The sequence below is a fragment of the Clostridium muellerianum genome (assembly GCF_012926525.1).
GTDB classification, from domain to species: Bacteria; Bacillota; Clostridia; order Clostridiales; family Clostridiaceae; genus Clostridium_AM; species Clostridium_AM muellerianum.
The window spans coordinates 1-57,671 of record NZ_JABBNI010000018.1 but is presented as its reverse complement, the minus strand read 5'-3'; the positions used below and the strand labels follow the sequence as shown (position 1 = coordinate 57,671).

The following is a 57,671-nucleotide window of genomic DNA, read 5'->3' as shown; positions in this document are numbered from 1 at the left end:
AAGTTGAATGGAAAAATAGAAAAAGAGCACGTCAAGGCCTTCCTCCATTAGAACCTTTATATACTGAAAAGATAGCCCATGTAGCTTTATATTTATTTAACGGATACCCATATGATCAGTGGATAGAATTATTCGATGGCTTTAAAGTAAGATTTAGAGACGCTGGTCACCTTTTGGGTTCAGCTATAATAGAAATGCTTATTGAAGATAATAAAAAACAAATTAAGTTAGTTTATACTGGTGATTTGGGTAATAAAAATGTACCTATTTTAAAAGATCCTACATTAATTGATTATGCAGACTATTTAATAATGGAGACTACTTACGGAAACAGACTTCACACTTCCATTTCATCAGAACTTACTGATCTTGCTAAAATTATAAAAAGCACTTTCAAGAGAGGCGGAAATGTAATAATTCCATCCTTTGCAGTTGGAAGAACTCAGGAAGTTTTGTATACCTTAAACAATTATATAGAAAGTAATATTTTAAAAGGAGTTTCCGTTTATGTAGATAGTCCTTTAGCTTCTGAATCCACAGCTATTTTTTCTAGATATCATAAATATTATGATAAAGAAGCTCAACAAATCCTGGCCAAAGGAAGTGATCCTTTAAGTTTTCCTGGATTAACTTTTACTAAATCGCCTGAAGAATCTGCAAAACTTAATAAAATTCAAAGTGGCGCTATTATAATATCTGCCAGCGGCATGTGTGAAGCTGGTAGAATAAAGCATCATTTAAAACATAATTTATGGAGAAAAGAAAGTTCCATAATATTTGTAGGATACCAAGCAGAGGGAACTTTAGGAAGAAGTATAGTTGATGGTGCAAAAAAAGTAAAACTTTTCGGAGAAGAAGTAGTAGTAAATGCTAAAATATATAATTTACATGGTTTATCTGGTCATGCAGACAGAAATGGACTTATAGAATGGCTAGAAGCTTTTAAAACTAAACCTGAAAAAGTTCTTTTAGTTCATGGTGATGCTGAAGCTCAAGAAAGCTTTAACGAGTTACTTCAGGCAAAGGGATATTCTACCTATATAGCTAAACCTGGAGACACATTTATTCCTGAATTAACTCCTCAAAATTTCAGTGTCATTAGGAATAGAATTATTTCAGTTATAAACTCTATAGAAGATTTAGATTCAATGGATAAAGAACTTATTATTGAAAAGATAAGACAGGAAATAAACAATATTTAAATTTAATATTAGAAGATCTCTATAATTTTTAAAAGAGCACTTGTTATTAAACGATTATAAGGATTTATATAAAAATAAGGTTTAACACTGAAATTTAATTTCAGTATTAAACCTTTTATTTTATAATATTAACTTTTTATCAATTAATTATATTCTAAAAAAACATGCTTATTTTTTTTAAACAGGGTTATAATACATACTGAACATTAAAAGGAGTGATTTTTTATGCAAACTACAATTATGGCATTATCAGTTGATGCAAGAAACCTTCATGCCCCAGAGGTTCAAACCGTTTTAACTAGATACGGTTCCATAATAAAAACAAGACTGGGTCTTCATGAAGTTGCAGTGGATTCTTCTTCCCAAGTTGGACGTATTCTTCTACATATTTGCTCAGATTCAAATGAAGTAAACTCTTTGGAAGAAGAATTAACTGATATAGAAGGAGTAAATGTAAAACATATGACTCTTTAAAATATTTATATAAAAAATAGACATAGATAATTTAAAACTATCTATGTCTATTTTTTAGTATATGAATTTTTAAACTTCTATGGCAGTCTCAGGGCATCTAGTTAAACAAAGACCGCATCCAAAACACTTAGTTGTATTTACTGATGCTTTATCTCCTACAGTTATAGCATTGTAAGCACAGCTTTTAACACATTTACCACAAGAAGTACATTTTTCTTTGTTGATTTTTGGGAATATAGGCTCTCTTATAACTTTTCTTTCCTTCATTTTTCTAGCAGTTAATCCCCTGATATCTTCTACACTTTCAAAACCATGTTCATCAAGCCACTGATTCAATTCATTAGATACTCTAGAATAAACTCCATTTCCTTCTAATATAGCAGCAGTACAAATTTGAACTGCTGATGCTCCTGCCATAATCATAGCTACTGCATCTTCTCCTGTAGATATACCACCTACACCTATTACAGGTACCTTTACAGAATTAGCTATAGAATATACATACCTTAACGCTATAGGATTTAAAGATTTTCCAGAAAGCCATCCATATCCTTTTTCTCCTCCCAAATATGGAAGCCCCGTTTCCACATCTATATGAAGGCATGGTCCTAGAGAATTTATTGCAACAAATCCTGCCGCTCCTTCTTCTACAAGCCTTTTAACATACCAGCCTATTTTTGTTATACCTGGACTTATTTTTATATAAACAGGCTTATCACTTTTACTTGCTATTTTTAGGGAATCTACCACTGACTCTAAATCCTTTTCCATATAGTGAGTTGATATTTCAATGATATCTGCATAAGGTGTTATGATAGGAAGTACTTTTTCAATTTCGCTTGCAGTATAACCTAAACTTACTATAAAAGGAACTCCATAACTTTTACATTTCGAATATCCCTTTTCCACCCACTGTTCCACAGAAAGTTCAGACCACAATTCGCTATTTAAAAACGCACCATCTTTTGTTTGCTGCATGCAAGGTCTAGCAGTTCTAACAAACTTCTCAGATATAGTTTTAGTTACTAATGCCCCCACCCCTTGCTTTACACATTCAAGCATACAGTCAGCATTTCTAACCTGAGGTCCAGATGCTGGCATAACAGGGTTTTTTAATTTTATTCCGTGAAGATCTACATTTAAATTAGCCATGTTATTACCCCCAATCAGCTAAATCATTTTACTTAATTAATTCTACATTTATTCATGTTTTCCTTCACAAAAAGTCCGAAATTATTAACATTACGCCTATCAATTTGACAAGTATAAAGACTGTCAATTTGACAATTGACAGTCTTTATTTTTCCCCTAAATAACCATTTTTATCCCTAAGTCCCAAGTTTTCTAAAGTTCATATTAAAACTTTTCCTAAACAACCATTCCAATTTTGTATTCACATTGCTTTTGCATTTCCATTGCAGTATAATTTACTAAATCAACAGTTCTACAAGAATATCCCCATTCATTATCATACCATGATACTACTTTTACCATATTATCTTCCATTACCATTGTTGAAAGGCCATCAATTATAGAAGATCTCTCATCACCTTTATAATCTATAGAAACTAGTGGTTCTTCTGAATAACCAAGTATTCCCTTCATATCTCCTGCAGCTGCTTCCTTAAATGCATTATTAATCTCTTTTACTGTTACATTTTTAGAAAGTTCACAAACTAAATCTGTAAGTGAAACCGTAGGAGTAGGTATTCTTACAGAAAAACCATTTAACTTTCCATTAAGATTTGGAAGTACTTTACCTACCGCTTTTGCTGCTCCTGTAGTAGTTGGAATTATTGATTCACCTGCTGCCCTTGCTCTTCTTAAATCTTTGTGCGTTTTATCTAATATTCTTTGATCATTAGTATACGAATGTATAGTTGTCATCAATCCCTTTACTATTCCAAATTTATCATCCAAAACCTTTGCAAAAGGCGCTAGACAGTTGGTTGTACAAGAAGCATTTGAAATTATAGTATGCTTTTCTACATCTAATTTTTCCTCATTAACTCCCATAACTATAGTTATATCCTCATCCTTTGCTGGTGCTGTTAATATAACCTTTTTAGCTCCTGCTTTTATATGCTTCATAAGATTTTTTTTATCTTTAAATACTCCTGTGGACTCTACCACTATATCTATATTCATTTTTCCCCAAGGTAAATTTTCCGGATCATTTTCTCTTAATATTTTTATACTTTTACCATTTATTATAATAGAATTTGGGGTAGTTTTTACCTCTCCGTTAAATCTTCCATAGCAAGAATCATATTTAAAAAGATGAGCCAAAGTTTCACTATCAGCTCTAGCATTAATAGCTACAATTTCTACATCCTCATTCAATCTATTTTGAGCAATCCTAAGTACTGCTCTACCTATTCTTCCAAAACCATTAATAGCAACTTTCATAGACATAATTTTTCCTCCCATATCCTTAATACTTAAATACTTCACCCGTTTAATATTATAGCATATTCCATTTATTTAATATTAATATATGTGTAACATTCCACATATGTGCTATATTATTTATACCAATAATATACGCCTGTGTCAATTTTGCTCCCACCTGAATTATGCTATTTTTTATGCATTTTTCACTTTATAGCTCCTTTTTCCAATAGTATATCTTAATATCAATGAATCTTGCTTAGCTTAAGTATTACAATAGGTATCCATGACATAAAAAACTAATTTAATTGAATCAAACCAGTCAATTCTTATATAAGTACTTCAATAAAACACAATTTTACCCAGCACTTTTAAAATGCTGGGTTTCAAGGTACTTAATATTAGTATTCAAATGTGTTTTACTTTATTCCAAATATGCTTTACTTTTTAGTATGCTTTTTTATTTTTCAAATCTTCTACTTCTTTCTCTAATTTAACAGACAGCCCTGAAATCTCTTCACAGGAGGATAAAAGATCTTCACAGGATGCAGATATTTCTTCTGATGCTGCAGAAGTCACTTCTGCCACTTCTGATACATTTTTCACCATACCCAAAACAGAAATATTATTTTGTGAAACCTTATTAAGAGATTCTTCTGTTTCTTTTATAAGTACAGGTATACTTTTTACCGAACCTATAATATCTTCAAAAGATATTATACTATCATTAGCTATTACTGCTTGATCCTCCAAAAGTATTCCAACCTTACCTGAATTATCTATTACCTTTTCTGTTCCTTGAGAAATTGACTTAACAAGATTTATAATTTTCTTTGATGAAACTTTAGATTCTTCTGCAAGTTTTCTAACTTCCTCTGCTACTACACTAAAACCTTTTCCTTGTTCTCCCGCCCTAGCTGCTTCTATCGATGCATTTAAAGCCAAAAGATTAGTTTGTTCTGATATAGCATTTATTACATCTGTAATTTTACCTATTTCCGACACTGTAGCAGATAAATTATTTATATTTTCCGAAACTACATCAAATGCACCTTTTATCTTTACAATAAAATCTATAAGTTCATATATTTTTTCCTCACCTTCTACTGCTTTTGTTTCAGTTTCATTGGTGTTTTTCTTTACTACAAGTAGTTTTTCTTGAACTATATCTGTTTCTTTTGATAAACTAGTTAAATTCTCCACTATTTTTATAATATCATTAGATTGATCATTAGCACCTTGAGCAACTTGTTGTATTGAGTTTGAAACTTCATTAGCTGAAGCTAACATTTCTTGAGAACTGCCTGAAAATACAGATATCACAGATTGCAATTGTTCGTATGATCTTTTAACCTCAACATCACCATCTTCATCAGATTTTTCTTCATCATTATTTTCATCAGTAGTTTCTACAGCTTCCATCAAACTTTTACCTTTAAAAATTGCTAAAATTATGAAAATAACAGACAAAAAGGTAATAATAATAGTTGAAATCTTCCATTTAAAATCATAGCTTCCTGAAGTACCGTTTACAAAATAAATTAAAGTTAATATTAACATAAACGGAATTATAGAACTCACTACAAAAAACGATAAAACTTTACTTTTAATTTCCATAATTATCTCCTCTTTCAAGTTTAATTTGTCTGCAACTTATAATATAAAATTTATGCATTAAATATTCATAAGTTTTTATGTAAAATTTATATTTAAGATTTTTATTAAGTTGTATTATTCTATTTAAATATTGATTAATATTTACTTAAATTACAAACTGCAGTTACATATTTATTATACTAAAACCCAATATTATTTTAAAGTATTTATAACATATAATTTAATCAAATTTAGATCTTAAATTTAATTTTAACGGTACTCTTATACTTTTTTGTCGTATCCTCCCAAATTTTGCTTATTTTTTGACTTTCATTAACCATATACATACTTTTGTATTTATATAATTGTTTAACTTTTGTCAATAACATAATAATGCACTTATTTTAAGTGATTAATATTTATACATACCATTTATTCCCAAATCTAACTTTGGTTTTGCTTTTCCTGTGTACCTTGACACCAATAGTTAGTTATTATATTATTATAGGTAGTAATATTGTATCAAATCACCTTTCGTCTCTGTGATGAGAGGTTTTTATTTTAATAAATATAGGAGTGGTAACAATGGCTAAAATTAGAACAAGATTTGCCCCAAGTCCAACAGGATATATGCATGTTGGTAATTTAAGAACAGCGTTATATGCTTACTTAATAACAAAACATGAAAATGGGGATTTTATACTTAGAATAGAAGATACCGATCAAGAAAGATTTGTAGAGGGAGCTCTAGATATAATTTATAACACCTTAAAAGTTACAGGACTTAAACATGATGAAGGTCCAGATGTAGGCGGCCCAGTAGGTCCTTATGTTCAAAGTGAAAGAACTAATATATACATAGAATATGCTAAGCAATTAATCGAAAAAGGTGAGGCTTACTATTGTTTCTGTTCTAAAGAAAGAATGGAATCTTTAAGAGCAGAAGCTGAAACTAATAATACAGCTGCTAAATATGATAAACACTGTCTTAGCTTATCTAAGGAAGAAATAGAAGAAAAGTTGGCTTCTGGTATACCTTATGTTATAAGACAGAATAACCCCTCAACAGGTACTACAACTTTTGAAGATGATATTTACGGAACCATAACTGTAGATAATTCAGAATTAGATGATATGATACTTATAAAATCAGATGGATTCCCTACATATAATTTTGCTAATGTAGTAGATGATCACTTAATGGGAATAACTCATGTAGTTCGTGGAAGTGAATATTTATCATCATCACCTAAATATAATAGATTATATGAAGCTTTTGGCTGGCAGGTTCCAGTATATGTGCACTGTCCTCCAATAATGAAGGATACTCATCACAAATTAAGTAAAAGGAATGGAGATGCTTCCTTCGAAGACTTAATGGCAAAAGGCTATTTAAAAGATGCTATACTAAATTACATAGCTTTACTTGGTTGGAATCCAGGTGGTGAAAAAGAAATATTCTCTCTTGAAGAGTTAGTAGAAACATTCAATTATAAGAATATAAACAAATCACCAGCTATATTTGATGATGTAAAATTAAAATGGATGAATGGAGAATATATAAAGAAGCTTCCATTAGAAGAGTTTCATAAATTAGCTCTTCCTTATTATCAAAAGGCTATAACTAAAAATTTAGATTTTACTAAAATAAGCCCTCTTTTACATACAAGAGTAGAAGTATTAAACGAAATACCTGATATGGTAGACTTCTTCGAAGCTCTTCCAGAACATTCAGCAGAGCTTTATGTTCACAAGAAAATGAAAACAAATTATGAAAATTCATTAGATGTTTTAGAAAAAATACTACCTAGATTTGAAGCTTTAACTCCATGGACTTTTGAAAACATAGAAAAAGTATGTATGGATTTAGTTGCTGAACTTGGAGTTAAAAATGGTATAGTCTTATGGCCTGTAAGAACTGCTGTTTCAGGTAAAAAATCCACTCCAGGTGGAGCTTATGAAATAGCTGAAATAATAGGTAAAGAAGAAACTTTAAGAAGAATTCAAGTAGGTATCGAAAAACTTAAAGCTGCACAATAAACCTATATTTATTTTTTAGTTTAAAAAGCTGTGAATATAAAGGCACTACTACCTTTATTTCACAGCTTTTATTCATTTAATGGACTTAACTTTTCACATACAAAATTTTGAGTTAACATAAGCAAAATGCGACTCAAGTAACCGAATAAACGTTAAGCTGTATTACGTCTAAATTTTTAAGGGCTAAATTATAAAATTATCAATATTAATATGTACAACTGAAGTTACTAGTTTTGATTTTAACTTTTATGTAATGATATATGGTAAGTGTTTCATCACTTTAGCTAAATTGTTTTAGTATTATTCTTAGCTCAAAATTTTTGAAAGCCTTAGAACTTTAGTTTTGTTTGAGGGAACCGAGTTTGACAAAGTTCTTAGGCTTTCAAAAATTTCGAGCTTTAGAATAATTAAAACATTTAGCAGTGATGAAACACTTACCATATATCATGGAGTAAAAGTTAAAATCAAAACTGATACTGCACCTTTGCGTCACATTATTTTTACACTACATTATTATCACATCTCAATAAAACCCAATTAATTGCAAACGCTATAATTCGGCGTATCACGAACTATTTTCTAATATATCTTAAAAAAGTACTATTAAATACGAATATTTATATTGATATTGGTCAAAATATATTGATATTTTTTTAAAACTATGTTACCATAGGTGCATAATATTGAATAAGTCATCCGTATAATCCTAATAATTTAGGTTTAGGAGTCTCTACTAGGAAACCGTAAATTTCCTTTCTATGGATGAATCTGAGGAAAAAATTATATGCCTTTAAATTATAAATGTTTAATAGGATTATTTTTAAACTCCACTGCAGATTCACCATGAATTTGCAGCGGAGTTTTTATTTTATATTTAAAATCAACTACTCAATTACTATTGTTAAAAAACTCCCTATAGTGTAATTATGTTATACCTTGGCGGAGAAAATTATGAAAGCCTAATAAAGGCGAATCATAGCTTGTGAAACTGATCAAGCAACTATCTTACATATTTTTATTAGGAGGTTTTTTTTATTATGACAAATGAAAAGATAAAAACAGTTGATAAGGTAAATGAAGTTCTTCCTGCTCCTCAGCTGTTTACTTTAGGTTTACAGCATGTACTTGCTATGTATGCAGGCGCTGTAGCTGTTCCATTAATTATAGGTGGTGCAGTAGGTTTAACACCTTGGCAATTAGAACTTTTAGTTGCAGCTGACTTATTTACTTGCGGACTTGCAACTTTAATACAAGCACTTGGCATAGGTCCTAACATTGGTATTAGACTACCTGCAATATTGGGTTGTACCTTTGCAGCTGTTGGTCCACTTATAATCGTAGGTAAAAATTTAGGGATGCAAACAGCTTATGGTTCCATAATCGTAGCAGCAATTATTGTTGTGCTTATTGCACCACTGTACGGTAAAATATTGAAATTTTTTCCTACTGTTGTAACAGGTTCTGTTGTTACCATGATTGGGCTTTCTTTAATAAATGTAGGTATAACTAGTATTGGTGGTGGTTCAGGTGCCAAAGACTTCGGAAGTGTATCTAATCTTTTATTAGCTGGATTTGTAATGATTGTTGTTTTATTATCAAACAAATTCTTCAAAGGATTTTTTCAAGCAATTTCTGTTTTAAATGGTATTATTTTAGGTACTATAGTTGCCTCCTTTATGGGAAAAGTAGACTTCTCACCAGTTATAAATGCAAAATGGGTAAGCTTTGTACATCCATTTACTTTTGGTTTACCAAAATTCGATATCGGTTCAATAATTATGATGACTTTTGTTATGTTAACTGTAATGATTGAATCAACAGGTACTTTTCTTGGAATTGGAAGAGTTTGTGATAAAGAAATTTCCGAAAAAGATATTGTACGTGGTCTTAGAGCAGAAGGAATTGCTACAATTTTAGGAGGTATTTTTAATTCCTTCCCTTACACAACTTTTAATCAAAACCTTGGTCTTTTATCACTAAGCAAGGTAAAAAGCCGTTTTGTTGTAGTTGCTTCGGGTATCATTTTAGTATGCCTTGGTTTAATTCCAAAATTTGCAGCTATAGCTACAATTATTCCTCAACCTGTTATAGGCGGAGCTACAACTATAATGTTTGCAATGGTTGCAGTAGCTGGTATACAAATGCTTTCTGATGTAGACTTTAATAACAATTGCAATATGCTTGTTGTTGCTTGTTCTATTGGAATAGGTCTCGGAATTACAGGTTCACCTAATTTACTTAACCACACTCCAGCAATTTTTAAATCTATATTCAGTAGTGGTATAGTTTCTGCATCAGTTGTTGCTGTACTATTAAATGCATTTTTAAATCACGGAAACAAAAATGCTCAAACTAACATTAATACTGATGTAGACCCTTCTCCCAAATGTTCTGAAACTTAATTTTTAAACTAGTTTCAGTATAATTGATAATTATATTAGGCATATGAAAGAAAATAGCAAGTCAAAGATGTTAGTATATTTTGTGTCAGACAAGGAAACAGGTTCCGCTGATAGTTGTTCTATCAAAGGGTTCTGTTGACGCAGTATGACGCAAAATATACTAACATACTGACTTGTTATTTTTTGAATATGCCTTATTAATATTAGCATACTTTTAAAATAAGAGATTATTTTTAATAAATAATAGAGCTGTCGCATTAAGGACAAATACTACAATATATTGTATGTAAATTCCTTAGTGCGCCAGCTCTCTTTTACACTAAAATTTAACTTTTACCTGTATTTAACACTGATTTAATAGCATTATTAATTTCTTCATAACCGGTACACCTGCACACATTAGATTCAAGCCATTCTGCAATAACATAATCATTTGCATCTGGATGAATATTAGTTAAAGCATGACAAACCATTAAAAATCCTGATGTGCAATACCCACATTGAAAGCTGAAATTATCAACAAAGGCTTGTTGTATTGGAGTATTTTTTAAACCTTCTATAGTAGTTATTTTTTTACCAATTGCCTCAACTGTAAGCATTAAACAAGATTTTATAGGCCATCCATCTACAAGAACTGTGCAAGATCCACAATCTCCATTTTCACAACCAGGTTTTGCTCCTGTAAGACCAAGTTGAAGCCTTAGAGTATTTAATAAAATATCAGATGGTTTAACAACTACTTCTACATCTTCATCATTGACATTTATTGTAATTATTGCTTTTTCCAAAACCTGCAGCATTTAAGTCCCCCCTTCAAGCTTTTCTATTGTCTCTAAAAGCATACTCTGTAATACAAACTTTCTATACTCTGAAGACCCATTTAAATCACTATAGATATTAGATGATATACTACTTATTATATTATTTATACGTTGATTTACATTTAACGCTTTATCGTTGATTATATTTTCCACAGCGAAGGATCTAAAAGGATATTTAAATAGTCCACTAAATGCAACTTTAATAGCGTAGTTATCCTTTAGTGCTGCAAGGGTTATCAAAGGATAATCAATTTTATCACTTTTAGTTCTTTTAACATGTAAATGTTGCATATCCAAAAAACTTCTTTTTACTTCTATTTGTACAATAAGCTCCCCATTATCAATTTGAATTTTTTCATTGAAGATATCCATTATGGGTACTTTTCTTATACCACAGCTTCCAGCTATTACTACTCCACTATTACTTAATAAAAGTGGAAGTACAGCTTCTCTATATATTATTGTGCCTGCTAAGTTTCCACCTAAAGTTATTTTATCCTGTATAGTGTGATCAGCTATTCTTTTTACTGTTAAACTGAGCAGCGGAAAAAAGTCTTGTTCTGCTATACTTGTAAGTGTAACAGCTGACCCAATAATCAAACTATCATTTTGAAGCGTATGTATATTGCATTCAGGTATCCCTTTTATATCAATTACAGCTCCTGTATAAATGTTATTAACTCTTGCCATACTTATTATTTCTGTTCCACCACCATAATATTTAGGTTCTTTTCCATGACTTTGTAATTCTCTAAATAAAGTAACAGCTTCGTTTATGGATTCAGGTTTATAGTATTCAAAATCAAAGGGTATCATATTTTCCTCCAGTCTTAGCTTGCCAGATGACTTCTGGTGTAATAGGTATTTTAAGAAAGTCACTTTCTGCTGCTAATGATAACGCTGTAGCAAAAGCCGCTGGAATACCTATAATTCCATGTTCACCTAATCCTCTTGCTCCATAAGGTCCATCAATTTGAGGAGTTTCAATAAAATCCACTATATATTCAGGATTCTCACCAAAATGCATTGGTTTATATATACGCAAACTTGTATTTTGTAGAATTCCTTCATCGTCATATAAAAATTCTTCTCTACTAGCTAAACCAAGTCCCATACTCATACCGCCCATTATTAATCCTTTTGCTGCTTTAGGATTAATTATTTTTCCAGCATCAATAACGGTAACGGCTTTCAAAATTCTATAGTTATAATTTTTAGGATTATATTCAATTTCAACTGCCTGTGCACCTACTGTCCATGATGGTCCAGGCTTTCCCTTTCCAGTTTCTTTATTAAGTTCTGTTATATGTCTCATTACATAGCTACCCCTGCCTATTATTTGATCTCCTATAGATATTCCATTAGCATATGAAAAACCATATACTAAATCTCTAAAAATTATATATATACTTGGATCATCCTTTAAAAAAACTTTTTCATTAGATACTTCTAAATCTTCTTCTGGACATTTCATGGCTATGGAAGCTGTCTTTGTTAATTGTTTTATTAAATCCTCTGCTGCTCTTAAAACTGCTCTACCTACCATAAAGGTTGTCATGCTGGCTACCGTCTTCCAGTGTCTAGGTGAAACTTCAGTATCTACTCCCATAAACACATGAATTCTACTTACATCCATATTCATTCTTTTAGCTAATATTTGTGCTGCAGTAGTTTTCATACCAGGACCAATTTCTACAGCACCACAATTTAAATTTATACTCCCATCTTTGTTAAATGTTAAAATTACTCCAGAAGTAGCATTTGATGGGGAATCTGAGGTTTTCCAAAAACAACTTATACCTTTTGCGTGAACCATATCACCATTAGCTTCAATTATATTTTCAGGCCTCCAATTAATAACTTGTTTTAGCTTTTTAAGACATCTTTGCAAACATCCTGTATTGCTTTCAGTTATTTTTACCTGAGTAGGCGAAAAGTTTCCGGGAGAAATTGCATTTTTTATTCTTAATTCAAGCATATCCATTCCTAAAACTGCTGCTAATTTATCAAGTAATCTTTCAATACAAAATGTAAAAGATACATGGCCAAAACTTCTATAAGATGTTGCGAAGGTATGATTAGTATACACACAAAACGAATCACAATAAATATTTTCAATATTATAAGGTCCTGTACAATTAACTGCTATAGCTTTGGCCATTGTTGGTGCTGTATCGCTGTAAGCGCCACAATCCACCAAATAAGTACATTCTAATGCTTTTATCATTCCATCCTTAGCAGCACCTATTTTAAGACTTGCTTCTAATCCTATTTTACAAGGTGACATTCTAATATCCTCTTCCCTTGTATTTGCTATCTTAACCATTTTACCACCTACAGACTTTGATGCTAAATAGGCTAAAGTTTCTAATTGTATACAAGCTTTACCACCAAATCCTCCTCCTACAAAAGGAACCCGAACTATCAAATTACCTTCAGGAATATTATATTTTTTGCTTATAATCTGTTTTACATGAAAAGGTGCTTGTGAAGAAGTGTATATAATAACACGTCCATCAGGTAATACTTGTGCCCTTGCATTTCGAGTTTCCATAGCCAGGTGATCTGCCTGAGGCATTGTAAAACTGGACTCAACCACTACATCGCTTTCTGACCATGCTTTAGCCATATCACCCTTACGAATTTTTATCTGGGTTGCAATATTACTATTTTCTTTAGGATTTGCAAAATCAACAACACAAGCATATTTAGATAAATCAGGGTGTATCAAAGGTGCATCAGGTTTAATAGCTTCATTAACAGAGTTTACTACAGGAAGCTTTTCATATTCCACTTTAATAAGTTCTATGGCGTTCACAGCTTCTTGTTCACTATTTGCTACTACCATTGCTACAGGTTCTCCAAAGTATCTTACCTTATCTTTTGCTATAGGCGGTCTATCTTCAACATTTGCACCAAACAACGCTTTACAATAATCTCCAGTGATTATGGATTTTACTCCTTTTACTTTTAAAGCTGCTTCTATATTTATTGACTTTATATTTGCATGTGCATAGGGACTTGTTAATAGTTTTGCATGCAACATACCAGGGATTATTGTATCATCTGTATATTTAGCTGCACCTGTAACTTTATCTAAAGATTCCTTTCTAGGAATACTTACTCCTATGTTTATAGGACCTGACATTACGAACTCCTCCTTATATAACTTAGTTGCACCATTCATTAACATAAAATACCTTTATACAGAGATATTATTTACTTTTACGTGCATAATATTCATGTTTACCATATTTTATAATTTTAAAATATACTATAAATGATAAAGTGTAAAATTGAGATATTTACTGATTCTAATTTTATTTACGTATAGCAGCATAAAAAATGCAAATAATATGTACACTGACTAAATACTTTTTATAATTTCGTTTAAATTTTTCATTTCACGAAAAAATATATCCTTATGAAAACTAATAATCATCTTAATATGTTCCTTATTAAGATCATGAAAATCATCATTAACATTGATATAATTAATTATTCCTACCTGTTGAAAAATGATAGAAAAAATATCCACCATTTTATCTAATTTATTTTTTACAGGCAAAAATTTTGAACTAACCTTAATTTCTTCAGAATATATCTTGAAAGTTTCCTTTAAACTGTTTATGCTTTTTTCAATATTATCTAATTTATTCTTATCTTCTATAAACTCCTCATCGTTAGCTAAATTAAGTAGACTTTGTTGTATATCTTGAGCTCTATTTTTAAGTACTTTAGGCATATTGGGATTGAAAACATAGTTATTTACAATTGTAGTAATAGATATGCCTATTAATGTATCCAACAATCTGTGGATGCTATATAAAATAGCTCCAGCCCCTTTTACGCCAAGCATAATAGACACAAATACTAAGCAAGCAATAGATGTAGTACTATCCCATTTAAGGTAACTGCAAATATAAATAATGAGCATTACTCCTATTCCAATTAAAATAGCATTTTGCCATTGAAGAGTTATAAGTATAACTCCAATTAGAGCCCCAATAAAACTACCAATAATCCTATTTGCTCCAAATTTAATTGTTTCACCAAAAAAAGTGGATATAGGCATGACTGCAGGAAGCACAACAAAAAAAGTATATTTTAATTTTAACAAATTTGACACCAATATACATAAGGAAGCAGCAACTCCTACTCTGATTGCTTTTCTTTTCAAATCCATTGCTTCACCTTCTTAAACATGATAATTATTTTCCGTAACACCTTATTATCATAGGTTAATAATATAAATTTGCACAATATACGGAAAATTATACGTTTTTTATTATAAAGATGTGTAGAATACCTAATTATCACATTTTATAAAAAAATCATGCCGGATTCCTCCAACATGATCTTTTAATGTATTTATGAATTTTCAAAGGAAAATTCTATTTTTCCTTCCTTTATTATGAGTCTTGCATTAAATTCATTGCCTTTCTTTGATTTAAAGCCATTTATAATATCTGTCTTTCCATCACTCATCAGCTTTGTAATCTGTTCAACAGGTATCTTTTTGCCACAAATTTCTGATACAAAAAATTTACATCCGCTTTGCCAGTTATTGCAACCATAGCCTTTACTATTCTTCACAATATCTCCTGTTTTACATATAGGACATAATCCTAAAGATTCCCTATTGCCACTTTCACTTTTATCTACTACTGAAGATTTTTTATTCTTAGAAGAACCTTTACTTTTTACACCATTACTATTTTTATCCTTAACTTCATCAAAGAAACTATGCATATATCCCATATTCATTCTATCCATGACTTTTTTTACATTAAGTTTAGTATAATCCTCTAGCTTTTTCATAAATATATCAGGTTCTATTTCTTTTCCGTATACCATTTTCAATCCTTTTTCCCAGCTGGCTGTAAGTGTAGGATTAAGCAGTGTAGGTATAGAATTTTTTATAACCTCATATATCATTTCTCCCTTTTGAGTTGGAAATATAACTTGAGTTTTCTTATCAGACATAATATAACCTATTTTTTCTAACTTTTTTAATATTTCAGCTCTAGTTGCAGATGTTCCTATACCAGCTCCCTTTATCTGCTCTCTAAGTTCTTCATCTTCAATAAGCTTACCTGCATTTTCCATAGCAATAATTATAGATCCTGAGGTATATCTTTTAGGAGGTGAAGTTTCCCCTTCTTTCACTTCCATATCAACAACATCTACTATCTGACCCTTTTTAAGATTACTTAAAAACTTTAAATTTTTCTCTTCCTTATTCTTCTTATATTCTTTTAATACATTAAGGTAACCTTCTTCTACACAAACCTTATCTGTAGTAAAAAATCTTTCTCCACCCGCACAAGTTGTAATAGCGAGTTTATTATATTTAGCTGGAGGATAAAATATAGCTAAAAATCTTCTAAGTACTAAATTATATACTTTTTTCTCCAAATCTGAAAGACCATTGTAGCTTTGAAGCCCTTCTCCTGTTGGTATAATAGCATAATGGTCTGTTATTTTACTATCATTTACATACTTAGTTTTTTCTAAGTTTGAATACCATTTATTATTTAATATGTTTTCTGCTATGCCTTTTATTTCTTTATCTCCATCATATTTTAAAAGCTTTCTTATATTTTTATCTATTTCTTTAGCTACAGCCTTAGATAAAACTCTAGCATCTGTTCTTGGATATGTAAGCAGCTTTTTCTCATATAATGCCTGAATTTTATTTAAAGTCTCCTCAGGACTTATTTTAAACTTCTTTGAACATTCATTTTGAAGCTCTGCTAAATTAAAAAGTAAAGGGGCATTTTTACTTTCTACAGTCTTTTTTATACTCTCTATAACAGGCTCCTTTTCAAAAATTTTCTCACCTATTTCTTCTATAAACTTTTCAGCATCTTCTCTTTTCTTGAAACCACCCTCATTATATAAAAGAGGTGAATCCTTATATTTAGAACCTTCTATAGATTTCCATTCACCATCGTAAACCATTTCCTCTTCATATTCTCCACTAGAATTACCGTCAAAACTTCCTGAAATTTTATAAAAAGGCGTCTTTACAAATGATCTAAACTCACGTTCCCTATCTACAATCATTCCAAGAACACAGCTCATAACTCTACCTACTGCAATTACTACTAATTTATCTCCAGTAGCATTAGCCACAGTCTTTCCATATTTAAGAGTTAAAAGTCTGGAAAAGTTTATTCCTAAAAGATAATCTTCCTTAGCTCTTAAATATGCTGAATCAGCCAATGAATCATATTCTGAAATGTCCTTTGCTTCTTTTATACCTCTACGTATTTCTTCTTCTGTTTGAGAATCAATCCACACTCTCTTTTTTTCTTTATCCTGTACCCCTACCATTTGATCTACAAGTCTATAAATGTACTCTCCTTCCCTTCCTGAGTCGGTACATACATATACTGTATTTATATCTTCTCTCTTTAATAATCCTCTAACTACATTAAACTGCTTTGATACTGCTGGAATAATTTCATATTTATATTCCTTAGGTAAAAAAGGTAAAGTGTCTAGCGACCATCTTTTTAAATTAGGATCATACGCTTCTGGATAACTCATAGTCACCATATGTCCTACGCACCATGAAAACACGGCTTTATCTGATTCTATATATCCATCCCTTTTTGTACCTTTTACATTTAAAAGTTTAACGTATTCCATAGCCACTGACGGCTTTTCTGTAATAAATAAAGCTTTACTCATAAAAAACCTCTCTATATATTAATCCTTAAATATTCATTTCGACAAGTTACTTGTCCAATTATACACCAAAATAACTAAATTTAAAAATTTCAGTCAAAACAAATACCATTTTATATTGTAAATATACAACCTCAAAATCTTAATTTTACTATAAAATCAAAATTAAACCTCAACTTTGAGTAAAGCAAATAGTAAAATTTAATTATGATGTTATATATACAGTTTCAAACTAAATTATATCATAATTTAGTCTTTTTAATAATATTATTGCCAGATATATGCTTTTTATCCACCTTTAGCTTTAAGGCACATTCAATAAAATAACTAGTCAGTATGTTAGCCTATTTTTCATCATACTGCGTCAGCGGAACCTGCTTCCTTGTCTGATACAAAATAGACTAACATCTTTGACTAGTTGTTTTATTGAATGTGCCTAATATGAAATTTATTATATGTAGTTTATAACAATCTACAAAGATTTAATAGTAATTATAAAAATGAGGCTGTGGCACTAAGAATAAATTTCACACTATATTGTATTTGCCACCTATTTACAAATCAATATAACATATACAAATTTCTTAACACACAGCCTCTTTAATGATTTCTTTACTCATTACTGTTCTATTTAATATAATTAATCTAAAGTACCACCAAGTTTTGTATAAGTAGTACCATAAAATTTTTGATAAAAATCATCCACTTCTTTTGTTATATTTGTATCTTTAAATACTTCAGGATTTGTCTTTGTACCTAACCACATTACTCCTAAAATTGTCTGTGGGCAAGGCATATCCCATGAACTCATTTTTGAAGGCATTAAATAAACTTTTTTATTTTTTACAGCATTTATATCTTTTAAACCAGCATTATTAAGTACATCCTGTGGTTTTACTCCACAATATTGTGTAAGAATTATTATATCAGGGTTCCAACCAATTACCTGCTCTGCAGATACTTCATTCCACTTAGCACTACTTAAAGAACCTGCCACATTTATTCCGCCACCTAACTCAATCAATGAGTTTTGAAACATATTCTTTCCAGGAGTTAAATACATACTTCCCCCTGCCATATATACTTTAGGCTTATTTTTTTGGTCTACAGTTTTAATTTTATTATTAATGAAGTCTAACTTCTGTGTATAATAATCCATAAATTCGTCTGCTCTTTTTTCTTTACCAGTAGCTATTCCTAAATTTTTCACAGTAGATTTTAATTCATCAAGACCTTCTGCATTTACAACAAAAACTTTAATATTAGCTTTTTCAAGGTTTGGTACAATTTGTTTGCTCTTTTTTTGTATAACAACAAGGTCTGGTTTAGCTGCTACTACTTGTTCCACATTTAACTCATTAGCGCCTTTAGTAGCAGATGATTTACTCGCACCTGTCTTTGGTGAATAACCTAATGGATTTTGTATAGCCTTTCCATCTGGACCTAAGATATTATTTTGTTCCCCTAAAGTACACAATATTTGTGTCGCTACAGCATAATTACTTAACACCTTTTCTGCAGGCTTTGATAGTTCTATTTTTCTTCCTAGTCCATCAGTAACAGTAATTTTTTTGCTATTATCTGAACTGGTTGTACTTGTAGTAGTTGTTGTTTTTCCACAGGCTCCAAAAGTAAATACAATTAGTAATAGAATTAAAACTTTAGATATTTTTTTCATTTTTTACTCCCCCCATGATTTCTAAATGTTATTTTATCCAACTTTTGCAGCTTAAAAATTGCTTCGCATTATGCTCAGTCAGAATTTTATATGTACAAAAGTTAAGTAATTAACTTTCAACTATCAATCTTTTTTTTAATTTTATATTATTATTTTCTAAAATCTGAAGAATTTTATCTTCCATAAAATCTCTATTATTTTTATCAATTTTAATTACCTGTACATCTTCCCTATTTGCTATTTTCTGTACAAAATTCCCTTCACATTCTTTTAGTACTCCTATAACAGGCTTACCACTATTAAGTATTTTAAAAATAGTATCTTTAAATAATGGAGCTTTTTCTTCTATAAATCCTAGTTCATCAAGTACTATTAACTCCCTATTATGTAAGCTTTTTAAAAGTACATCTTGAGATATAACATTAAATATATTCATGTCTGTATACAGCTTTTTCTTTTTCATATCATATTTCCCCATGATATAACTATCCTGTAAATTATAAAGTGACTCAACTCTAAAGAATTTTGTTTCCTCTGTAAACTCTTTTTCTTGAACAAAACCTCCTATAGAACAATCTATATTTTTAATAACTTTTTTTAATAATGTAGATTTTCCTATACTTCTTTCCCCTGTAAGAAAAATTTTTTTCATTATATACTCCCCTTTACTTTATTAAAATTTTAATTTGCAGAAAGTTCAAATTAATCAATTATAGGTACACATGATTTTACCTTAACTCCATTTGAATTAGTTGTAGTAATGATTTTAACATTAATACCATAAGCTTTTTTAAGCATGTTTTCTGTTACAACTTCATCTACATTTCCTATTTTAAATTCATTGTTTCTTTGCATAAATGCTACTTTTGTAGAACACAGAAAAGCATGATTAGGATAATGTGAAGTCATAATAACTGCTAATCCCTTTTTAGAAAGCTTGTTTATCTGTTCTAGTACTTTTATTTGATTCCCAAAATCCAAATTAGAAGTTGGTTCATCCATTATAAGTATTTTAGGCTGCTGTGCAAGAGCTCTAGCAATTAGAACCATTTGCCTTTCTCCACCACTTATTTCTGTGTATATTTTATCCCTTAAGTAAGATATATCTAAGTCATCTATAACCTTTTCTGCAATATCCCTGTCCTCTTTGCTAGGAGAAGAAAACGTTGAAAGATACGCAGTCCTACCCATTAACACTACATCAAAAACTTTAAACGGAAAGGGAGGTGTATGTGCTTGAGGTACATATCCAATAGCTTTAGCTAGCTGCTTTCTAGACCAATTATGTATATCCTGTCCATCTAAAAGTATTTGTCCACCTCTTACCTTCAAAAGTCCTAATATAGTTTTAAAAAACGTCGTTTTCCCTACACCATTTGGTCCCAGTAGACATAATATTTCCCCTGAACTTACACCCATAGATATATCCTTCACTATATCTTTTTTACCATATCCACAAACTACATTTTTCGCTTCTAACTTCATATCCATCCCCTCCTTCCTTTAATTAAAAGATAAATAAAAAAAGGAGCTCCAATTAATGATGTTAAAATTCCTAAAGGAATTTCTATAGAAAATGCACAACGGGCTATATCATCAACTAATAAAAGAAAAGTACTTCCAATAAGTAATGAGCCTGGTAATAATACTTTAAAATTAGGACCAACAACCATTCTAACTATATGAGGTATTACAAGTCCTATCCATCCAATCATTCCACTAATTGATACAGCTCCTGCTGTCATTAAAGTTGAACAAAGAATTGCAATCAATCTCAACTTTGAAGTATCAATTCCTAAGGACTTAGCCTCTTCATCTCCAAATGAAAGCACATTAAACTTCCACCTAAGCAAAATTATTGGCACAACTCCAATAATCATTGGTATTAATAACATTTTAATATCTTTCATAGTAACAGAAGATAATCCTCCCATAAGATAAAAGGTTATAAGTGGAAGTTTTTCATATGGATCTGCCACATATTTTGTAATTGAAATAAATGATGTAAATAAAGCAGCAACAACCATACCAGTAAGCACAAGTACTAAGGTAGCATTATTGCCTCTTGATATTATACTGCTTATTGTATAAGTTATTATTACTGCTAAAAGTCCAAATAAAAATGCCGAAGCTTGTACGCCTATACCATTAAAAGACATAAGGATTCCAAATGCTGCACCAAATCCTGCTCCAGCAGAAGCTCCAAGTATATCTGGCGAAACCATTGGATTTTTAAATAATCCTTGATATGTAGCTCCCGATATAGCTAAAGCCGCTCCAACCATCAAAGCAGATAGTATTCTAGGAGCTCTAACATTGAAAAGTACTGTTTCGATAGTGTTATATTGTACTATATCATGTCCAAAAATTTTTGATGATACAACACTAAAAAACTGAGGTAAAGATATTGAATATCTTCCAATAGTTAATGAAATTAAAATAGCTATTATAGGTAAAATAGCTAAAATAAGCATTACATAAAATATTCTTTTTTCTTCTGATTTTCTTTTATGATTTTCTAATTTTATACTTTCTGATAGAGTATCTAACTCTAATGGTTCTGCCACGTAGTTTACCCCCTCTTTAACTATAATTAGTCATATTACAAAAATTAAATCAGCATCTTTTATAAATAACCATTAAAAATATTATTTAAATATTTAAAATCATATAAAAATATTAATTTTCATTTTTATATTTAAGCTCCCCTTAATTCGTAGCATCTCATTTAAACGTTAACATAAAATATACAAAGTTCACGCAAATGTCATTGAAATATTCCTTAAAACCCTACTTTCCTCTAAAAACTTCCTCTAGTTTTCAAATTTCAATTTCACTTAAAGCATAAAAAATGTAGATTTTTTGCCAAACGTTATGTTATTATAAGTATAACGCTTTGTTACATGATTGTAAACATTATTTTCTTAATACTGAAACAAGTACCATAATGATTTTAACAGCATAATATTGTGCTGATATTAAATTTTTTAAAAGGATGTGTAAAACTTATAGGTGACATCCTTGGAGAAGATAGCAAAAAAAGAGCTGCTAATTACATATCATATCTAGATGCCAAGCTTAATACTATAACAAATATAATATCTAAAATTCCTAAAGAGCAAATACCTAAAGTCCTTCACGTAACTTCACTTTCACCATTAACTGTAGATGGCAGCAATACAATAATTAATGCATTGATAGATACAGCTGGTGGTATAAATGCAGCTGCAGAAGAGGCACTTCAAATTCAATGGGCTGCAAAAATTATAAATCCAGATAAATTTGCTAGTATAGATATAATTAAAGAAACAAGAAATTTTTATAAGACATTTCTAAATTATGATCTTTCACAAGAAGAAGCTAATAGAATTATTAATGATGATGCCCCAATTTCTAGATAACTTAAAAAGCCGAAGGATAACTATCCTTCAGCTTTTATGTACATTAACATTGTTTATATTGAGGTTCCTGTTCTTCTATATATTGTTGTCTTCCTTTTAAAGTTTCAAGAGCACTATCAAGATTTTTTGCTATTTGCTGAAAATCCTGCTTTGCACTTTTATCTTCAGTTTCTAAAGCAAATGTTTTCATTGTGGCAGCTGCACTTTGCATTCCTGCAATTGCTTGCTGCATTTGAGTTCCTACTGTCATTTTATCACCTCCTTTACCTAAAATTTCTTACTCAATTTTCACAGTTTAAAAATAATAAGAAGTATTATTTTTAAAGGACAATTGACAGAGGACAATGAAGGTGAGTTTTGCTACTTGCGTCAGAAAACTAATTTATTTTAAAATTTATTTTGATAATGCAAAATAAGCTTTAAATTTATAAGTCAGTAATATTTAGCTTTGCGAAACGAGTCATTAAAAATTTAATTGAAGATTTTCCGTAGCTCAGCGGAAAAAAATCATCCTTCACTGTCCTCTGTCAATTGTCCTCTGTCCTCTGAAATAAATATTTACTTATCCTTTAGGCTTAAATATTAAAGCCGCTAAAAATCCAAATATAATTGCTGCAGAAATACCTGTGCTAGTAATTTCAAAAGTTCCAGTAAGCACACCTATAAGTCCATCTCTTTCTGCTTCCATAACAGCACCTTTTACTAAGGCATTTCCAAAACTCATTATAGGCACAGAAGCTCCTGCTCCTGCAAATTTAACCAAAGGATCATATAAGCCTAAACCTCCTAATATTGCTCCTACCACCACTAAAGTAGTTGTGGTATGTGCAGGGGTAAGTTTAAACACATCCATCATAATTTGACCGATTACACATATGCCACCACCTACTATAAATGCCAAAATGAACTTTGTCATATCATTCACCCTTCTTTTCACATCTCTATAGACACTGCATGTGCAACACCAGGTATGCTTTCCTTTTGTTGATAAGACATTGGTGACATTAGCGCTCCTGTTGCCACTATTAAAATTCTTCTTAAATTACCTTTTTGCATACGCTTTAAAAAGTGCCCATAAGTAACCACAGCAGAACATCCGCATCCACTACCTCCTGCAAAAACAGGTTGATCATCTTTATATATAATTTTCCCACAATCAGTAAAAATATTTGCTGGGACTTCCAAACCATGTTCTTCCAATAAATTACTAGCAATTTGGTGACCTACCTTTCCTAAATCACCAGTAGCAATAACATCGTAATAGGAAGGTTTGATATTAAAATCTCTAAAATGGGCTTCAATAGTATCTACTGCAGCTGGAGCCATAGCTGCTCCCATATTAAAAGGATCAGAAATCCCCATATCTATCACTCTGCCTATAGTTGCAGAAGTAACTCTAGGTCCATTTCCTTCATGCCCCACTACTGCTGCACCAGCTCCAGTTACAGTCCATTGTGCAGTAGGTGGTTTTTGACTTCCATATTCTGTAGGATATCTAAATTGCTTTTCTGCTGATCCATTGTGACTGGAAGTACCTGTTATTACATATTTTGCAGCCTTGCTTTCTACCATTAAAGAAGCTAATGCCAATCCTTCCATAGAACTGGAACAGGCACCAAAAACTCCAAAATAAGGTATACCTAAAGTACGAGCAGTAAAACTACTTGTAATTATTTGATTCATTAAATCCCCACTTACAAAAAACTGTATTTCATCTTTTTTAATATTAGATTTTTTAATTGTTAATTGGCAGGCTTCTTCTAGCATCTTCTTCTCTGCCTTTTCAAAACTATCCTGACCTACCCAAATATCTTCATGAAGAGTATCAAAGTCCTGGTTTAAAGCTCCTTTTGCTTCAAAAGGACCTCCCACAGCAGATGAGGCTAATATAACTGGTTTAGACTTAAAAATCCATGATTGATGACCCGTAAACATTTACATCCCACCTAGCCACTTAATAGTGATTTTTATGATACTAATTACAAAGGCTGAAAAAACTCCAAAAGTAATTACTGGTCCTGCTATCTTAAACATATTTCCACCAACACCTAGAACATAACCTTCACTTCTGTGTTCAATAGCGCTAGAAGCAATAGTATTAGCGAAACCTGTAATTGGAATAGCAGTTCCTGCTCCTGCCCATTGAGCAATATGATCATAAACTCCAAAACCAGTAAGCAGCACAGATATTATAATTAAAATTGCAGTAGTTGGATTTCCTGCAGTAGTTTCAGTAAAATGAAAATACTTAATAAATATATACTGAAGGCTCTGACCAATTGTGCATATAGTTCCTCCTACAATAAATGCCCTAACACAGTTAAGAAGAACAGGTCTTTTGGGCTCTACTGCACTGGCATAACTTTGATATTTCTGCTGTGCTGGTGTTAATTTTTTATTTTTCTTACTTGCCACTTTTTTCACCTTCTAACGTAATAAATAAGGTTCTAACTTTTCCATAATTTTTTTAAGCCTATTGGCATCATTTAAATATATAGACCTGGTCTTTACATCTTCAGTTTCCAAAGAAAACGTTACTAAACTTGCTTGACTTTTTTCCAAACTTGCATATATCATTTCTTTTACACTTGACTCTGGAATCTCTATACTATCATCAAAAACATCTACGTATAATTCACCACTACAATCTACTTGACCAATAAAAACATTATCTAAAGACACTCCTAAATTTTCTAGTTTTTCATTAAGCCATGCTTGATTTAATCTTAAATTACTTAAAGATTCATTTATTATATTTCCATCTAGTATTACTGTTTGAGGTGCTGTTTGTGGAGAAGTTTTAATTCCTAAATCATGTGGAGTAATTGGTTTTTTGTCTGACTTTAAAATAACATTCATATCCCCTGTAGATTCCATTACAGCAAATTCTACATCTGCCAAGTCAAATGCGTTTTTTGAACGTAATTCTCTCAAAAAATCTTCTCCGGTAAATCCCAAACTTGTTAAATTTTCCTCCATAACTTTGCCATCTTTAACTAAAATTGTTTCTTTACCATTAATTAAGTTGTATACAAATTTACTTTTCATAGCTATATAGTCTAATCCGATGGGAAGCAAAATCCAAACTGCTAAAGTAATAATTCCAAATACCCAATTTGAAATAGCATTTACTGAAACTAAAGAAACTAAAATAGCAATTACAGCATAATTAATAATCTTAAATGGAGTAATTCTAACCGAATAATTTTTTGTCATAATTCTTACTACAATTAAAGTTAAAAAAAATAATGCCACAGACCTTAACAATACCACTATCCATGTACTCATATGTTATTTCCTCCAAATTAGTTACTTTTGTATTGAGGTTCTTCAAGTTCTATAGCTTTCTCTCTCTTTTCTAAATTTTGAGTGATTTCACCAATACCTTTTACCGCATCTCTATATACAACCTTAAGTTCTTTACTTTGTGCCTGCAGAGAATAAAGTCTTAAGGTTCCTTCAACTCCTTTTAAACTGCTTATTGTTTGTTTCAGCTTTGAAGCAACTGTCAATATTCTCAACCTCCTTTTTACACAATTAAAATTTATCCATGTTGTTATTTTTACAACTATTTTTATTTTTATTCTTAAAACTTAATTTTGAATCACAATGCTTATATGCAAAAAATAAAATATGTCAGAAATACTGATATTCTGACATATTTTCTAAAACTGGAACATATCTAAAATTTTTTTAATCTTAAACTATTCACAAACCTTTCCTGGATTCAATATATTTTTAGGGTCAAAGGCCAATTTAATATTTCTCATAAGTTCTATATAGTCATCTCCATATTGTTGAAACATATAGCTCTTTTTAGCAAAACCTATTCCATGCTCCCCAGATACTAACCCGTGTAATTCCTGAGATTTTTTATACATACATTCAAATACATCACTTAATTTCTTTTCCCACTGTTCTTTAGATAAATCATCTCTTAATGCATATACGTGTAGATTTCCATCTCCTGCATGTCCAAAACTTCTTATTCTTATATTAAATTTCTTTTGAAGTTCATCTGTATATTTTACAAACTCTGCCACCTTATTTCTTGGTACTACTACGTCACATTCATCTATTTCTGTAGTAGATGCCTTCACTGCTTCAAGGAATGCTCCTCTAGCTGACCATACAGCTTCTTTTCTTTCATCTGTATCTGAAATGTATACATCTAGTGCTCCTTCTTCTAAGCAGATATTAGCTACTTTTTCATAATCTTTTTCTATATCAGCAGTACTATTTCCATCAAAGGTTAAGAGCAAATATGCATCTGATGAATTATCTGGGAATTTCTTTCCTAAAAATTCTTCTGCTGCAAGTATAACTTCCCTCTGCATAAATTCTATAGCTGTTGGTATAGATTTAGATTTTATAATCTTTGGTACTGTATTTATTGCCATTTCCAAGTTAGGGAATGGTACAAGTAAACTTATAGCTTTCTTTGGTAGTGGAATTAATTTAAGTATAACCTTTGTTACAATACCTAAAGTTCCTTCTGAACCACAAATTAAATCTTTTATACTGTAGCCTGAACTGTTTTTAACTACCTTTCCACCTACTTCTATTACTTTTCCTGTTGGAAGAACTACTTCTAACCCTCTTATATAATCTCTCGTAACTCCATATTTAACAGCTCTCATTCCACCCGCATTTGTGTTTATGTTTCCACCTATAGTTGCTGATTTTTCACCTGGATCTGGTGGATAGAATAAATCATGTTCTTCTACGTATTTACCTATTTCCATTAAAAGAACTCCTGGCTCCAATGTAAGAGTTAAATTTTCTTCATCAATTTCAAGTATGTTATTCATATTTGTTAAATTTACCATTATGCCGCCACGGATTGGAACTGATGCTCCAACTAAACCAGTACCTGATCCTCTTGCTACTACAGGAATATTATTTTCATAAGCATAAGTCATTATCTTAGAAACTTCCTCTGTGCTTAAAACTTCCACCATAGCTTCTGGCATTTTACTTATTCCACCTAATTCATCATGGCTGAAATCTTCACTGATATTTTCTCCTGTATAAACTCTATCTTCACCTAAAATATCTATTAAAAAATCAATGTCCTTTTTATCTAATTTTTTATATTCTTTATTACATAGACATTCCATCCTAATTACCTCCAAATTCGTTTTAATTTTAATAATTGCTTAATTCTAACTTCATTAAGCTAATCATTGTATCATGCAACTTTTTAAGGGAATAAAATTAAATTCTTAAACCATTTCCTTCTTTTACACTAGATATAAGTTTTGGTACTATTTCATAAATGTCTCCTATTATTCCGTAGTGAGCTACATTAAATATAGAAGCTTTAGGATCCTTATTTACAGCAATTATACAATCAGAATTGTTCATTCCTGCTGCAAACTGTACCGCTCCTGATATTCCTAAAGTGATTATAAGCTTTGGCTTAACAGTTCTTCCACTTAATCCTATTTGTTTTTTAGCATCTGCCCAACCTGCTTCAATAAGTGGCCTTGTAGTTGCTATTTGTGCTCCAAGTAAAGCAGCAAACTCTTTTACCATTTCCATATCCTTTTCTGCCTTTAAACCTCTTCCTACTGCTACTATTACATCTGCATCAGATATACTTTCTTCTACTTCCTTCTTGGTAACCTTTAATACATTTATATTAGAAGCTAATTCTTCTTTCTTTATATTGCAAGTTACAATTTCTCCAGACTTTTCTTCACTTCTCTCTGGTGCATCCATAACCTTATATCTTACTGTAGCAAGCTGTGGTCTATGGTTTGGATTTATTATTTGAGCCATTATATTTCCACCAAAAGCTGGTCTTATTTGTACTAAATCAGTGTTTTCTTTCATATCAAGTATTGTACAATCTGCTGTAAGTCCTGTTCTAAATCTAGCTGCTACTCTTGGTGCTAATGATCTTCCTACTGTAGTTGCACCTACAAGTAAAGTTGAAGGCTTAACATTATTTATAAAGTCTTCCATAGCTTTAGTATAAGGTTCTATTCTAAAGTCCTTTAACTCTTCATCATCATATACAAATACCTTGTCTACTCCATAATGTAGTATTTCTTCTGATCTTTTTTCTATATCATGTCCTACAAATACTGCATAAACAGGATGGTTTATCTTTGATGCTAATTCCTTAGCTTTTCCAATAAGCTCATAAGTCACTGGGTGAATATCACCTTCTACGTGATCTACATATACAGCTACACCCTTCCAAAGACTTTTATCTATAGCTTCTACTTTATCTTCTATAAATTCCATCACTCCTGCAGGTCCCTTTTTAACGCAAAGCTTACACATTTTACAACCTGCATTTATTTCTATTTTCCCATTTTTTTCTTCCATAGCTCCAAAGGGACATATTTTTACTAATTCTTCTATAGCTGAAGGAGTTAATTTCTCCTGATTTACTACTAATTTACCCATAACCTGTTCCTCCTTAAATTTACCTTAAAATATTTACTTCATTATTAATCTCCCTAATACTCAACCTTTTTCAATGTCATGTAAAGAACATGCATATCCACAAATAAGTTCAACTAAGCTTACCTTTGTTTGTTCTATGCTAGTTTTTTACTTATAATATTTATTACTGGAAGTATTATAAAAATTTCATCTTTTTAAGTTTATCTTCAAGCTTAGCTGATAATTCTTCCCCTGTTCCATTCCACATTTCTTTATCTGTATTTACTGCTGGTGGAAATATTCTTTCAACCTGAGTTGGTGAACCATTTAATCCATATTTATTTTCATTTTTGTCCTCAAAATCTTTCAAACTTAACATTTTAACTTCTCTGTCTTTAGTTTCTAGCTTCTTTTTATAAGATGGAAGTCTTGGCTGGAATATATCCTTTTCTACAGTCAATAAGCATGGATATTTAACATCTGCTACTTCTATTGTATTTGGCATATCCATTTCCACTACCATTGACTTTTCCTTAATATCCTCTATTTTTCTTACATTTGCTATATGTGGTATTCCCAAATATTCTGCCATTTCTGGTCCTACTTGAGCAGTATCACCATCTGTAGTCTGCTTTCCACAAAGTATTAAATCTACTTTTCCCATACTTTTAATTCCCTGAGATATTGTATAAGATGTTGCTAAAACATCTGCTCCTGCAAACTTTCTATCTGAAAGAAGAACTCCTTCATCTGCTCCCATCATATAGGCTTCCTTTATAACTTCTGCAGCCTGTGGAGGTCCCATGCTTATAACCTTAACAGTTCCTCCTACCTTTGCTTTTATTCTAAGTGCTGTTTCTAGTGCATATAAATCGTATGGATTCATCTTTGAATCTACGCCATCTCTTTTTAAAACTCCTGTTACTGGATCTACTTCTACTTTTGAAGTTCCTGGTACTTGTTTTATACATACTAATATTTCCATTTAAAATACCTCCATAAAATTTTATTATTTCCTATATTAAAATTGAAACTTAACATTCTATCTAACTATAACTGAAACCCCATCTGGTATTACTACAACTTTAGCATCCTTACCCTTTAGTTCATAAGCTCTCTTAAGTGCTTCCTCAAAGGTATAAGCATGTTCCATATGCATGTTTTTTATCATCTGTGGATCACACATATCAGTAACCAATATAACTGTAAATTTATCAAGCATTCTTGCTAATATTTGAAATTCCCATTGGTCTGGGGCAGTTTTATTTCTTGGTACTTTTTCTATTCTATCTAAAAGCTCTCTAGGACTTTTAGCATTAGCTAAGTTATCATAAAAAGATTGTCCGCCATGTCCATCATTGCAGGCAGCAACCATTATTATTACGCCGCCTTCCTTGCAAGTGGCTTCTGCTGCTGTCATTCCTTTTACTGATTGATATATATTTTGATCTAGTGGATAGCCCCCATTAGTTGATACTGCTATATCCGCTTCTATTTTATCTACCTTTGAAAGCTCCAGTACAAATTTACATCCTTCCTCATGTGCAAATTGACTGTGTCCTGCAAAAGCATTAATTACTTTCTTTTCACTATCTATAACTACATTTAATATAAAAGCAAGCTTTGCCTTTTCTGCTGCATAAAGCATATCCTTATGTATAGGATTGCCATTAAGTATACCCGTTCTTGCAAAATCACTAGCTATAAACTCAGAACAGTGATTTGCCATAACGGTTTGAGCAGATGCAATTCCTGGAAGTATACTCTTTCTGCCACCTGAAAATCCTGCAAAGAAATGTGCTTCTATAAAACCTTCTGCTATTAAAAGTTCCGTTTCCATAGCTAATTTGTTTAATATAAGCTCTCCTCCTGAAGGTAAAGTTCCAACCTTAACCAAAGTACTTTCATCTGTGGAATAATGTATTACTATTTGCTCATTTTTGACTATTTCTTCTCCAAATTTATTTATTAACTCTTCTTGAGTAGTGGGCCTATGAAATCCTGTAGCAATAAGTATTTTTATATCTATATTAGGATTTACTTTTCTAATTCTCCTTAAAAGTATAGGCATTGTAATCTTACTTGGTACAGGTCTTGTATGATCACTAGTTATAATGACCATATTTTTTTTACCCTTTACTAAATTCTCTAAGCTTTCACTTCCACTAGGATTATTTAAAGCCTTTTCAACTATTTCTTCCTGAGATAAATCTGTTCTATATTCTCTTGCCTTTGATTCCAAAACTCCAGCTAAATTTCTATCTTCTATCTCAATTTCTAGCATCTCTTTATGATAAGGAATTTTAATTTTTGCCATTATGTTATACCCCCTAATATTTAATGTAGAATACAATTTTTTATAGTTACAAATTAAATACTGCTCCTCCAAAGTAAGCTACAATTCCTAAAACGATTACATATACTATACAAAACCTCAACGTTGCATTTAAAATCTTACCTTCTGCACCTGCAAGTCCTGTAGCCGCCGTAGCCACTGCTATACTTTGTGGTGAAATCATCTTACCTGCTGTAGCACCACCTGTATTAGCTGCTGCTAGCCAATATGGATTTAAACCTAAGGATTTAGCAGCTTCAACTTGGAGTTGTCCAAATAATATATTAGCTGAAGTATCGCTTCCTGTTACAAAAGTTCCAAGGGCTCCTATAATAGGTGCTATTACTGGATAATAACCTCCAGTTACTGCAACTAAAACCACTGCTATAGACTTAATCATTCCACTGTAACTCATAACTTTATCAAGAGCTACAATAGCTATTATAGTTATAGCTGATTTTGTCATTTGTTTAATTGTTTTACCTAAAACAGTTAGTATTTCACTAAATTTAGCTCCTTGAATTAATCCCCCTACAATTCCTGCTATTATAATCCCCAGGCAAGTATAAGAATTAAAATTCTCTGGTCTGTGGTAATGCCTGTCATCATGCTTTTAATTAGGTCCATACTCTTTGTATAAATAGATAGGTTATAGATGAATACCGCTGCAATTATAACTATAATTATAGGCCATATTGCGCTTGCTGCGCCTTCTAGTCCTGCTTTCAAGGCATCAACTATAGGCATCTTCCATATTGCAATTGCTAAAATTAAAGTTACCAGTAACGTTTTGGTATCAATGCAATAAAAAACAATACATACATATTCATTTTTTACCCTCCTGCTGACAAATTGGTAATATGGTATGACCAGTTATTGTTCTAATATTACCACAGTATTTTAATAATTTCCATAATTGTTATTTAATTAACAATAAGTTTGAACTTTACACTTTCACTTTTGCACATTGATTTAATATCATTTATGCTTAATGTTTTAAAAGAAAAATTTTTTGAATTTTCTTTTAAAATGCAATTTAATAGAATTTTAGTTATTTTAATAACAAGTTAATTTATAAATATTATGTTTGCAAAAACAATTACTAAAAGTTAATAACCATTTAATAAAACTTATATAAATAAAGAGTATTACTTCTATTTATAAGTACTACTCTTTCAATAATTTTAAAAATCTTTATAATATTCATTAGCAAAATCTAAGTGCTTCTTCATAGCTTCTGATGCCTTTTTAGGATTGTGTGCCCTAAGAGCTTTATATATATCATCATGTTGCTTGAATAATACTTCTCTATTATCTTCATCTACCAATATCCTTCTTCTTGCATCTTTAATAACTTCATCCATTAAAGATGAAATTGCATTTAAAATATTAATTATTAAATAATTTTTAGAAGCTTTTGCAATTTTATAATGAAATTCCTTATCAATTTTAACATTATCAACTTCATTATTAGAATTAATTGTATCTAATAATATTTTCATGTGCTGCAATTCTTCATCTGTAATTCTTTGAGAAGCTAGAGCAGTAGTCTCTACTTCAATAATTTTTCTAATCTCCATAATTTCAGAAGAACTACTTTTTTGTAACATGAACATCATAGACAAAGGCTCAAATAAACTATTTTCAAAGCTTTCCCTAATATAATTTCCTTCACCTTGTCTACATTCAACTAACCCTATAATTTGAAGTGCTCTTAAAGCTTCTCTTATAGATGTTCTGCTAACCTGAAGATGTTCTACCAGTTCCCTTTCTGAAGGCAATTTATCTCCTTTTTTCAATGTACCATCTATAATCATATTTTTAATTTGTTCTATTACCTGTTCATAAACCTTTGTATTTCTTATTGGGCTGAACATGAAATCAAACCTCCCTTTTTTACATCAAACTGTATTAGAAAAGGTCTTTAACCTTCTAATATTTTATCTCTTTTCATTACAATGTTCCAATTCACATAAATCTGAAATAAACTTACTACATCCTGTTCATTATACAAAAGTATTTTATCTCTTTTCTCCTCGGGCATTCTCTGTACATATCCACTGTCTTTTACAATTTTACTAAAAGTTTTAGCTAAATTAGAGCCACTTATAACTTCACTTTCGCGAGTTATGCCAAATTCTTTTTCCAATGCCTTAAGCCCAATACAAACTTTTTTTTCTCTTTCATATTCTTTTTGAAGATCTATATGTTTAAAATGTTCTTCTATATTAAAATTTATATTATACTTTTCAAAAAGATAATTAATTACTGTAAAATCATTATTACCTGAAAAAGTAACTAAGTACTTTTTACCATACTTTGAACTCATAGTATAAAAATAATCTTTTGCTAAAGTTAGTATAGCTTTCGCATCTTTTCTATTTTCTATCATATACTGTGTAGTATTAAGCTTATTTGCTATATCATCAAAATAACAACATCCAAAAACACCTATACAAATAGGTTTTTTATATATATAATGTTCTAAATCAAAAAATATAGCATCTTTAAATAAGTGTTTTTTTCCATTTATACTTAACAAATTTTCTTCTAATATTTCCTCAACTTCGACAACATCATGCCTTTCTATCACTCTACCACTCTTTTCCAATTAATTCTCTAAAATATCTGTCGTAATATTATATCATTTTTTACCAATCAAGTGAAATTTAATTCAGATAAAACATAAATTTCATTTAAATATTAGGCATATGAAAGAAAATAAATAGTCAGCATGTTAGTATAATTTGGGGTTATCAGAATGATTTCATAAAACAATTCTAGATAAAATCTTCTTTCAAATATAATAACATTTTTGACTTATTACTTTCTTCCATATGCCTTAATTAAAATTATTAATGCATTCCGGTTTTAGGTCATATATAGTATCTTTTCTTTCAACTACAATTTGTATTTTTTCTCTAACGTCCTTATCATCTATAACTTTTTGCAAAAGTTCTTTAGTTGGATTTACACAAACAGGATGACTTACTAACTTGAACATAGAAAAATCTCCAGATGTGTCTCCATAGGCATAACTTTGATTTAAATCTATATCATACTTATTTACAAGCTCATAGATAGCTTTCTGTTTACTTTCACTATCCCACATAGAAACAACTTCACCAGTATACTGTTCATTATCATCTATTAAATATTCTGCTCCTTTATAATCATCAAAACCATATTTTATAGACATTTCTCTTACTAACTCTATTGGACTTCCTGATATTGTTATTACTTTATGCCCCTTTTCTTTATGCCATTTAATTTTATCTCTTGTAAATGTATATACTCTATCACCCTTTTGAGTTACTACATTTTTAGCTATAAAATCTATTTGCGATCTATGAAGACCTTTTATAGCCTCAATATATATTCCTGCCATTTTTAAAAGATAGTTATCATAGTTTCCCTGTCTTTTATCCCATTTTTCATACTCTGGTTTTACTTCCTTATACCATCTTTCAGGTGGAATTATTTCATATTTCACAAGTTTCTTAAAAACTTCTGTAATCAATCCTTCTCTATATAGAGTACCATCAATATCAAAAAAAGCTGCTATATTCATAATTAAACCCTCCTTGTGTAAATTATATGTTCATTTATTTAATAGATTCTGTACATAAATATTGCTGTAAACATAATGCATAGATTCAAATAACATTTACTTTTCTTATATTACACTAATATTTATAAATATTTCAATTTAAATCAAGTATTTAAGTGTTAAAATTCTTATTTATAAAATTTTCTATTTTATGATATTATATTATTTATATCATTAAAAAGCTACCCCTTTATCAGAGTCATCTATATGGGTTTTAGTTTCATTAAACTTAAGTTTTAAATCTGTTTCCAATATATAAATTGCTTCTTTCACCCTATAGGCTAAGTAAGCATACTGGCATACAAAAAAGAAGCTATATTAAATTGTAGCTCCTTTTTTGTATATTTGTCTCATATAATTTTTAAATTACAAACTAAATAACCTTAGAATTCATACAATAGTAATTTCAAATTTAAATTAGTCATATCTGTTTAATTTTACACAAAACTATGGATGTTATCCAATTTTATAATTATTTTCATTCAATTTGTTGTATTCCAAGAAGAATCAATAGATTTTAGGAACTTATCAATTGTATTAGCATCTAATTTACCTTTTATAACGTCGTAGTAATTATTGTTGTTTGTTTTTAATGGATTACTAAAGGTTATATCCATTACTTTTTTGTTATTGATGTAAAATTCAGCGCAGTGTGCCCATCCTGATGGAGGATTGGGATTTTTTATTTTCTTTATACTATCACCATCTAGATACTTGGTGAATTCCTTAATCTTTTGTTTATCTTCAATTGTTAACGGCTTATTTAGTCCACCTCTACCATCATAGAACACTATCTTAGTTATATCATCAAGTTTTACATTATTAACATCACTTATCTTTTTTTCTTCATAATCAATATTAGAAGATTCTAATCCGTCAATAGCCATTTTTGATACTGTACCTCCCAGTGCTATAATATTATAATTAGTTATGGAATTTTTATCTAAATAGTCTTTCTGTAATAATGAATTTTCTCCAACTAAAAATATAGGATTACAATTTGAACCTGCTAAAGCAGAACCAGAAAGTCCATCAGCAAAATCATCTCCAGTTACAATTGCGATTTCACTAACATTATCTAGTTGATATGAAACATTTATATTTGTTTCATATCTATCTTTTCCGCTTATTCTATTAGTCTCAATACCTAATGAAGCCAATTGATTTTCTACCGACAACGAAATTACACCAGTACCACCAATGATAATAATATTGTGAATATTTAATTTTTGTATTGCCATTAAAGTATCTGCTGGTAAAGAAAATGTTAGATTTTTATCCGACGTAAGAAAAACAGTTCAAATATCATTAATGCAATATGAAAATACAAGTTTGTATTTTAGGTAATTGGTATTTAGGAAAATAGCCAACTAAAAATTGGTATCAAGCTACAACAATTGATAAAAGTAACCGGTATCTATTAGGTAAAATAAAAAAATAAGCTGTTTTAAATTTAGTATAATAAAACATCAGGCTTTACCTTAATCTTTAAGACCTAAAAATTATAAAATTATCAACATTAATATGTACAACTAAAGTTATTAGTTTGTATTTTAACTTTTATATAGTGATATATGGTAAGTGTTTCATCACATTAGCTAAATTGTTTCTTATTATTCTTAGCGAAAAGTTTGTGAAAGCCTTAGAACTTTAGTCTTGTTTGAGGGAACCGAGTTTGACAAAGTTCTTAGGCTTTCATAAACTTTGAGCTTTAGAATAATTAGAAACATTTAGCAGTGATGAAACACTTACCATATATCACGGAATAAAAGTTAAAATACAAACTTCCACTGCACTTTAAGTTGCGTCGCATAATTTTTATTATATAAAGTTTTAATTTATTCATAAAGTTAACACACCCTTAACTTTATATAATATCCTCTTAACTTAATAAATATATAATTACGTTATGCCATGGAAAATTAAGTTAAGGGGTGAAAGATTTATGAAAAAGAAAGATTTATCAATGTTAATAGCTGCACTTATCATTACTACATCAACAATAGCAACTCCAATATATCCAGTACAAGCATACTATGATAGTACAACTATTAACACAAGCCTTAATTCTACTGTAAAACCTGATCATGTTACTTTAACATGGACAAAGGATCCTAAAACCACACAAACCATTACTTGGAGAACTAGTACAAATATAAATAGAGGATTAGTTCAATACAAAAACTTAACTACTGGTGAGACAAAAACTTTTGATGCTTCTAAGGAAGATTTTTCAACATCAAATACTGATATAAATATTGGATATATGAATCTATTTTCAGCAACTTTAACCAACCTTACTCCAAATACCAAATATAGCTACAAAGTAGGAGATGGCCAAAATTGGAGTGAAGAAAGCACCTTTAAAACAGAAGCAAACAATGAAGATGATGTCAAATTTATTGTTTTTGGAGATTCTCAAAGTGGAAATGCAGATGTTCCAAATTATAGTCCATGGAATAAAACTGTTCAAAATGCCTACTCTAAAAATAAAGATGCTGACTTTATAATAAACATGGGAGATTTAGTTGAAAAAGGACAGGACTATAGACACTGGAATAACTGGTTTGACGCTGCTAAAGGTGTTATTGATAACATACCAGAAATGCCAACTCAAGGTAACCACGAAACCTATAATGCTGTTGGGTGGGATTCAACTAAGCCTAAATATTTTGTAAATCAATTCAAGGTTCCTATGAATGGACCTGAAGGTTTTAAGGGGCAAGTATATTCTTATGACTATGGAAATGTTCATTTCGTTATGTTAGATAGTCAGGAAGAAGAAGAATCTCCAAATAATGATAATTTTTTAAAGCAACAAGCAGCCTGGCTTGATTCAGACTTAACTACAAATAAACAACCTTGGACAGTAGTTTCCTTTCACAAGACTCCATATTACAATAAAGCTTCAAGAGCTAATGTAAGCTTAAAAAACATAATATCACCTATAATAGAAAAGCACCATGTAGATGTAGTTCTTAACGGACATGATCATGGCGTATCTAGAACTTTTCCTATCAATAATGGAAAATACTATACAGATTATTCTAAAGGAACAGTGTATTATGTAACTGGAAGAAGTGGTGCTAAATATTATGGAGATTTATCTTCTAAGGTTTGGGATGCATTTTTCTTTGATCCTCAAGATATGCCTTCCTACGAAGTAGCAGATGTTAAAGGAAATGTGCTTACAATAAACGCATATAAGCAGGATGGAGGTTTAGTGGATTCCTTTACAATAGATAAAGATCATCCGCAAAATAGTACAAAGGTAGTTCTTCCGGCTGCATATAATGTTGATATGAATAATAAGGAATTAGCAGCTATAGGCGCTGATCCAAGATTAGTGATATATGGAACACCAATTGCCTTTGGAAGCAATCAAACTGAAATAGCAAATGGTAAAGCTTATGTTAATCCACTCTATATAGCTATGTATTTAGGTGGAACTTATGATTCTTCCTCATTGAAATTAACTATAGATAAACAAACCTACAGCTTTAATTCAAAAGATTTTTCTTCTAAGAAAAACATTAGCTTAGATGCTTTAACTAAAGCAGGTTTCAACTGCAGTTATAATACTCAGTTCAATATGGTTATGATAGACAAGTAATAGGACAATTGACAAAGGACAGTGAAGGTTGATTTTTTGCTAACGCAAAAGAATCAACCTTCACTGTCCTCTCAGAAATATTACTTTAATATTTCTCATATATTTCTTCTAAAAGTTTTAAATGAATTTCTTCATCCATTATAATTCTATTAATTAATTCCTTTATAAATTTATCTTTAATTAAAATGATATGATGCTTATATTGATTAATAGCCTTTTTTTCTGACCTAATAGCTTCTGCAATCATAGCTTTTATAACAATGGTAAAATTAACGTATCTAGCCGTCCAAAGCTTACCAAAAGGACATGTAGAATTAATATACACTGGCTTTACACCTAAAAGCTTAATTGTTTCTCCTAAAAGCTCTAAATGCTTCATTTCTGCCATAGCTATTCCACCTATAAGTTCTGCAAAATCCTCATATTTTCCTTCGCTTGTTACATGCTGGTATATATAAAGGTTTATAGCTGTAAGTTCACTAACCATACCTGCATAATCTTCAAGAAGTAAGTTAGCATAAAAAACATTTTCCCCCTCTACTTTTGCCTCTGGATAAGGCAACTCAGCAATATATTTAGTATGTTTTGATATATCTCCTGGCATACATTCTCCTATAATAGTAGTACTTTATTATATATATATGAGTGATTTTAATTTAAAATACGATATTTCTTAGGTAAGTATAATTTTTACAATATTAATTAACATAAAAATCATTTTTTTATATATTCACATACTTTTAATTATATATATCGGAGAATTCTAAATTTATTTTTTCAGTATAACTTTTGTTCAATGCATCATCATTATAACTATTATTACACTCTGTATTATCTATTAATTTACATGGAATACATATAACAAACTCGCTGCCATAGCCTTCTTTACTACTTACTGATATAGTTCCATCATGCATTTCCACTAATGCCTTTACCAGTGAAAGTCCTATTCCACTTCCCTCACTCTCCCTTGTAAGGGATTTATCAACCTGTACAAAACGCTCAAATATTGAATTTAGCTTTTCTATAGGGATTCCCTTGCCAGTATCCTTTACCTTTATATAAATGTTTTCAGCTCCATCACTTATGCTAACCATAATACTTCCACCACGTGGAGTAAACTTTACTGAGTTTGATAATAAATTCAACATTATCCTCTCAATTTTTTCTGGATCACAAGCAATAATTTTCTCCTCTATATCCGTATCAAATACTACAGACATCCCCTTACTTTCTATATATTCAGCTACAGAAAGAGTTACATTTTCTATAATATTTACTATATCATAATTAATTTTATTTATAGCTAAATAACCAGAATCTATTTTAGTTATATCAATTAAATTATTAACCAATCTTAAAATACGGTAACAATTTTGCTGCATTATATTTGTATATTTATATTGATATTGATATTTACAATCAGTTCCACAAGTACACTGTTCTAAATTCAATTTATGAACCTGTATAGCAGAAAAAATAACATTAATCGGGGTCCTTAATTCATGAGAAATATTAGCAAAAAAATCCGTTTTTATCCTGTCATACTCTCTAATCTCAAGCATCCTAATTCTTTCTTTTTCAATACTCTTTTGTAATTCTTCAATACGTTTTCTTTCAGTTATATCCACAGCTACTTTAATTAACATATTACGTCCATCATTTAATTTACCAATACAACCTGTATGAAAATCCCAAAGCCGTATATCTCCATCTTTAGTTTTTACAGAATATTCTCCATTATCATGTCTTCCTTCAAAATTATATAACGTACCTGTATCCCTGCATTCTAAATTTTCTTTAAATACATCTGATATTTCTCCCCATTTAGATATTACTGGAATATCCTTAATTGTATACCCTGTAATGTTTACCCATTCTTTATTAATTTTTATTACTTCCCCATCTTCTGAATATAGCATTACAGGTACTGGAGCTTCTTCTATAGCGTAACGAAATTGCATTTCACTTTTTCTTAAAGCTTCCTCAGTTTTTGTGCGTTCAGTAATTTCTTCCTCTAGCATAATATTAAATTCTTTTAATTCATCAGTTATCTCTTTCAACTGCTGGTTTTTTTCTTAACCTGCATTTTTAAATTGTTATTATCTCTTACTAAACTTTCATTAAATTCCCTAACTTCATCATAAGATCCTTTATTGTATTTCTCCATTTCCATACTCATAAAATAAAGTTTTAAATGAGTTTTAACTCTAGCTAAAACTTCTTTATAACTAAACGGCATAATTATATAATCATCAGCTCCAGCACTAAATACTTTATCTCTATCAATTATTTCATTATTTTCACTAGTAAAAATAATGGGAATTTTCTTAATACTACTGTAAGTTTTTAAAGCTTCACAAACTTTATATCCATCTTCGTTAGACATATTCGCTCTAATCAAAATTATATCTGGCGGATTTTCCACAGCAGATTTTAATCCTAATTCATAACTTAAAGCACTTCTAACATTGCATTCCTCATGCTTAAGTATCATGGTTAATGTTTTAATGTTATAATATGAATCATCAACAATAAGTACACTAGCATTATTTAAAGGAACTTGTACATTATTCATGATTTACTGCCCCATTTCAGAATATTTTAGTCAAAATTCGTTCATACCTTGAATTATAATAAAATTCAACTTATGACAAGATTAATCGCTTAATTATGCTAATATTTTTACTTAACTATAACTTTTAAAATTTTAATAACTATATATTGGTTTTCGATTTAAAAACCAGCATAGTAGCTGTTTGATTTATATGTCCTATAAATTGTTCCCCATAACAAGAAAATCCAATAGTAGGAATATCCTTGAACAATTCACCATACTGCTTTTCAAGATTTTTTCTTTCCAATTCAAGTGTACGTTCTATACAATTAAAATTTATAATTCCATCAATTTTTCCAAATTCATTAATTTTATCTTCTATCGCTTTTTTAGTATTTTCAATAATATTTGTAGATTGAAGTAATCTAACCTCCATATCTTTTAATATATTACAGTAAAATAACATACTTGTCCCTTTTACATACTGAGGACTTCTTACAAATATCTCATTTTTATTTACTAATAATCCAACAGGATTGGTGATAAAATATTTTTTTGCATCTTCAATTGAATCTGCTCCTACAGCCTCCTTATACGCTAAGATTGCAGGTTTATTATTAAATTCCATAACTTCTCTATCTTCTTCATTTACTTTATTTGCAATTAACGTAGTATTTAAACACTTAAAGCTTTGTGTTTTAATAATACTAAATTCAGCGTTATCATTCATTTTTATCATTAGAAGCACTGCTGAGTCACTATATGCTTTTCCATTTGCACAAACATGAGTTTTCACAAATCTACAATCATCCCCTGCAGATCCTCCAACAAAGAATATGTTAGTCCTATTTCCAATTAAGTCCATAATCTTTTCTTCTTTTTTACTTATACCATCTATTAAAATTATACCAACAAATCTTTTTGTATCCATTGTATATGAACTTTCGTTAAAATAATTATCAAAAGAAATAAAAGCTGCTTCAACATTTAACTTTTCTTTCATGTTTTCAATTACTTCAACTTTAACATCAGAAATAATATTTGAATTAAAAGCCATTACTACAACAGAATTTTTTAATAATTTCCCACTAACTATTTCTCCAGAAGTAGAACACCCAACCACTACACAGTCTTTAAAAACTTCTTTCATCAAACTGCTTAAATTGTACTGATCAAAAATAGAAGAAGCAAAATATATAATAAGCTTAGCATCAAATGCCTCTAACTGATTCTTAATATCTTCTACAACCTCTTTTTCTGAAGTTTTCTCTGAAAAAACAGACTTTATGTTCACTTCACTAAACTTTAGTTTTTTTGCATTTAATTGTTCATCAATTTTCAAAAGTTTTTCTATAATAACTGGATCATCCTCAGAATCACTATCAAATTTATCTGGATTTATCCCTTTTAAAATAAACTTGGCTTTAGTCATTTCTTTAATAGCTGGATTTCCTTTAGACCTTTGTTTAATAATTTCATCAATGATTTTTTTAATTTTGCCAGCCAAAAATTAATCACTCCCTTATTTACAATGTTCAATTTAGAAGTTAATTTATTTCGCATAAATTTTCACTTCAAATCAACATCCTTTTTATGGTTTTTATGTAATTCAAAACATATCATTACATATGTTTACAAAAGTCGTTTATAAATCCAAATTTATACTAAAATATAAAATTATTATAACACATATTTTCTGCGATTTATTTAAATTTTATTATATTTTTCTATTTATTTTATACTTTTTAGCACAAAATAAACTTAATATGTAATTTTATGAAAAATATTCTCAAAGTTCATGAACTTTAATAAAACTTAATTAATGAAGCAATTAGTACTTAAATTTAAAAATAAATACAGCTAGATTTGAATATGTTTTATTCAAACCTAGCTGTATTTATTTTTAAACTCTACTTTTTAATTTGATATACATAGCTTTTTGTTTTATATAATTTAGTAACATCATCTTTAGCATTATAATCAAAATACGTAACTAAATAAATAAAACTATCTCCCCTTTTATTAAGAATAATAGCATTTCCATTACCATTCTTATCCAATTGTTCTAGAGGAAGCCTTCTAGAATTTTTTATTTCTTTACCATCAAAATCTCCTATAAAAGAAGTGGCTTGAATTTTATAGGAATTCTTATTATCTGATTCAATCATAAAACTTTGAACACTATAACTTATAATACTTTTATCATAGTTAATACTAATATTTTCAAATACGCTTTGTTGATTTTTCCCCTTATCTTCTACAGCATCATTTATTAATTCTATAGCCTTATTCTTTTCCATATCGTATTTTATAATACTTTTTTTATTTTTTTTAATAATGCTATTTAAATAAAGAGTATTTCCATCTTTTGATATATCAAATATTTCTCCTCCAGCAACCTTATTTTTCTTAATATCGCTTTTCTCTCCTAGTTTACATTCATATATAACATTATAAAATATTGAGCTCACATAAAAACTATCCTTATTTTTGTTATATGCCCAGGAATACAATCCTCGTATATTATCTAAATTAGGAAAATATCCTGCAGTGAAAGAACCTTTAATTACACCTCCTGTGTCTGTATTAATTACTCTCATACTGCAGGTACCATCACTTGTAAGTGCCATTACATATATGCATTTATCACTTCCAAGTACAAATCCACAGTGTATTCTTTTTAATAGTTCTTTATTATCTTGAATTTTTAACTTTTGTTTCTGCTCTTTTATTATTTCTGATAAATCATATATTGATTTCTGAGTATTTTCTATTGTATTATACATACAAACTTTATTATCCTTTATATAAAGGAAATTTCCATACATATCCTTCTGTCCTATTTCCCCACATACCGCATCTTTTATGGTATTAACTTTTGAAATCTTAGATGTTTTTATATTAACGTTATAAACATTTATATCATCTATATGAACACTTTTAAAATCCATTAAATTTTTATTTTTATCACTTCCCTCCGTAACTATAATATTTTCATCATCTTTCCAGCATACTGGTGTATACATCATGTCACCTAAATCTAAATCTTTTACCTTTACTAATTTAGAAGCATTTTTATCTTCTTCTTTCATTTCCTGTTTAACATTACTGGTAAGTTTAATTTCCTTTTGTTTCTGCTCACAAGCACTAAAGGTTAACGGTATTGAAACTACTAAAGTTAAAAGTAGTGCTATTTGTTTCACACTCTTTCTTAACATATTTATTCCTCCATTTCCAATTGGACATTAATTATTTTATATCCTTTTATTTACTTAAATAGTATCATCTAATGTTTTCTAAACTTATTTAAGTTGTTTCCAAATTGTTTCCATTAGGTAAAAAAGAAGGAATTTTTATTATTACTTTTATTACACTACCATTTTCTATATGTATTTCTCCATTATGTTCTCTAATTGTTTCACTGCATATATACAACCCAAGACCGCTGCTTCCAGATTCAATTGAATTATTCCCCTTTACAAAAGGATCAAAAATAGATCTATAAACTTCATCAGATATTGGATTTCCTTTATTTGAAATTTCTATTTTATAATGCTTACTGTCATTAAAAGCATTAACATTAATGTTTTCTCCTGAAAAAGAATATTTAATTGCATTATCTAGCAAATTTATTATAAGCTGTCTTATCTTATTTTCCTGGCCGAATATAAAGCCTTCTTCTATATTTTTTAATATATGCATTGAATACTTGCAAGCTTTACTTTCCATATCCGCGCACATATCATCTAAAAGGCTTTTCATTTCAATACTTTTCTTATCCTCTTTTAAAAAACTTATTCCCTTTGAAGCATTTATCAAATCAATTACAAGTTTATGAAGTCTTTCACTTTCCAAATAAATTCTTTGCACTGCCCTATCTTTAAATTCTTCATCTTCTACATTTTTATCTGAAAGCATTTGAGCATAACCAGAAATAGCTGTTAATGGAGTTTTTAATTCATGCGTTACATTATTAAAAAACTCGCTTCTACTCTTTTCCAGCTTTAAAACCTTGTCCTTTTCCATGCTAATTGTTTGAATTTGATTTTTTATTTTCTCTTTCATATTCATAAATTCTTTTAATAAAATACCTATTTCATCATTATTTTTAGAGTTCAAATTTATTTCATAATCTCCTTCTTCAATTTTCTTTACTTGTTTTGTTAATGTTATAATAGGTTTTACTATTCTTGATGTAAATAAATAAGAAGCTACAAAAATAAGTGTAAAAATAACTACCTCTATTAAAGTAATTATGTTTATTATTCTTTTATTTTCAACATAAGAATCACCAAAACTTTTACTTATATTTAATATTGCTAAACATTTATCACCATAATATAATGGATAAGATAATACTGCTTGAACATTGTTTTCACTGTATTCTAAGTTTATCACAGCATTTCCTTCAAGCGCAGATTTGGTGCCTTTATCCGCTAATTCAATGTAACCTAAGCTTATACTATTCCCCTGAATTTTTCCTGAAGATGTTCTTATTTGCATTTCATAATTATATGTAAGTACAGAATTATTAATTATATTCCACAGTTTTTTACAAAAAACTTCTTCATCCATATGCAAATCTTTTGGTAATATATTATATCTAATGTATTCTCTTGAACTTTTCATTGTATCCTTCATAGAAATTTTTATAGAATTTTCTAAATTACTTTCAAACACTTGTCTAATTAATATATTTAAAGCAACAGCTGCAGCTATAAAAATAATTGATAACCCTAACATAAACTTAAATTTTACACTATTTTTCACGTTACTACCTCATTACATATCCCACACCAAAAACTGTTTCAATGAAGGATTGTCCATTGTCTAAATTTAACTTTGCTCTTAGCCTTCTAACATGAATATCTACAGTTCTAATTTCACCACAATAATCTATACCCCAAACTTTATCTAAAATTTCCTCTCTTGTAAAAACTCTATTTTTATTTTTAATAAGAAATGCTAACAAATCATATTCTTTAGGTTTTAACTTAATTTCTTTTCCATCTTTAACTACCAATCTATTTTCTAATTTAATTTTTACATTGTCATTTAAATTTATAAATTCACCATCATCATTAAAATTTTTATATTTATCAACCCTTCTTAAGGCTATCTTTACCCTTACTAACACTTCTTTTATATTAAACGGCTTTGTTATATAGTCATCCGCTCCAAGTTCCAAACCAAGCACTTTATCTGTAATATCATTTCTAGCAGTAAGCATAATAATTGGTATTTTATAATTAGCATTAATAAATTTACAGAGCTCAAATCCACTTTCATCTGGTAAATTTATATCAAGTAGTACTAAATTAGGTTTAAAATTCTGAAGAAATCCTCTCGCTTCCTTTGATGAAAAAGCACTTTTAACTTTATATCCTTCTCCTTTTAATGCAAAAGTCAATATATCATTTATTGAAAATTCATCTTCAATTACAATTATTTTTAAATCCAATGATATCCCACCTTATATAATATTTAATAAATTTTTCATTTCTTAAAGATTACTTAATTAAAGCTCAAATAAGTTTTATTCCTTAATTATTCTCAATATTTTACATCATATGAATAATTGTATCACTTTTACATAAATTTTGCTTTCAAATTATTAAAATAGAAAAGGCCCTGCATTTTGCAGAGGCCTTTTCCTAATTTTAATTGCATGATTTATTCAATACTTCCTTTATAAATATGCTTATAAGTTTTGGATCAAATTGAATTCCAGCATTTGTTTCTAATTCTTTTATAGCAACTTCTTCTGGAAGAGCATTTCGATAACTTCTTTCACTTACCATTGCATCATAGGAATCTACTATACTTATAATTCTTGAATGAAATGGTATTTCTTCTTTCTCTAAACCTTTTGGATATCCCTTTCCATCCCATCTTTCATGATGTGCTAACACATATCCCGCCATTTCTTTCATATCACTTACTGTGCTAAGTATTCTGTAACCTATCTCTGGATGTCTCTCTATTTGCTGCCGTTCTTCAACTGTTAATCTCCCTGGCTTGTTCAATATATTTTCTTCTATCGCTATTTTCCCTATATCATGGAGCAGCCCAACTGTTTTAAGTTCCTTAACTTCATCTTCTGGTAAGCCGAGAACTTTACCCATTTCCTGACACAAAATAGAAACTCTATGGGAATGCTGCTCCTCTCTTTTATTTTTTTCATGCAGTGTACTAATTATAGCGCTTATAGTTTTTCCTCTCATACTTGGACTTTCGAAAAGCTTTTTCTTATACATATAATCTTCGGATTTCTTTAAAACCTCTGCTATTCTTATATTCATACTCTTCTTAGTTTCATATCCAAAGGAAATAGATATACTAACGGCACCTATCTTTTCTTTTAAAGCTATAGATTTAATTTGTTCAAGAATTTGCTCCGTTTCATAACTATCTGTATTAGGAAGTATAATTACAAATTCATCTCCTCCAAGTCTAGCAATAATATCATTTTTCCTACATCCCTTAATTATTACTTCAGCCACCTTTCTAAGGAGTTCATCACCTACAGCATGTCCCAAAGAATCATTTACAAGCTTTAATCCGTTAACATCTGCCATAACAATAGTTAATGGTAAACTTTCTTCTTTATCCAGCCTCCTTAACTCCTGTTCGAAAAATCTCCTGTTGTATAAACCTGTTAATTGATCATGATAACTTAAATATTCCAATTTAAGCTCCATGGCTTTCCTATCTCCAATGTCTCTCCATAAAGAATGAAAAACCTTTTTTCCATTAAGAAAAATAGTTGTTAACATAACTTCCACTGGTAGTGAAGTTCCATCAACTCTTTTATACCACCATTCAAATTTGCATTTTCCATCTTCTATAGTATTTTTACGCATTCTAAAAACTTTTTCTTTGGAACTTTCTCCATCTGGCTGCTTTTCTGGATAAAACTCAAATGGATTCCTACATATTATAAATGACTTTGAATCGTATCCTAATACCTTAACCATAGCTATATTGCAGTCAACTACTTTATTATCTGAAATTATAAGTATTGCATCCGATGAATTTTCAAATAAATTTCTAAAGGTTGCTTCACTTAACTTTATATCCTCTTCCGCTTTTTTTCTTTCAGTAATATTTGTAACAATTACTGCAAGTTGTAACTTTTTAGGCCTATACACTACTAATTCATAATATCTATCTATGTTTTTTAAATAGCTTTCATAACATACAGGCTCCCCTGTTTTCATTACATCCCTATATTTTTTTATTACATTGTTTTTAATATTAGGAAAAATTTCATAAATAGTTTTTCCTAATATATCTTTAGTTTTTAATCCAGTTATTTTTTCATGACTTTTATTTGCCTCTAAAAATCTATAATTTCCAACATCTTCTTCTTCAAAATATCCTTCGTAAATTGCTAATCCCTGCTGCATTTCATTTACAAGAGTTTTGTATTTTTCTTCGCTTATTTTTAATTTTAATTCGCTCTGCCTTTCAACAGTAACATTTCTTGATATGGCCAATATTTCTTTTTCATTATTTTTTACCATTCTAAGTTCAAAATGCTCCTCTTTATCAGAAATTTTCAATTTGTATTCAAATTTTTCCAATACTCCATATTTAATTACTGATTTCATTTTTTCATAGGCTATCTCTGATATTTCTTTAGGAAGAACTTCCCAGATACTTCTTCCTCTAAAAGCTTCCTTGGGCATTAATAAAAAACTTTCATCACTTGCTATGCAATCTATAAAATAGCCATCATTACTTATAATAAACAATAGATCTGGCATAGCTTTAATAATAGCTTTATTCTTTTCTTCACTTTTACTTAACTTCTTTTCATTTTGAATAATTTGATCATATTGAACTGTTAATTCTTGCTGAAATGCAGACAACTGCTGTACATGGGCTTCAAGCTCTTCATTAACTAACGATAATTCTTTATAACTCTCATTAAGCTTACTTTCTGTTAATTCAACTTTTTTTAGAAGAGTATTTATCAAAAAATAAATAATAAATGAACTTATAATAACATGTAAAGAGCCTTTAAATATATGCATATTTAACAACAACTTCTTATTACTAATATATTCCTGAACAATTTTATCAGAAAAATAAATCCAAATAAGTCCCAAAAATAAATATAATAAGCATATCTTAATACATTCATTTTTATATTTATTATTACCCTTTAAAATTGAGTAGATTTTTTCCCTTATTGATACAAACATAATATACCTCCATATATTCCGCTCAATTTATTATCACTTTAATATCACTATATTTTCTTACCATAATTTTATATAAAAATATAAATCCTATATATTCCTATAAAAAAATATTGAAGCCGACTATTTCTATATAAATATCCTATATGTTTATTTTATACTAATTTTGATAAATTTCAACATACTTTCTCTATTTACGCTATATTTTTATTGTAAATGCGCATAAAAAAACCCTATATTTAATTTATATAAATATAGAGCTTAATATTATTATTTATGATACTCTCTTCTCATTATGCTTGTAATTTTAATTTAGCTATTTCCTCATAATAAATAACTTTTTTCTCTTCCTCTTCAGTAATTAAACCATCAATGATTAAAATATTGTCTATATCAACCATTTTAAAACACTTTGTAACTTGATTATAAGCATCACATACTTTAAGTCCTAAGTTTTTACTTTCCTTATGTCCAGTTTTAATAAAAAATAATGTATCTTCTTCTTCATTAGAAACATCTTTAAACTTATCAAAATCTTCCTTAGCAAGTAGTGACTGAATAAGGCCTTTTCTCAATTCTCTATTAACAATTGCTATAGTATCTTTATGCTTAACAATATACTCTGAAATAAAATCAACCATTTCATTTTTTGAATTAAATACTTTTGGATTAAACATTATCAATCACTCCCTTTAAAATATAAAATGTATCTAGAATTCCTTAAGTTTTTATTTATCTTAACTTTCCGAAATACATTTTCTTATTAACATCATAGTTTTAATAAAAATTAAATCAGTTTTTCATATTAAAGTTTTACTTGTTAAAATTATAGTATCATTCTACTGATATGTCAATACATATTTATGCATTTAACTGAATAAATATTAAATCATTTTCTGTAAACGTTCTTGTGTAAAAAGCCTTGTATTTTAGCTAATATGCAACCTAATCCTTCTAAAAACCACTTGCTACAGATGAATACGCACTGATTTTCATTCATAATATATTCATTATCATATATTTAGATGAATTCACTTTATTGGAAAACTATATGAAACTGTGGTAAAATAAATTTTAAATCTAAAGTTTAATATTATCTTAATATATTTAAAATATTACATAAGATAATAAATTGAGGTGGATAAAATGTTACAAAGCTACATTAAACAAATATTGAGCTTATACAATTACGTTGATGCAATAGTAATGGTAGATATTAATGGAATAATAAATTATTCAGACAACTTTAGAACAAACATTTATAACCTATATTCTGAAGAAGTGATAGGAAAATATATTTGTGACATATATCCAGAATTAAATGAAAACAATAGTAGTTTGCTAAGAGTTTTAAAAAGTGGTAAAGCAATTCTTAATGAGACCCAGCACCTTGTGAATTATAAACATATTGAAATAGATGCAGTAAACTCTACTTTTCCATTGAAGTCTGGAGATAAAATAATTGGTGCTGTTGAAGTTTCTGCATATATTGACCCTGAAAAACAAAGAAAAAATATAACCTTACAATTAAAAGAAAGAGATAAGGATAAAAGTAAATATTATAATATAATAACAAATGATGCTAATATGGTTAGTATAAAGAAAAAAATATTAAAAATATCGAAATCTGATTCGCCAATTCTAATTTATGGACATACAGGTACCGGAAAAGAAATGATAGCTCAATCCATTCATAAAAACAGTACTAGATCTTCTAAGCCTTTTATATCACAAAACTGTGCAGCTATTCCATCAACACTTCTTGAAAGTATTTTATTTGGAACATTAAAAGGTAGTTATACAGGGGCTGAAAATAGAAAAGGTTTATTTGAAACCGCTGACGGTGGTTCTCTTTTTCTTGATGAAATAAACTCAATGGAAATATCCATGCAAGCAAAACTTTTAAAAGCTATTGAAAATCAGGAAATACGAAGGGTTGGCTCTACAGAAAGTATAAAAGTAAATGTTAGAATAATTTCAGCAGTAAATGAATCTCCATTAAAATCTATTGCTGAAAATAAGCTCAGAGAAGATCTTTTCTACAGAATTGGAGTTATTCAGGTAAATTTACCTGATTTAAAAGACAGGAAAAATGATATTAAATTTCTGTCAGATCATTTCATAAAGCAGTATAATAACAAGATGGGAAAATCCATCATAGGCCTTGATGATTCTGTTAAAAAGATATTTAAAAGTTATAGCTGGCCTGGAAACATAAGAGAACTAAAAAACATTATAGAATCTGCTTTTAATTTAACATATAACCATATTTTAACCATTGAAGATTTACCTGATTATATTTTTTCTGTAAAAAGTGACAGCCATGAGATTCCTGATGTTATAATGTCTGAAAAATCTTTACCAGAGCTTATTGAGGATTACGAAAAAAGCATAATTGAATATGCTATAGAAAACACTGTTAATATAACAGAAGCATCAAAAATGCTTAAAATATCCAGACAGGCTCTTAATTACAAACTATCAAAATATAATATACAAAAGTAAAGCGAAAAATTTTTTAGAAATAAACTCCCTATTGTAATACTTCAATACTGGTATAAATTTTGCGTTAGTTATAATTGTTAAATTAAAAGGAGATGGTCATTATGATAAAAAACGTAGTAGTAAGAAAACCGGGTAAAAATTTTGCAGATGGAATAACTACATCAAACCTAGGTAAACCTGATTATGAAAAAGCACTTAAACAACATGAACAGTATATTGAAGCATTAAGAAAGTGCGGCTGCAATGTCATTATACTGGATGCTGATGAAAGGTATCCTGATTCAACATTCGTAGAAGATGTAGCAATTGTAACTGAAAAATGTGCTATAATCACTAAACCAGGTGCTAAGTCAAGAAAAGGCGAAGAAAAAGAAATAATTAATGTACTTAAAAAATTCTATAGTAATATAGAATTTTTATCTGGTAATGCATGCCTGGATGGTGGAGATATATTAAGATTTGAAAATCATTTTTATATAGGTCAGTCAAAAAGAACAAATGTAGATGATAAAGAGGCATATTCAGCAAACTGTATATTGATAAATAATCATGTTATAGTTCCAAAAGGCTTTCCAAATTCAAAAAAGGCCTTAGTCGATGCGGGTTATAAAATTGTTGAAGTTGAAATGTCAGAATTTCAAAAAATGGATGGCGGACTTACATGTCTTTCACTAAGAATGCCTGTAGATAATTCTAATTAAAAGATAAATATGGCATACTTTTAATCTTTATTCTATAAAAAGTATCACTCAAATATACACACATAAGGTAAAAAATATGCCATATGTTAATTATTATATCCATTAATAATGCATTTTATGAATACTTAAGATATTAGCAAAGACTACATATCATTACTCACATATTGAATTTAAAAGTACTTACTAACATTTTGGGATTACTTACTTTTTTTAACTTCTACTTTTTTTTCTACTTTATGAGAAAATGATAATTTAAGTAAAATAGGAGTTATAATTGTAGTTAATATTACAACAATTAAAGTTGGAAGAAATACTTCTTCTGAGATTATTCCCTTCTGCAGACCTATATTAGCGGTAATTATAGCTACTTCACCTCTTGAAATCATACCAGTTCCAATTTGAACAGCCTCACTCTTACTCATCTTAAGAAATCTTGCAGCAGCACCACATCCTACTATTTTCCCAATTACTGCTACAATGAACATTACCAATGTAATAAATAACACTTCCTTATTTATTCCCTTTAAATTTGCTTCTATCCCAACACTTGCAAAGAATATAAGAGATAAAAAACCTGAGGAAATTGCCTTAACGTTTCTCTCCAAATACATCTTATGTGAAAGTGATGAAAGCATAAGTCCACATATATATGCACCAGTAATAGCTGCTATGCCTAGACTTTCAGCAATATATGCTATAAATATAGCAAGGGCTATAGAAAACGTAAGAAGTTCTCTACCTGGTTTCACATAATCCGTAAACTTATTTATATATTTAGGTAGATATATTACTCCAATTATAGAAAACAAGCAGAATAAAATTATTTTTATAAACACATATATAATTGATAATGTTCCTGAATTTCCAGCACTTGAACCAGAAGTTTGTGCTACTACAAGAACTATGGATATAAGTATAAGCCCCAAAATATCATCTATTACAGCTGCTCCAAGAATATTTATACCTGCTCTTGTATTAAGCTTTCCAAGCTCTTTAAGAGTTTCTACTGTGATACTTACACTAGTAGCTGTTAAGATTACTCCTATAAATATATTTTCCCAAAAATTATTAAAAAATATATATGCAGTTAGAGTTCCTAAAACAAGAGGCAGTATTATACCTGCTACTGCAATTATCAATGAAGAAAGTCCTGCTTTTTTAAACTCCTCTGCATTAGTCTCAAGACCTGCAAGAAACATAAGCATAATTACTCCAAGATTTGAAAGCAGCTTAATATTATCATCATACTGAACAATATTTAATACTACTGGACCAAGTACTACACCAGCAATTAATGCTCCTAAAACTTCAGGCATTTTTAATTTTCTACTTATTATACCGCCTATCTTTGTAAATATAAGAATTAATACAATACTTAACAATGTCTTTTCCATATATTCCTCCTTTAAATAGCCAAAAAAGGGTGGAAAGTCCCCGAAGGACTTTCCACCCCAAAAGTCAAATTCTCTTGAAATCAAATAAAAATTTGTTCAACCGAAAATAAATAACTAATACTTAGCTATAAATATACAATTTTGATATTAATCATAACATATATAAAAACATTTTGCAAACCTTTTATTAAAAAGAACTTAATGCATCTATTCATGATATCCTGCGCTTTATTATTACTCTATTAAATTTATCAGATAAAAATAAACAGTATAAAAATATTAGAACGTATAACTAACCACTTATTATAAAATTTCCACAAACAATTTTTAGCCCATTATTGAATTTGTTAACTTCTTTTCTTTTAACCGAAATGTTGATTAACTTTGCTAATTATATTAAGATTGAACATATATACATATGTAAATTTTATAAGATATGGAGTTGATATATATGAATGGTCAAAAAAGATCAGATATTTATCCTGGTAGAGTTGTAGATATCGTATTAAAGAAAGATCAACCTACAGGTAAATTAACACGTGGATGTGTTAAAAACATTCTTACAAGTTCTTCAAATCACCCTAGAGGTATTAAGGTAAGATTAGAAGATGGGCAAATTGGTCGAGTTCAAAAAATTATAGAATAGCAACAAATACTGCTAAATTAAAAAAGGAATCGCCACTTTTGACGATTCTTCTCTTAATTTATTTAATCATTATTTTAAATGTTCTTATCTATTATAAAGTAAGTAAGACTAAACTTTATAATGTTTAATTAAATTTATACTTTCTACTAGTTAAGTAATAAGCATATTTAGTTATTTTTCTTCCAATGCTGCCCCAGAGATTAGATACTATACCAAAGAGGCGGTACCTCATACAAAAATATACCCTTTCGTCCTTATCCTTTAAATATGACCATAATTCCTTCTTCTTTCCAAGATTTTCTTTAGTTCCAGAAACCACAAGAAGCACAGATGAAATTGTTAGCATCATAGAAAGATAATTTTTCATATAATCATCTAATCGTTTATTTTCTATATTACCAAGAGTACAATAAAAATCTATCATAAGCTTATTTACACAAATCTGCTGATCTATTCTTTTTATCATAATTTTCTCATTTACAGACTGATCTTCTCTTCCAATAAAGTATCTGTATAGGTCAATATCCATATAATAAATAGCTTTAACATATGGTAGTGGTTGATAAACAAATAGGTTGTCCACATAAAATGTATGTTTTGGAAGCTTAATCCCACATTCATATAAAAGCTCCGTACGATAAATAACAGAATGCATAAGAATGTACTGTGACATCTTAAATTTGCCTACATCATTCCATCCAAATACTTTATTCTCTGGCATCACATTTTTATATCTTACCACATGACTAGTATTGTCCACTGAATGCTCATAAACATAATTACACATCATCATGTCTAGTTCTTTTCTCTGTTCATGAAGTTCTTTAAGTACATCTATAACCTTCAACATTCCTGATACATCAAGCCAATCATCAGAGTCTACAACTTTAAAATATAAACCAGAAGCATTTTTAATACCAGTATTTACAGCTTCACCATGGCCTCCATTTTCCTGATGTATTGCCTTTATTATGCTTGGATATTTAGCTGCATAATCATCTGCAATTTTAGCGGTACCATCCGACGAACCATCATCAACAAGTATTATTTCTATGTCTTCCCCACCTGGAAGTAAAGTCTCTATACAGTGCTTCATATAAGCCTCTGAGTTATAACATGGCACTGTAAATGTTATTATTTTCATTAATCGTTTCCTTTCTCATCACAAATAATTTCATCAGCTAAAATTAACGCTCTTTCTATTATTGAATCCATATTATAATATTTATATTCTGCTAATCTACCAAGTAGGTGAAAATCAGAAAGCTCCTTAGTAAGCTGTTCGTATTTCTTATAAAGCTGAAAGTTTTCTTCATTAAGTATTGCATAATATGGTATTTCATTTTCAGCTCCTGTATATGCCTTAGGATATTCTTTCATGATAGTAGTTTTACCAGAAACGTTCTGACCCGTTAAATGCTTAAACTCAGTAATTCTAGTAAATGGCTGATCCACAGTATAGTTAACAGTACCCTTGGGCTGATAACGTGCTATATCATGTGTTTCAAATAAAAAATCTAAAGTTCTATAAGGCAGGCGCCCAAATTTACAATCAAAGAATTCATCCAAAGCACCAGTATATATTATAGTTCCCTTAAACGGTTTATCTTCAAAAAATACCTGATTTTCCTTTATACTAACAAGCTTACTTGCATCTGTATTAAATCTTAAATTTATATTAGGATTGTCCAGTAGTTTTTCAAAAAGAACAGTATATCCATCAGAAGGCATTCCTTGATACTTATCCTGAAAATATCTATTATCCTGAGAAATTAGTATTGGAACTCTAGCAGTAACAGATGGATCTATATTTTCAGGAGTAACCCCCCACTGCTTTTGCGTATAATACAAGAATACATTATTATAAACAAAGTCAGCAAGTTCCCGAAGATCAGGATCTATCTCACCGCGAAGCTGCGCAATAGTTAATCTTGTATTCATACCATAAATAGAAACAAGCTTTTTTTTCAACCTTTCTGCTTTTTCAAAACTGAAAGTCATATTAAGAGAATTTAGGTTAAATGGTATAGGTACTAATTTTCCATGAATATCTGCTAAGACCTCATGAGAATAGTTTCTCCACTGTGTAAAACGTGAAATATAATCAAATACACGCTTACTATTAGTATGAAATATATGTGGTCCATATTTATGAACTAGTATTCCATCCTTGTTGAAAAGGTCATACATATTACCTCCAACGTGATTTCTCTTTTCTATAATCAATACCTTCTTACCTAATCGCTCAGCTAATTCTCTAGATACAACTGACCCTGCAAATCCGCATCCTATTACTAGACAATCATATGTGTTACTCATTTGTTCATGTTTCCTCCATTCATTGGATATTATGTCTTGCATTAAAAACTGCATATTCCATTTTATTATATACTATATATCATATAAAATCATTATAAAAAATAAACTATATCCATTTTTTATGATAATCTTTGTTGATGTTATTGTCAATGTTAAAGGCACATTTAATAATACTCCTACCAATATACCTTATTAGTAGAAAAATAAAGTTTTAAATGATATAAAAAAAGACTGTATAGTTTACAGTCTTTAATAATTCATATAAAATTGGCTCCGCGAAAAGGATTCGAACCTTCAACCTATCGGTTAACAGCCGAGTGCTCCACCATTGAGCTATCGCGGAACGTATTACCTGACAGCTACCTACTCTTCCACAGGGCCTCCCCTGCAGTACCATCGGCACTATAAAGCTTAACCATCGTGTTCGGAATGGGAACGGGTGTTACCTTTACGTCATTACCACCAGATTATTATTTAGTTGTTTGAAAAGCACGGGGCAATTCTTAAAATGTCACTATCGTGACTAAATTACCCGGCAATTGTCATTTAGACATTTACCCTCTCAAAATTGCACAGTGAATTTATTTGGTCAAGCCCTCGACCTATTAGTATCAGTCAGCTGAACATGTTACCATGCTTACACCTCTGACCTATCAACCTTGTGTTCTTCAAGGGGTCTTACTA

General features: G+C 29.7%; 47 protein-coding genes, 1 tRNA gene, 2 rRNA genes, 1 pseudogene, 1 riboswitch and 1 other annotated feature (1 of these 53 running past the window's edge). Of the genes and pseudogenes, 9 read left to right on the top strand and 42 right to left on the bottom strand.

The window, feature by feature from the left end; all coding sequences use genetic code 11:
* On the top strand, positions 1-1,202 hold the 3' portion of the coding sequence (locus HBE96_RS10625; RefSeq protein ID WP_169297744.1) for an MBL fold metallo-hydrolase RNA specificity domain-containing protein. The gene continues 313 nt to the left of window position 1, outside the view; only the last 1,202 of its 1,515 coding nucleotides appear in the window; the start codon falls outside the window, past its left edge; the stop codon is at positions 1,200-1,202.
* A 225-nt stretch (positions 1,203-1,427) separates the two neighbouring features.
* On the top strand, positions 1,428-1,676 hold the full coding sequence (locus HBE96_RS10620) for a CPF_0552 family protein (RefSeq protein ID WP_169297743.1): 249 nt from the start codon (positions 1,428-1,430) through the stop codon (positions 1,674-1,676).
* 69 nt (positions 1,677-1,745) lie between these two features.
* Here HBE96_RS10620 and HBE96_RS10615 read toward each other — a convergent pair whose 3' ends face one another.
* The 3 genes from HBE96_RS10615 to HBE96_RS10605 all read right to left on the bottom strand — a co-directional run bounded on the left by HBE96_RS10615 (position 1,746) and on the right by HBE96_RS10605 (position 5,684).
* Positions 1,746-2,828 (bottom strand): 4Fe-4S binding protein, encoded by a 1,083-nt coding sequence (locus HBE96_RS10615; RefSeq protein ID WP_169297742.1) that lies wholly within the window; start codon positions 2,826-2,828, stop codon positions 1,746-1,748.
* A gap of 216 nt (positions 2,829-3,044) precedes the next feature.
* On the bottom strand, positions 3,045-4,091 hold the full coding sequence (gene gap, locus HBE96_RS10610) for a type I glyceraldehyde-3-phosphate dehydrogenase (RefSeq protein ID WP_169297741.1): 1,047 nt from the start codon (positions 4,089-4,091) through the stop codon (positions 3,045-3,047).
* A 423-nt stretch (positions 4,092-4,514) separates the two neighbouring features.
* Positions 4,515-5,684 carry a methyl-accepting chemotaxis protein gene (locus HBE96_RS10605; protein ID WP_206154895.1) on the bottom strand — a complete coding sequence of 390 codons (1,170 nt, stop codon included), beginning with the start codon at positions 5,682-5,684 and terminating at the stop codon, positions 4,515-4,517.
* 564 nt (positions 5,685-6,248) lie between these two features.
* On the opposite strand from HBE96_RS10605, the gene gltX reads away from it, so the two are divergent.
* A complete protein-coding gene (gltX, locus tag HBE96_RS10600) occupies positions 6,249-7,703 on the top strand; it encodes a glutamate--tRNA ligase (protein WP_169297740.1) in 1,455 nt (484 codons plus the stop codon).
* Positions 7,704-8,379: 676 nt separating this feature from the next.
* Positions 8,380-8,482: riboswitch (purine riboswitch) on the top strand.
* Between the two features lie 258 nt (positions 8,483-8,740).
* Positions 8,741-10,105, top strand: a complete 1,365-nt coding sequence (locus HBE96_RS10595; protein WP_169297739.1) for a nucleobase:cation symporter-2 family protein — start codon at positions 8,741-8,743, stop codon at positions 10,103-10,105.
* Positions 10,106-10,431: 326 nt separating this feature from the next.
* Here the strand turns inward: HBE96_RS10595 and HBE96_RS10590 are convergent, their stop codons facing one another.
* From HBE96_RS10590 to HBE96_RS10550, 9 genes are all read right to left on the bottom strand, one after another.
* Complete coding sequence (locus tag HBE96_RS10590) at positions 10,432-10,905, bottom strand: (2Fe-2S)-binding protein (RefSeq protein WP_169297738.1); 474 nt, start codon at positions 10,903-10,905, stop codon at positions 10,432-10,434.
* Positions 10,906-11,742 (bottom strand): FAD binding domain-containing protein, encoded by an 837-nt coding sequence (locus tag HBE96_RS10585; protein WP_169297737.1) that lies wholly within the window; start codon positions 11,740-11,742, stop codon positions 10,906-10,908.
* Positions 11,729-14,074 (bottom strand): xanthine dehydrogenase family protein molybdopterin-binding subunit, encoded by a 2,346-nt coding sequence (locus tag HBE96_RS10580; RefSeq protein WP_169297736.1) that lies wholly within the window; start codon positions 14,072-14,074, stop codon positions 11,729-11,731. The genes HBE96_RS10585 and HBE96_RS10580 overlap by 14 nt, the downstream gene beginning before the upstream one ends.
* Positions 14,075-14,293: 219 nt before the next feature.
* The gene (locus HBE96_RS10575) at positions 14,294-15,112 is read right to left on the bottom strand and encodes an FUSC family protein (RefSeq protein WP_169297735.1); all 819 of its coding nucleotides are present in this window, start codon (positions 15,110-15,112) and stop codon (positions 14,294-14,296) included.
* 185 nt (positions 15,113-15,297) lie between these two features.
* Positions 15,298-17,625 carry a type IA DNA topoisomerase gene (locus tag HBE96_RS10570; protein WP_169297734.1) on the bottom strand — a complete coding sequence of 776 codons (2,328 nt, stop codon included), beginning with the start codon at positions 17,623-17,625 and terminating at the stop codon, positions 15,298-15,300.
* Positions 17,626-18,262: 637 nt separating this feature from the next.
* Positions 18,263-19,300 (bottom strand): ABC transporter substrate-binding protein, encoded by a 1,038-nt coding sequence (locus HBE96_RS10565; protein WP_169297733.1) that lies wholly within the window; start codon positions 19,298-19,300, stop codon positions 18,263-18,265.
* Between the two features lie 109 nt (positions 19,301-19,409).
* Positions 19,410-19,952, bottom strand: coding sequence for a nucleoside-triphosphatase (locus HBE96_RS10560; protein WP_169297732.1), 543 nt, complete (start codon positions 19,950-19,952; stop codon positions 19,410-19,412).
* A 50-nt stretch (positions 19,953-20,002) separates the two neighbouring features.
* Positions 20,003-20,785 carry an ABC transporter ATP-binding protein gene (locus HBE96_RS10555; RefSeq protein ID WP_169297731.1) on the bottom strand — a complete coding sequence of 261 codons (783 nt, stop codon included), beginning with the start codon at positions 20,783-20,785 and terminating at the stop codon, positions 20,003-20,005.
* Positions 20,782-21,867: a FecCD family ABC transporter permease gene (locus HBE96_RS10550; protein ID WP_342590172.1), complete on the bottom strand. Its 1,086-nt coding sequence runs from the start codon at positions 21,865-21,867 to the stop codon at positions 20,782-20,784. Before HBE96_RS10550 ends, HBE96_RS10555 begins: the two co-directional genes overlap by 4 nt.
* Positions 21,868-22,269: 402 nt before the next feature.
* On the opposite strand from HBE96_RS10550, the gene HBE96_RS10545 reads away from it, so the two are divergent.
* On the top strand, positions 22,270-22,701 hold the full coding sequence (locus tag HBE96_RS10545; protein ID WP_342590171.1) for a TroA family protein: 432 nt from the start codon (positions 22,270-22,272) through the stop codon (positions 22,699-22,701).
* Positions 22,702-22,744: 43 nt separating this feature from the next.
* Here HBE96_RS10545 and HBE96_RS10540 read toward each other — a convergent pair whose 3' ends face one another.
* From HBE96_RS10540 to HBE96_RS10470, 15 genes and pseudogenes are all read right to left on the bottom strand, one after another.
* Entirely contained in the window at positions 22,745-22,951 is a 207-nt protein-coding gene (locus HBE96_RS10540; RefSeq protein WP_169297730.1) for a DUF1657 domain-containing protein, read from the bottom strand.
* Positions 22,952-23,263: 312 nt separating this feature from the next.
* Positions 23,264-23,617: a stage V sporulation protein AE gene (spoVAE, locus tag HBE96_RS10535; RefSeq protein ID WP_169297729.1), complete on the bottom strand. Its 354-nt coding sequence runs from the start codon at positions 23,615-23,617 to the stop codon at positions 23,264-23,266.
* A 17-nt stretch (positions 23,618-23,634) separates the two neighbouring features.
* Positions 23,635-24,636 carry a stage V sporulation protein AD gene (spoVAD, locus tag HBE96_RS10530; protein ID WP_169297728.1) on the bottom strand — a complete coding sequence of 334 codons (1,002 nt, stop codon included), beginning with the start codon at positions 24,634-24,636 and terminating at the stop codon, positions 23,635-23,637.
* Positions 24,637-25,116: a stage V sporulation protein AC gene (gene spoVAC, locus HBE96_RS10525; protein ID WP_169297727.1), complete on the bottom strand. Its 480-nt coding sequence runs from the start codon at positions 25,114-25,116 to the stop codon at positions 24,637-24,639.
* Between the two features lie 12 nt (positions 25,117-25,128).
* Positions 25,129-25,989 (bottom strand): DUF421 domain-containing protein, encoded by an 861-nt coding sequence (locus tag HBE96_RS10520; protein ID WP_169297726.1) that lies wholly within the window; start codon positions 25,987-25,989, stop codon positions 25,129-25,131.
* A gap of 17 nt (positions 25,990-26,006) precedes the next feature.
* A complete protein-coding gene (locus HBE96_RS10515) occupies positions 26,007-26,213 on the bottom strand; it encodes a DUF1657 domain-containing protein (RefSeq protein WP_169297725.1) in 207 nt (68 codons plus the stop codon).
* 192 nt (positions 26,214-26,405) lie between these two features.
* The gene (locus HBE96_RS10510; protein WP_169297724.1) at positions 26,406-27,821 is read right to left on the bottom strand and encodes an FAD-binding oxidoreductase; all 1,416 of its coding nucleotides are present in this window, start codon (positions 27,819-27,821) and stop codon (positions 26,406-26,408) included.
* Positions 27,822-27,918: 97 nt separating this feature from the next.
* Positions 27,919-29,121: an electron transfer flavoprotein subunit alpha/FixB family protein gene (locus HBE96_RS10505; RefSeq protein WP_169297723.1), complete on the bottom strand. Its 1,203-nt coding sequence runs from the start codon at positions 29,119-29,121 to the stop codon at positions 27,919-27,921.
* A gap of 175 nt (positions 29,122-29,296) precedes the next feature.
* Positions 29,297-30,085 (bottom strand): electron transfer flavoprotein subunit beta/FixA family protein, encoded by a 789-nt coding sequence (locus HBE96_RS10500; protein WP_169297722.1) that lies wholly within the window; start codon positions 30,083-30,085, stop codon positions 29,297-29,299.
* Positions 30,086-30,142: 57 nt separating this feature from the next.
* Positions 30,143-31,417, bottom strand: a complete 1,275-nt coding sequence (gene larA, locus HBE96_RS10495; protein WP_169297721.1) for a nickel-dependent lactate racemase — start codon at positions 31,415-31,417, stop codon at positions 30,143-30,145.
* Between the two features lie 46 nt (positions 31,418-31,463).
* Positions 31,464-32,265, bottom strand: a pseudogene (locus HBE96_RS10490) (L-lactate permease).
* Positions 32,266-32,619: 354 nt separating this feature from the next.
* Positions 32,620-33,312 (bottom strand): FadR/GntR family transcriptional regulator, encoded by a 693-nt coding sequence (locus HBE96_RS10485; protein ID WP_169297720.1) that lies wholly within the window; start codon positions 33,310-33,312, stop codon positions 32,620-32,622.
* Positions 33,313-33,359: 47 nt separating this feature from the next.
* The gene (locus HBE96_RS10480; protein WP_169297771.1) at positions 33,360-34,028 is read right to left on the bottom strand and encodes a ribonuclease H-like domain-containing protein; all 669 of its coding nucleotides are present in this window, start codon (positions 34,026-34,028) and stop codon (positions 33,360-33,362) included.
* A gap of 249 nt (positions 34,029-34,277) precedes the next feature.
* Positions 34,278-35,006, bottom strand: coding sequence for an HAD-IB family hydrolase (locus HBE96_RS10475; RefSeq protein ID WP_169297719.1), 729 nt, complete (start codon positions 35,004-35,006; stop codon positions 34,278-34,280).
* Positions 35,007-35,527: 521 nt separating this feature from the next.
* Positions 35,528-36,286 (bottom strand): cell wall-binding repeat-containing protein, encoded by a 759-nt coding sequence (locus HBE96_RS10470; protein ID WP_169297718.1) that lies wholly within the window; start codon positions 36,284-36,286, stop codon positions 35,528-35,530.
* A 704-nt stretch (positions 36,287-36,990) separates the two neighbouring features.
* Here HBE96_RS10470 and HBE96_RS10465 point away from each other — a divergent pair.
* Complete coding sequence (locus HBE96_RS10465; protein ID WP_169297717.1) at positions 36,991-38,658, top strand: purple acid phosphatase family protein; 1,668 nt, start codon at positions 36,991-36,993, stop codon at positions 38,656-38,658.
* Between the two features lie 85 nt (positions 38,659-38,743).
* Here HBE96_RS10465 and HBE96_RS10460 read toward each other — a convergent pair whose 3' ends face one another.
* The 9 genes from HBE96_RS10460 to HBE96_RS10420 all read right to left on the bottom strand — a co-directional run bounded on the left by HBE96_RS10460 (position 38,744) and on the right by HBE96_RS10420 (position 50,099).
* Entirely contained in the window at positions 38,744-39,262 is a 519-nt protein-coding gene (locus HBE96_RS10460; protein ID WP_169297716.1) for a ferritin-like domain-containing protein, read from the bottom strand.
* A gap of 136 nt (positions 39,263-39,398) precedes the next feature.
* Positions 39,399-40,721 (bottom strand): PAS domain-containing sensor histidine kinase, encoded by a 1,323-nt coding sequence (locus HBE96_RS25985; RefSeq protein WP_243186897.1) that lies wholly within the window; start codon positions 40,719-40,721, stop codon positions 39,399-39,401.
* Complete coding sequence (locus tag HBE96_RS26280) at positions 40,718-41,236, bottom strand: response regulator (RefSeq protein ID WP_169297715.1); 519 nt, start codon at positions 41,234-41,236, stop codon at positions 40,718-40,720. The genes HBE96_RS25985 and HBE96_RS26280 overlap by 4 nt, the downstream gene beginning before the upstream one ends.
* Before the next feature lie 139 nt (positions 41,237-41,375).
* Entirely contained in the window at positions 41,376-42,722 is a 1,347-nt protein-coding gene (locus tag HBE96_RS10445) for an FIST signal transduction protein (protein WP_169297714.1), read from the bottom strand.
* Between the two features lie 403 nt (positions 42,723-43,125).
* On the bottom strand, positions 43,126-44,433 hold the full coding sequence (locus HBE96_RS10440) for a hypothetical protein (RefSeq protein WP_169297713.1): 1,308 nt from the start codon (positions 44,431-44,433) through the stop codon (positions 43,126-43,128).
* A gap of 88 nt (positions 44,434-44,521) precedes the next feature.
* Positions 44,522-45,985, bottom strand: a complete 1,464-nt coding sequence (locus HBE96_RS10435; protein ID WP_169297712.1) for an ATP-binding protein — start codon at positions 45,983-45,985, stop codon at positions 44,522-44,524.
* A 4-nt stretch (positions 45,986-45,989) separates the two neighbouring features.
* Complete coding sequence (locus HBE96_RS10430; RefSeq protein ID WP_169297711.1) at positions 45,990-46,676, bottom strand: response regulator transcription factor; 687 nt, start codon at positions 46,674-46,676, stop codon at positions 45,990-45,992.
* Positions 46,677-46,875: 199 nt separating this feature from the next.
* A complete protein-coding gene (locus tag HBE96_RS10425; RefSeq protein WP_425350726.1) occupies positions 46,876-48,984 on the bottom strand; it encodes an HD domain-containing phosphohydrolase in 2,109 nt (702 codons plus the stop codon).
* Between the two features lie 731 nt (positions 48,985-49,715).
* Positions 49,716-50,099, bottom strand: coding sequence for a hypothetical protein (locus tag HBE96_RS10420; RefSeq protein WP_169297709.1), 384 nt, complete (start codon positions 50,097-50,099; stop codon positions 49,716-49,718).
* Between the two features lie 469 nt (positions 50,100-50,568).
* Between HBE96_RS10420 and HBE96_RS10415 the strand changes: the two genes are divergently transcribed.
* Together HBE96_RS10415 and HBE96_RS10410 are read left to right on the top strand one after the other, a co-directional pair.
* On the top strand, positions 50,569-51,927 hold the full coding sequence (locus HBE96_RS10415) for a sigma-54 interaction domain-containing protein (protein WP_169297708.1): 1,359 nt from the start codon (positions 50,569-50,571) through the stop codon (positions 51,925-51,927).
* Between the two features lie 101 nt (positions 51,928-52,028).
* Positions 52,029-52,628: an arginine deiminase-related protein gene (locus HBE96_RS10410; protein ID WP_169297707.1), complete on the top strand. Its 600-nt coding sequence runs from the start codon at positions 52,029-52,031 to the stop codon at positions 52,626-52,628.
* 197 nt (positions 52,629-52,825) lie between these two features.
* Here HBE96_RS10410 and HBE96_RS10405 read toward each other — a convergent pair whose 3' ends face one another.
* Complete coding sequence (locus HBE96_RS10405; RefSeq protein WP_169297706.1) at positions 52,826-54,022, bottom strand: cation:proton antiporter; 1,197 nt, start codon at positions 54,020-54,022, stop codon at positions 52,826-52,828.
* Positions 54,023-54,068: 46 nt separating this feature from the next.
* Positions 54,069-54,124: a sequence feature (sodium ion sensor (DUF1646 type); this cis-regulatory element may regulate processes involved in with the transportation of sodium ions), on the bottom strand.
* A 349-nt stretch (positions 54,125-54,473) separates the two neighbouring features.
* Between HBE96_RS10405 and HBE96_RS10400 the strand changes: the two genes are divergently transcribed.
* Positions 54,474-54,668 (top strand): YwbE family protein, encoded by a 195-nt coding sequence (locus HBE96_RS10400; protein WP_169297705.1) that lies wholly within the window; start codon positions 54,474-54,476, stop codon positions 54,666-54,668.
* A gap of 124 nt (positions 54,669-54,792) precedes the next feature.
* Here the strand turns inward: HBE96_RS10400 and HBE96_RS10395 are convergent, their stop codons facing one another.
* The 5 genes from HBE96_RS10395 to HBE96_RS10375 all read right to left on the bottom strand — a co-directional run.
* Entirely contained in the window at positions 54,793-55,812 is a 1,020-nt protein-coding gene (locus HBE96_RS10395) for a glycosyltransferase family 2 protein (RefSeq protein WP_169297704.1), read from the bottom strand.
* The gene (gene glf, locus HBE96_RS10390; RefSeq protein ID WP_169297703.1) at positions 55,812-56,987 is read right to left on the bottom strand and encodes a UDP-galactopyranose mutase; all 1,176 of its coding nucleotides are present in this window, start codon (positions 56,985-56,987) and stop codon (positions 55,812-55,814) included. The genes HBE96_RS10395 and glf overlap by 1 nt, the downstream gene beginning before the upstream one ends.
* A gap of 268 nt (positions 56,988-57,255) precedes the next feature.
* Positions 57,256-57,330, bottom strand: a tRNA-Asn gene (locus HBE96_RS10385).
* Positions 57,331-57,337: 7 nt separating this feature from the next.
* A 5S ribosomal RNA gene (gene rrf, locus HBE96_RS10380) occupies positions 57,338-57,454 on the bottom strand.
* 118 nt (positions 57,455-57,572) lie between these two features.
* Positions 57,573-57,671 (bottom strand): 23S ribosomal RNA (locus HBE96_RS10375); the annotation flags it as partial.

Bases quoted from the DNA above. Each gene is read 5' to 3' on its own strand.
- HBE96_RS10440 (WP_169297713.1), bottom strand. From the start codon at position 44,433: ATGTTAAGAAAGAGTGTGAAACAAATAGCACTACTTTTAACTTTAGTA.
- HBE96_RS10465 (WP_169297717.1), top strand. From the start codon at position 36,991: ATGAAAAAGAAAGATTTATCAATGTTAATAGCTGCACTTATCATTACT.
- HBE96_RS10605 (WP_206154895.1), bottom strand. From the start codon at position 5,684: ATGGAAATTAAAAGTAAAGTTTTATCGTTTTTTGTAGTGAGTTCTATA.
- HBE96_RS10510 (WP_169297724.1), bottom strand. From the start codon at position 27,821: ATGGAATGTCTATGTAATAAAGAATATAAAAAATTAGATAAAAAGGAC.
- HBE96_RS10470 (WP_169297718.1), bottom strand. From the start codon at position 36,286: ATGGCAATACAAAAATTAAATATTCACAATATTATTATCATTGGTGGT.
- HBE96_RS10395 (WP_169297704.1), bottom strand. From the start codon at position 55,812: ATGAAAATAATAACATTTACAGTGCCATGTTATAACTCAGAGGCTTAT.
- HBE96_RS10575 (WP_169297735.1), bottom strand. From the start codon at position 15,112: ATGGATTTGAAAAGAAAAGCAATCAGAGTAGGAGTTGCTGCTTCCTTA.
- HBE96_RS26280 (WP_169297715.1), bottom strand. From the start codon at position 41,236: ATGAATAATGTACAAGTTCCTTTAAATAATGCTAGTGTACTTATTGTT.
- HBE96_RS10410 (WP_169297707.1), top strand. From the start codon at position 52,029: ATGATAAAAAACGTAGTAGTAAGAAAACCGGGTAAAAATTTTGCAGAT.
- HBE96_RS10620 (WP_169297743.1), top strand. From the start codon at position 1,428: ATGCAAACTACAATTATGGCATTATCAGTTGATGCAAGAAACCTTCAT.
- HBE96_RS10590 (WP_169297738.1), bottom strand. From the start codon at position 10,905: ATGCTGCAGGTTTTGGAAAAAGCAATAATTACAATAAATGTCAATGAT.
- glf (WP_169297703.1), bottom strand. From the start codon at position 56,987: ATGAGTAACACATATGATTGTCTAGTAATAGGATGCGGATTTGCAGGG.
- spoVAD (WP_169297728.1), bottom strand. From the start codon at position 24,636: ATGTTTACGGGTCATCAATCATGGATTTTTAAGTCTAAACCAGTTATA.
- HBE96_RS10475 (WP_169297719.1), bottom strand. From the start codon at position 35,006: ATGAATATAGCAGCTTTTTTTGATATTGATGGTACTCTATATAGAGAA.
- HBE96_RS10560 (WP_169297732.1), bottom strand. From the start codon at position 19,952: ATGAAAAAAATTTTTCTTACAGGGGAAAGAAGTATAGGAAAATCTACA.
- HBE96_RS10460 (WP_169297716.1), bottom strand. From the start codon at position 39,262: ATGCCAGGAGATATATCAAAACATACTAAATATATTGCTGAGTTGCCT.
- larA (WP_169297721.1), bottom strand. From the start codon at position 31,417: ATGGCAAAAATTAAAATTCCTTATCATAAAGAGATGCTAGAAATTGAG.
- HBE96_RS10565 (WP_169297733.1), bottom strand. From the start codon at position 19,300: ATGAAAAAAATATCTAAAGTTTTAATTCTATTACTAATTGTATTTACT.
- HBE96_RS10425 (WP_425350726.1), bottom strand. From the start codon at position 48,984: ATGCCAGATCTATTGTTTATTATAAGTAATGATGGCTATTTTATAGAT.
- HBE96_RS10555 (WP_169297731.1), bottom strand. From the start codon at position 20,785: ATGAAGTTAGAAGCGAAAAATGTAGTTTGTGGATATGGTAAAAAAGAT.
- HBE96_RS10405 (WP_169297706.1), bottom strand. From the start codon at position 54,022: ATGGAAAAGACATTGTTAAGTATTGTATTAATTCTTATATTTACAAAG.
- HBE96_RS10420 (WP_169297709.1), bottom strand. From the start codon at position 50,099: ATGTTTAATCCAAAAGTATTTAATTCAAAAAATGAAATGGTTGATTTT.
- HBE96_RS10520 (WP_169297726.1), bottom strand. From the start codon at position 25,989: ATGAGTACATGGATAGTGGTATTGTTAAGGTCTGTGGCATTATTTTTT.
- gltX (WP_169297740.1), top strand. From the start codon at position 6,249: ATGGCTAAAATTAGAACAAGATTTGCCCCAAGTCCAACAGGATATATG.
- HBE96_RS10570 (WP_169297734.1), bottom strand. From the start codon at position 17,625: ATGAGTAAAGCTTTATTTATTACAGAAAAGCCGTCAGTGGCTATGGAA.
- HBE96_RS10415 (WP_169297708.1), top strand. From the start codon at position 50,569: ATGTTACAAAGCTACATTAAACAAATATTGAGCTTATACAATTACGTT.
- spoVAE (WP_169297729.1), bottom strand. From the start codon at position 23,617: ATGACAAAGTTCATTTTGGCATTTATAGTAGGTGGTGGCATATGTGTA.
- HBE96_RS10485 (WP_169297720.1), bottom strand. From the start codon at position 33,312: ATGTTCAGCCCAATAAGAAATACAAAGGTTTATGAACAGGTAATAGAA.
- HBE96_RS10505 (WP_169297723.1), bottom strand. From the start codon at position 29,121: ATGGGTAAATTAGTAGTAAATCAGGAGAAATTAACTCCTTCAGCTATA.
- HBE96_RS10585 (WP_169297737.1), bottom strand. From the start codon at position 11,742: ATGATACCCTTTGATTTTGAATACTATAAACCTGAATCCATAAACGAA.
- HBE96_RS10595 (WP_169297739.1), top strand. From the start codon at position 8,741: ATGACAAATGAAAAGATAAAAACAGTTGATAAGGTAAATGAAGTTCTT.
- HBE96_RS10615 (WP_169297742.1), bottom strand. From the start codon at position 2,828: ATGGCTAATTTAAATGTAGATCTTCACGGAATAAAATTAAAAAACCCT.
- HBE96_RS10580 (WP_169297736.1), bottom strand. From the start codon at position 14,074: ATGTCAGGTCCTATAAACATAGGAGTAAGTATTCCTAGAAAGGAATCT.
- HBE96_RS10540 (WP_169297730.1), bottom strand. From the start codon at position 22,951: ATGACAGTAGGAACTCAAATGCAGCAAGCAATTGCAGGAATGCAAAGT.
- HBE96_RS10400 (WP_169297705.1), top strand. From the start codon at position 54,474: ATGAATGGTCAAAAAAGATCAGATATTTATCCTGGTAGAGTTGTAGAT.
- HBE96_RS10500 (WP_169297722.1), bottom strand. From the start codon at position 30,085: ATGGAAATATTAGTATGTATAAAACAAGTACCAGGAACTTCAAAAGTA.
- gap (WP_169297741.1), bottom strand. From the start codon at position 4,091: ATGTCTATGAAAGTTGCTATTAATGGTTTTGGAAGAATAGGTAGAGCA.